Source organism: Kitasatospora sp. NPDC056800 (genome assembly GCF_042789775.1).
GTDB lineage: Bacteria > Actinomycetota > Actinomycetes > Streptomycetales > Streptomycetaceae > Kitasatospora.
In genome coordinates, this window is sequence record NZ_JBHUAL010000006.1 from 4758 (window position 1) to 61667 (window position 56910).

General features: G+C 74.5%; 49 protein-coding genes. 19 read left to right on the forward strand and 30 right to left on the reverse strand.

Annotated features, from left to right (window positions below; translation table 11 throughout):
* From ACFRQN_RS02580 to ACFRQN_RS02590, 3 genes are all read right to left on the reverse strand, one after another.
* The coding region (locus ACFRQN_RS02580; protein WP_380737682.1) for an MFS transporter at positions 1-1248 on the reverse strand (1248 nt) is incomplete at its 3' end.
* 101 nt (positions 1249-1349) lie between these two features.
* Complete coding sequence (locus ACFRQN_RS02585) at positions 1350-1667, reverse strand: helix-turn-helix transcriptional regulator (protein ID WP_198959518.1); 318 nt, start codon at positions 1665-1667, stop codon at positions 1350-1352.
* A 106-nt stretch (positions 1668-1773) separates the two neighbouring features.
* Entirely contained in the window at positions 1774-2160 is a 387-nt protein-coding gene (locus tag ACFRQN_RS02590; protein WP_049660971.1) for a VOC family protein, read from the reverse strand.
* Between the two features lie 348 nt (positions 2161-2508).
* Here ACFRQN_RS02590 and ACFRQN_RS02595 point away from each other — a divergent pair, with 348 nt between their 5' ends.
* Positions 2509-2871: a hypothetical protein gene (locus tag ACFRQN_RS02595; protein WP_049661667.1), complete on the forward strand. Its 363-nt coding sequence runs from the start codon at positions 2509-2511 to the stop codon at positions 2869-2871.
* Between the two features lie 165 nt (positions 2872-3036).
* Here ACFRQN_RS02595 and ACFRQN_RS02600 read toward each other — a convergent pair whose 3' ends face one another.
* A complete protein-coding gene (locus ACFRQN_RS02600; protein WP_380737684.1) occupies positions 3037-3717 on the reverse strand; it encodes a TetR family transcriptional regulator in 681 nt (226 codons plus the stop codon).
* Positions 3718-3799: 82 nt separating this feature from the next.
* Here ACFRQN_RS02600 and ACFRQN_RS02605 point away from each other — a divergent pair, with 82 nt between their 5' ends.
* Complete coding sequence (locus tag ACFRQN_RS02605; protein WP_380737686.1) at positions 3800-4783, forward strand: oxidoreductase; 984 nt, start codon at positions 3800-3802, stop codon at positions 4781-4783.
* 573 nt (positions 4784-5356) lie between these two features.
* The gene (gene tpx, locus ACFRQN_RS02610) at positions 5357-5857 is read left to right on the forward strand and encodes a thiol peroxidase (RefSeq protein WP_049659074.1); all 501 of its coding nucleotides are present in this window, start codon (positions 5357-5359) and stop codon (positions 5855-5857) included.
* A 212-nt stretch (positions 5858-6069) separates the two neighbouring features.
* Here the strand turns inward: tpx and ACFRQN_RS02615 are convergent, their stop codons facing one another.
* A complete protein-coding gene (locus ACFRQN_RS02615) occupies positions 6070-7122 on the reverse strand; it encodes an alpha/beta hydrolase (RefSeq protein ID WP_380737688.1) in 1053 nt (350 codons plus the stop codon).
* Positions 7123-7244: 122 nt separating this feature from the next.
* Here ACFRQN_RS02615 and ACFRQN_RS02620 point away from each other — a divergent pair, with 122 nt between their 5' ends.
* The gene (locus tag ACFRQN_RS02620; protein ID WP_380737690.1) at positions 7245-7901 is read left to right on the forward strand and encodes a TetR/AcrR family transcriptional regulator; all 657 of its coding nucleotides are present in this window, start codon (positions 7245-7247) and stop codon (positions 7899-7901) included.
* A gap of 473 nt (positions 7902-8374) precedes the next feature.
* Here the strand turns inward: ACFRQN_RS02620 and ACFRQN_RS02625 are convergent, their stop codons facing one another.
* The 3 genes from ACFRQN_RS02625 to ACFRQN_RS02635 all read right to left on the reverse strand — a co-directional run bounded on the left by ACFRQN_RS02625 (position 8375) and on the right by ACFRQN_RS02635 (position 11595).
* Positions 8375-8920: an SMI1/KNR4 family protein gene (locus tag ACFRQN_RS02625; protein ID WP_380737692.1), complete on the reverse strand. Its 546-nt coding sequence runs from the start codon at positions 8918-8920 to the stop codon at positions 8375-8377.
* Positions 8921-9249: 329 nt separating this feature from the next.
* Positions 9250-9687, reverse strand: a complete 438-nt coding sequence (locus tag ACFRQN_RS02630) for a VOC family protein (protein ID WP_380737694.1) — start codon at positions 9685-9687, stop codon at positions 9250-9252.
* A gap of 252 nt (positions 9688-9939) precedes the next feature.
* The gene (locus tag ACFRQN_RS02635) at positions 9940-11595 is read right to left on the reverse strand and encodes an alpha/beta hydrolase (protein WP_380737696.1); all 1656 of its coding nucleotides are present in this window, start codon (positions 11593-11595) and stop codon (positions 9940-9942) included.
* Positions 11596-11761: 166 nt separating this feature from the next.
* Here ACFRQN_RS02635 and ACFRQN_RS02640 point away from each other — a divergent pair, with 166 nt between their 5' ends.
* Positions 11762-12163: an Imm7 family immunity protein gene (locus tag ACFRQN_RS02640; protein ID WP_380737698.1), complete on the forward strand. Its 402-nt coding sequence runs from the start codon at positions 11762-11764 to the stop codon at positions 12161-12163.
* A 385-nt stretch (positions 12164-12548) separates the two neighbouring features.
* Here ACFRQN_RS02640 and ACFRQN_RS02645 read toward each other — a convergent pair whose 3' ends face one another.
* From ACFRQN_RS02645 to ACFRQN_RS02655, 3 genes are read right to left on the reverse strand one after another with little or no spacing between them, the layout of a single operon-like run.
* On the reverse strand, positions 12549-13304 hold the full coding sequence (locus ACFRQN_RS02645; RefSeq protein ID WP_049656301.1) for an SDR family NAD(P)-dependent oxidoreductase: 756 nt from the start codon (positions 13302-13304) through the stop codon (positions 12549-12551).
* Positions 13301-14287, reverse strand: a complete 987-nt coding sequence (locus tag ACFRQN_RS02650) for a 3-oxoacyl-ACP synthase III family protein (protein WP_049656304.1) — start codon at positions 14285-14287, stop codon at positions 13301-13303. Before ACFRQN_RS02650 ends, ACFRQN_RS02645 begins: the two co-directional genes overlap by 4 nt.
* Before the next feature lie 41 nt (positions 14288-14328).
* Complete coding sequence (locus tag ACFRQN_RS02655) at positions 14329-14589, reverse strand: hypothetical protein (protein WP_049656300.1); 261 nt, start codon at positions 14587-14589, stop codon at positions 14329-14331.
* 1429 nt (positions 14590-16018) lie between these two features.
* On the opposite strand from ACFRQN_RS02655, the gene ACFRQN_RS02660 reads away from it, so the two are divergent.
* The 7 genes from ACFRQN_RS02660 to ACFRQN_RS02690 all read left to right on the forward strand — a co-directional run bounded on the left by ACFRQN_RS02660 (position 16019) and on the right by ACFRQN_RS02690 (position 24483).
* Entirely contained in the window at positions 16019-16912 is an 894-nt protein-coding gene (locus tag ACFRQN_RS02660; protein ID WP_074006253.1) for a class I SAM-dependent methyltransferase, read from the forward strand.
* A gap of 44 nt (positions 16913-16956) precedes the next feature.
* Complete coding sequence (locus ACFRQN_RS02665) at positions 16957-18984, forward strand: flavin-containing monooxygenase (RefSeq protein WP_380737701.1); 2028 nt, start codon at positions 16957-16959, stop codon at positions 18982-18984.
* Positions 18985-19954: 970 nt separating this feature from the next.
* Complete coding sequence (locus ACFRQN_RS02670) at positions 19955-21430, forward strand: FAD-binding protein (protein ID WP_380737703.1); 1476 nt, start codon at positions 19955-19957, stop codon at positions 21428-21430.
* Between the two features lie 90 nt (positions 21431-21520).
* The gene (locus ACFRQN_RS02675) at positions 21521-21991 is read left to right on the forward strand and encodes an SRPBCC family protein (RefSeq protein WP_074004792.1); all 471 of its coding nucleotides are present in this window, start codon (positions 21521-21523) and stop codon (positions 21989-21991) included.
* A 34-nt stretch (positions 21992-22025) separates the two neighbouring features.
* The gene (locus ACFRQN_RS02680) at positions 22026-22934 is read left to right on the forward strand and encodes an alpha/beta fold hydrolase (protein ID WP_380737705.1); all 909 of its coding nucleotides are present in this window, start codon (positions 22026-22028) and stop codon (positions 22932-22934) included.
* Between the two features lie 5 nt (positions 22935-22939).
* Positions 22940-23605, forward strand: coding sequence for a 4'-phosphopantetheinyl transferase (locus ACFRQN_RS02685; RefSeq protein WP_380737707.1), 666 nt, complete (start codon positions 22940-22942; stop codon positions 23603-23605).
* Positions 23606-23793: 188 nt separating this feature from the next.
* On the forward strand, positions 23794-24483 hold the full coding sequence (locus ACFRQN_RS02690) for a hypothetical protein (RefSeq protein WP_143204655.1): 690 nt from the start codon (positions 23794-23796) through the stop codon (positions 24481-24483).
* 121 nt (positions 24484-24604) lie between these two features.
* Here ACFRQN_RS02690 and ACFRQN_RS02695 read toward each other — a convergent pair whose 3' ends face one another.
* From ACFRQN_RS02695 to ACFRQN_RS02710, 4 genes are all read right to left on the reverse strand, one after another.
* Positions 24605-25177: a hypothetical protein gene (locus ACFRQN_RS02695; RefSeq protein WP_380737709.1), complete on the reverse strand. Its 573-nt coding sequence runs from the start codon at positions 25175-25177 to the stop codon at positions 24605-24607.
* A gap of 147 nt (positions 25178-25324) precedes the next feature.
* Positions 25325-26482, reverse strand: a complete 1158-nt coding sequence (locus ACFRQN_RS02700) for a GDSL-type esterase/lipase family protein (RefSeq protein ID WP_380737711.1) — start codon at positions 26480-26482, stop codon at positions 25325-25327.
* Between the two features lie 99 nt (positions 26483-26581).
* Positions 26582-27160 carry a TetR/AcrR family transcriptional regulator gene (locus ACFRQN_RS02705; protein WP_074004797.1) on the reverse strand — a complete coding sequence of 193 codons (579 nt, stop codon included), beginning with the start codon at positions 27158-27160 and terminating at the stop codon, positions 26582-26584.
* A 102-nt stretch (positions 27161-27262) separates the two neighbouring features.
* Positions 27263-28270 (reverse strand): AraC family transcriptional regulator, encoded by a 1008-nt coding sequence (locus ACFRQN_RS02710; RefSeq protein WP_049653291.1) that lies wholly within the window; start codon positions 28268-28270, stop codon positions 27263-27265.
* Positions 28271-28489: 219 nt separating this feature from the next.
* Between ACFRQN_RS02710 and ACFRQN_RS02715 the strand changes: the two genes are divergently transcribed.
* Positions 28490-28957 (forward strand): DUF1772 domain-containing protein, encoded by a 468-nt coding sequence (locus ACFRQN_RS02715; RefSeq protein WP_310593231.1) that lies wholly within the window; start codon positions 28490-28492, stop codon positions 28955-28957.
* Between the two features lie 147 nt (positions 28958-29104).
* Here ACFRQN_RS02715 and ACFRQN_RS02720 read toward each other — a convergent pair whose 3' ends face one another.
* From ACFRQN_RS02720 to ACFRQN_RS02735, 4 genes are all read right to left on the reverse strand, one after another.
* The gene (locus tag ACFRQN_RS02720; RefSeq protein WP_049653289.1) at positions 29105-29800 is read right to left on the reverse strand and encodes a polysaccharide deacetylase family protein; all 696 of its coding nucleotides are present in this window, start codon (positions 29798-29800) and stop codon (positions 29105-29107) included.
* Positions 29801-30015: 215 nt separating this feature from the next.
* Entirely contained in the window at positions 30016-30618 is a 603-nt protein-coding gene (locus ACFRQN_RS02725; protein ID WP_049653286.1) for a DUF1772 domain-containing protein, read from the reverse strand.
* Between the two features lie 179 nt (positions 30619-30797).
* Entirely contained in the window at positions 30798-31634 is an 837-nt protein-coding gene (locus tag ACFRQN_RS02730; protein WP_181970918.1) for an NmrA family transcriptional regulator, read from the reverse strand.
* Between the two features lie 336 nt (positions 31635-31970).
* Positions 31971-32804: an NAD(P)H-binding protein gene (locus tag ACFRQN_RS02735; RefSeq protein ID WP_380737714.1), complete on the reverse strand. Its 834-nt coding sequence runs from the start codon at positions 32802-32804 to the stop codon at positions 31971-31973.
* A 222-nt stretch (positions 32805-33026) separates the two neighbouring features.
* On the opposite strand from ACFRQN_RS02735, the gene ACFRQN_RS02740 reads away from it, so the two are divergent.
* Positions 33027-33509 carry a hypothetical protein gene (locus ACFRQN_RS02740; RefSeq protein WP_380737716.1) on the forward strand — a complete coding sequence of 161 codons (483 nt, stop codon included), beginning with the start codon at positions 33027-33029 and terminating at the stop codon, positions 33507-33509.
* 56 nt (positions 33510-33565) lie between these two features.
* On the opposite strand, the gene ACFRQN_RS02745 is transcribed toward ACFRQN_RS02740, so the two are convergent.
* The 8 genes from ACFRQN_RS02745 to ACFRQN_RS02780 form a co-directional block, all read right to left on the reverse strand.
* The gene (locus ACFRQN_RS02745) at positions 33566-36442 is read right to left on the reverse strand and encodes a condensation domain-containing protein (RefSeq protein WP_380737718.1); all 2877 of its coding nucleotides are present in this window, start codon (positions 36440-36442) and stop codon (positions 33566-33568) included.
* Positions 36439-38280, reverse strand: coding sequence for a non-ribosomal peptide synthetase (locus ACFRQN_RS02750; protein WP_380737789.1), 1842 nt, complete (start codon positions 38278-38280; stop codon positions 36439-36441). The genes ACFRQN_RS02745 and ACFRQN_RS02750 overlap by 4 nt, the downstream gene beginning before the upstream one ends.
* Positions 38281-38356: 76 nt before the next feature.
* A complete protein-coding gene (locus ACFRQN_RS02755; protein ID WP_380737720.1) occupies positions 38357-40207 on the reverse strand; it encodes an amino acid adenylation domain-containing protein in 1851 nt (616 codons plus the stop codon).
* A gap of 54 nt (positions 40208-40261) precedes the next feature.
* On the reverse strand, positions 40262-43354 hold the full coding sequence (locus ACFRQN_RS02760; protein ID WP_380737722.1) for an amino acid adenylation domain-containing protein: 3093 nt from the start codon (positions 43352-43354) through the stop codon (positions 40262-40264).
* Between the two features lie 332 nt (positions 43355-43686).
* Positions 43687-45024: a non-ribosomal peptide synthetase gene (locus tag ACFRQN_RS02765; RefSeq protein ID WP_380737724.1), complete on the reverse strand. Its 1338-nt coding sequence runs from the start codon at positions 45022-45024 to the stop codon at positions 43687-43689.
* 124 nt (positions 45025-45148) lie between these two features.
* Positions 45149-46468, reverse strand: coding sequence for an MFS transporter (locus tag ACFRQN_RS02770; protein ID WP_380737726.1), 1320 nt, complete (start codon positions 46466-46468; stop codon positions 45149-45151).
* Between the two features lie 411 nt (positions 46469-46879).
* Positions 46880-48004 carry a PP2C family protein-serine/threonine phosphatase gene (locus ACFRQN_RS02775; RefSeq protein ID WP_380737728.1) on the reverse strand — a complete coding sequence of 375 codons (1125 nt, stop codon included), beginning with the start codon at positions 48002-48004 and terminating at the stop codon, positions 46880-46882.
* Between the two features lie 159 nt (positions 48005-48163).
* On the reverse strand, positions 48164-48829 hold the full coding sequence (locus ACFRQN_RS02780; protein WP_380737730.1) for a maleylpyruvate isomerase family mycothiol-dependent enzyme: 666 nt from the start codon (positions 48827-48829) through the stop codon (positions 48164-48166).
* 71 nt (positions 48830-48900) lie between these two features.
* On the opposite strand from ACFRQN_RS02780, the gene ACFRQN_RS02785 reads away from it, so the two are divergent.
* The gene (locus ACFRQN_RS02785) at positions 48901-50022 is read left to right on the forward strand and encodes a LysR family transcriptional regulator (protein ID WP_380737732.1); all 1122 of its coding nucleotides are present in this window, start codon (positions 48901-48903) and stop codon (positions 50020-50022) included.
* Here the strand turns inward: ACFRQN_RS02785 and ACFRQN_RS02790 are convergent.
* Positions 49935-51089 carry an erythromycin esterase family protein gene (locus tag ACFRQN_RS02790; protein WP_380737734.1) on the reverse strand — a complete coding sequence of 385 codons (1155 nt, stop codon included), beginning with the start codon at positions 51087-51089 and terminating at the stop codon, positions 49935-49937. The genes ACFRQN_RS02785 and ACFRQN_RS02790 overlap by 88 nt on opposite strands.
* A gap of 146 nt (positions 51090-51235) precedes the next feature.
* Here ACFRQN_RS02790 and ACFRQN_RS02795 point away from each other — a divergent pair, with 146 nt between their 5' ends.
* Together ACFRQN_RS02795 and ACFRQN_RS02800 are read left to right on the forward strand one after the other, a co-directional pair.
* Positions 51236-51955, forward strand: a complete 720-nt coding sequence (locus ACFRQN_RS02795; protein WP_380737736.1) for a TioE family transcriptional regulator — start codon at positions 51236-51238, stop codon at positions 51953-51955.
* 25 nt (positions 51956-51980) lie between these two features.
* A complete protein-coding gene (locus ACFRQN_RS02800) occupies positions 51981-52484 on the forward strand; it encodes an SgcJ/EcaC family oxidoreductase (RefSeq protein ID WP_380737738.1) in 504 nt (167 codons plus the stop codon).
* 114 nt (positions 52485-52598) lie between these two features.
* Here ACFRQN_RS02800 and ACFRQN_RS02805 read toward each other — a convergent pair whose 3' ends face one another.
* Together ACFRQN_RS02805 and ACFRQN_RS02810 are read right to left on the reverse strand one after the other, a co-directional pair.
* Positions 52599-53453, reverse strand: a complete 855-nt coding sequence (locus tag ACFRQN_RS02805) for a BTAD domain-containing putative transcriptional regulator (protein ID WP_380737740.1) — start codon at positions 53451-53453, stop codon at positions 52599-52601.
* Between the two features lie 293 nt (positions 53454-53746).
* Complete coding sequence (locus ACFRQN_RS02810) at positions 53747-54460, reverse strand: ScbR family autoregulator-binding transcription factor (RefSeq protein ID WP_117493055.1); 714 nt, start codon at positions 54458-54460, stop codon at positions 53747-53749.
* A gap of 461 nt (positions 54461-54921) precedes the next feature.
* Here ACFRQN_RS02810 and ACFRQN_RS02815 point away from each other — a divergent pair, with 461 nt between their 5' ends.
* Both ACFRQN_RS02815 and ACFRQN_RS02820 read left to right on the forward strand, forming a co-directional pair.
* Positions 54922-55917: a ScbA/BarX family gamma-butyrolactone biosynthesis protein gene (locus ACFRQN_RS02815; RefSeq protein WP_079272588.1), complete on the forward strand. Its 996-nt coding sequence runs from the start codon at positions 54922-54924 to the stop codon at positions 55915-55917.
* Positions 55918-56174: 257 nt separating this feature from the next.
* Entirely contained in the window at positions 56175-56705 is a 531-nt protein-coding gene (locus tag ACFRQN_RS02820; RefSeq protein ID WP_198959461.1) for a DUF5959 family protein, read from the forward strand.
* Positions 56706-56910 lie beyond the last annotated feature (205 nt).

Below are 56910 nucleotides of genomic sequence, written 5' to 3' on the forward strand. Positions count from 1 at the left end.
CTGCCGCGGCTCGTCCTGCCGCGGCTCGTCCTGCCGCGGCTCGTCGTGCCGCGACTGCTGGTCGGGCTGCGGCTGGTCGGGCTGCCGGGGCGGGTCCAGGCGGCGGCGCAGGAGGACGGCGGCCAGGGCGGCGGCGGCGAGGGCGGCGCCGGCCAGGGGCAGGTGGCGGGGGCCGGCGGTGGTGACGACGGCTCCGCCGAGGGTGGTGCCCAGGGTGATGCCGAGGTTGGAGAAGGAGATGAAGAGGCTGTTGCCGAACTCGGGGGCGTCGGTGGCGTCGCGGGCGAGCCAGGCCTGGGCGACGGCGAGGCCGCCGGAGTGGACGGCGCCCCAGAGCAGGACGGCGGCGAGCATGGGCAGGGGGTGGGGGCCGGCGGCGTCGACCAGGAGGTAGAGGGCGAGGTAGAGGAGCGGGTAGGCGGTGACGGTGCGCACGAGGCCGCGTTCCAGCAGGCGGCCGAAGAGGATGTTGCCGGCGGTCATGACGACGCCGAAGGCCATCAGGACGGGGCCGGTGAGGGAGGGGGCGAGGCCGGTGACGCTCCCCAGGTACTCGGCGATGTAGCCGTAGCCGCTGAACATCGCGGCGAACACCAGGGTGACGGCCGCGACGGCCAGCCACAGCCGGGGCCGGCGCAGGATGCCCAGCTGTCCGGCGTAGGTGGGCGGCGCGGTGTCGGGCAGGTCGGGGAAGAAGGCGAGGACCCCGGCGCAGGCGAGGAGGTTGACGGCGCCGGCGGCCCAGAACGCGGCGGGCAGGGAGATGTGCTCGGCGAGGTAGGAGGTGACGGGCACGCCGAACGCGAAGCCGGCGCTGACGCCGGCGAAGACGGTGGTGGCGGCGCGGGCGGCCTTGCCGGGCGCGGCCAGGCGGGTGGCGGCGGTCAGGGCGAGGGCGAAGAAGACGGGGTGGAGCAGCGCGGGCAGGATCCGGAACGCCAGGACGAGCGGGAAGGAGTGGCCGAGCGCGTAGACGGCGTTGGAGACGGCGAAGAGGGCGAGCGCCGCGGCCAGGACGCTCTTGCGGCGCAGCCGGGAGGCGAGCAGGACGCCGACGGGGCCGGTGGCGGCGACGGTGAGAGCGAAGGCGCCGACCAGCCATCCGGCGGCGGCGGGGGTGACGTGCAGGCGTTCGGCCAAGGAGGGCAGGACGCCGACGACGCCCATCTCGGTGGTGATGATGCCGAACACGCCCAGTGCCAGGACCGGGACGGCCAGGGCGTTTCGGGCGGGAGCGGTGCGTGGCACGACAGCCTCCATTGGATACACAAATCTAGATAGTTGGATGCGTTTGGGTCGAAGAAAAGGGGGCGCCGGGCGGGCGCCCCCCGAAGCGGGGTGGGGCGGGGTCAGAGTTCGTCGCGCACGTACGCGGCGAAGGCGGCGATGGTCTCCTCGTCGCGCCGGTAGAACGTCCACTTGCCGACGCGCTCGGACACCAGCAGCCCGGCCTCGCGCAGGATCTGGAGGTAGCCGGAGACCACCGACTGGGACAGCCCCGAGCGCTCCTGGATGTCGGTGACGCACACGCCGATGTGGAAGCCGACGCCGCGCTCGCGGTAGTACGGCTCGTCGAAGTAGCGCTCGGGCGTCTTGAGCCAGCGCAGGAAGTCCGCGCGCGCCGGGTTGGCGAGCGCCTTGTGCACGGCCAGCGGGTCCAGGTCCACCGCACACGCTCCTTCCGCCGTCCGGCCCCTCGGGACGTATCTAATATTCTGGATACGATCCGGGGTGTCAAGGCGGGGCGCCCTCGGGGGCCGTGCGGGGCGGGGGTCAGTGGTACTGGGCGATCTGGAGGAGGTTGCCGCAGGTGTCGTCCAGGACGGCGGTGGTCACCGGCCCCATGGCCAGCGGCGCCTGGGTGAAGCGCACACCCAGGGCGCGCAGGCGCTCGTACTCGGCGTGCACGTCGTCCACGGCGAAGGAGGTGGCGGGGATGCCGTCGGCGGCCAGGGCCGCGACGTAGGCCCTGGCGGCGGGGTGCCGGTCGGGCTCCAGGAGCAGCTCGGTGCCGTCGGGCTGTTCGGGCGACACGACGGTGAGCCAGCTGTGGTCGCCGAGCGGGACGTCGGCCTTCTTCACGAACCCCAGCACGTCGGTGTAGAAGCGCAGGGCCTTGTCCTGGTCGTCGACGAAGACGCTGGCCAGGTTGATCCTCACGGGGGGCTCCCTCGGGTGGTTCGGGCCCGGGCGGGCGGGTGGACGGCGGTGCGCCCGGGCGGGCGGGGCCGCGCGGCGCGTTTCGCACTCCACCGTCGGCCACCGCCCGGCCGCGGGCAAGCCGCGCGGGACACGGGGCGGGATGGGGCGGGCCGCGGACTGACGGGTCGCCAGCCGGCGGGCGGTGCGCGCCGGGCGGCGCGCGGCCCGGGGCCGCGGTGGCGCGGGTGGCACGGCGACGCGCCGGTGGTTCACTCGCACGAGTGATTGTGACGCTGTGCGCAACGGCGGACACTCTGGGTATCCGGAGGGCTCGTGGGGGGCCCTCCCGGCGCAGGGAGTGCCGCCATGGCCGCAGTCGAACCTTCCGCCTCCGAGGTCCCGCAGATCACGCACAGCTCGCTGCCCGCCGGCCGGGACGAGGGCCTCGCGGCCATCGGCGGCAACGTCGGCTCCGTGAACCGGGCCTGGTGGACGTGGAGCCCGGGCAACGGGACCTTCAACCTCCAGCTGTCCTGGAACGTCATCGGGATCGACTCGACGGTCGTCATCACGGCCTCCGAGATCGACTCCAACGGCAACCGGTTCGTCGGCGCCGCGGCCTTCCAGGTCTCGAGCATCGCCCCGGGCAACGGCGTGGTGACCTTCAAGATCAGCATCGGGTGGAACAGCCCGCTGCCGATGCGCACCGACGTCGTGGTCTTCAACTGAACCGGCCGCCCGGACCGGCGCCCGCACCCGTACGGTGACGGCCCGTCCGGCAGGCGCCCGCCCCGTGGCACCCGCGGACCCCTCCGCGGGCACCGCGGGGCGGGCGCCTTGCCGGATACCGCGGGGCGGCCGGGAGGGCGGCGCGGCCCGACGGCGCCGCAGGGGTCAGGCCGTGGCGGGGGCGCCGCCGGGGGCGGGGGTGCGCACGACGGCGTCCAGGGCCGGGGCGATGACGGCGAAGCAGCTCCCGGTCAGCGCGGCGGGGTCCACCGCCGCGCCGCCGCCACCACCGGAGGCGCCACCGGCAGCGTCGTCGTCGGCGCTCCAGCGCTGGAGCACCGTGTGGAAGGCCGCCAGCGCCATGTCCGCGGCCAGCCGCGGGTACAGCTCGCGTCCGGCGTCCAGGCCGAGGCGGGCGGCGAGCTCCTCGGCGAGGTCGTCGCGCCACTGCGCCTGGCGCTCCAGGAAGCGCGCGAGCAGGGCGGGGGTGGACAGGACCAGCCGCACCACCTGGCGGGCGCGCTCCTCGTGGCCGGCGCAGTCCTCGACGCTGCGCCACACCGCGTGCCGCAGCGCCACCGAGGGCGCCTCCCCCGCCGGGCGGCGGGCCAGCTCCTCGCGCATCGCCGCGCCGAGCGCGCCCAGGAACCGGACGACCACGTCCTCCTTGGACGCGAAGTAGCGGAAGAACGTCCGCTTGGACACCCCCGCGGCGGTGGCGATCTCGTCCACCGTGACGGCGTCGAACCCGCCGCCCGCCAGCAGCTCCAGCGCCGCCCGCGTCAGCTCGTCGGCCACGAGCTGGCGTTTGCGCTGGGCCAGGGTGGCGGCGGGTCGGGAGGTCACCGCCCCATCCTAGCCCCCACGCCACACACGGCGCTCAATGCCCACCTTGACACTTGGTGACAGTAAGGGCACCTTGAGCCGTATGAGTCGTACGCCCCGAAGCAACCACACCCCCGACCGCAGCCCCGCCCCCGCGCCGGGCCCCGGCCCGGAGCCGCAACCGGACCTGGACGGGCGGGTGTTCGTCGTCACCGGCGCCGCGAGCGGCCTGGGCCTGGCCACCACCGACGCCCTCGCCCGCCGCGGCGCCCGCGTCGTACTCGCCGTACGCGACGAGGACAAGGGCCGGCGCGCCGCGGCCCGCGTGAGCGCCGCCCACCCCGCCGCCCGCCTGGAGGTACGCCGCCTGGACCTCGGCGACCCCCGCTCCGTGCACGCCTTCGCCACCCGCCTGCGCGCCGACGGCGTCCACCCCGACGTCCTGGTCAACAACGCCGGCGTCATGGCACCCCCGCGCACCCTCACCCCGCACGGCCACGAGCTCCAGTTCGCCGTCAACCACCTCGGCCACTTCGCCCTCACCGCCCACCTGATCGACCTGCTCGCCCAGGGCCGCGACCCGCGCGTGGTCACCGTCACCTCCGCCAACCACCGCCGCGCCCGCATCGACTTCGACGACCTCACCGGCGAGCGCGCCTACTCCCCCATGGGCCACTACAACCAGTCCAAACTCGCGGGCGCCCTCTTCGCCCTCGAACTCCACCGCCGCCTGAGCGCCGCCCGCAGCCCCGTGCGCAGCGTGCTCGCCCACCCCGGCTACGCCGCCACCGCCCTGCCCCGCGCCGGCGCCGTCGCACCGGTGCGGCTGCTGTTCGGGCACCTGCTGCGCCCGCTCGCGCAGACGCCCGCCCGCGGGGCGCTGGCACAGCTGCACGCGGCGACCGCCCCCGGGGTGCGCGGCGGGGAGCTGTACGGGCCGGGCGGGCCGGGCGAACTGCGCGGGGCCCCGGCGCTGACCTCGCCCGCCCCTCGCGCCCAGGACCCGCGGGCGGGGCGGCGGCTGTGGGAGGTGTCGCAGGAACTGACCGGGCTGCGGTTCACCGTGCCCGCGGCGGACGGCGCCTGACCCCGGGGCGGGAGGGGGTGAGGGGAGGTCACCGCCCACGCGGCGCGGTGGGCGGTGGGGCGCAGCGGGGCACGGGGGGACCGCGCTACGGCAGCGGACACGGCCGACGGCGGCGGCCGGGGCCGCGGCGGCAGACGCGCCCGCGGGTGCCGCCTCCCCCGCGACCGGGCGGCAGGTCCCGCCCCGCCCGGCACCCCGCCCCCGTCCGCCGGGAACGCCGGACCGGTCCCGGCCGGGGGGCGGCCGGACACCGCCGGCACAGGGCGCGGCCGTACGGCGGGCGGGCGACGACGGGCGCGGCCGTGCGGCGGGCGGGGACGGGCGCGGCCGTGCGGTGGGCGGGGGCGTGTGGTGGGCGGGTTGACGGTCTGTGCGGCGGGGCCCGCGGGGTGGGCCCCGTGCGGGCCGGTTCGCCGCTTCCCTGTCCGGGTCCCTGTTCCCGCTTCCCGCTGCCGTTTCCTGTTCCGGCCGGTCGGGGTGTCCGGTATTGGTGGTCGCCCCGGGTGGGGGTGGGGGCGGGCAGTAGGATCGGCGGCGTTGCATCCCGTACACACTGCTGGTAGGAGGCTTTTCATGGCTCAGGTCACGCTGAAGGGGAACCCGGTGCAGGTCGGTGGCGCGCTGCCGGCCGCCGGCAGCCAGGCGCCGTCGTTCACGCTGGTCGGCGAGGGGCTCGCGGACGTGTCGCTGAAGGACTTCGCGGGTCGGCGCAAGGTCCTGAACATCTTCCCCAGCATCGACACCCCGACCTGCGCGACCTCGGTGCGCACGTTCAACGCCAAGGCGGGTTCGCTGGAGAACACCGTGGTGCTGTGCGTGTCGGCGGACCTGCCGTTCGCGCAGGCCCGGTTCTGCGGCGCGGAGGGCCTGGAGAACGTCAAGACGCTGTCCACCCTGCGCGGGCGGGACTTCCACGACGTCTACGGTGTGGCGATCGCCGACGGTCCGCTGGCCGGGCTGACGGCGCGCGCGGTCGTCGTCCTGGACGAGAACGACACCGTCCTGCACACCGAGCTGGTCGCGGAGATCGCCGACGAGCCGAACTACGAGGCCGCGCTCGCCGCCCTCGTCTGACCGGCCGGCACCGCGCCCGCGGTGCCGACCCCTTGTGTGGTGCGGCGGCCCGCCCCCCGTGTCCCGCCCGTCCCCGCTCCGGCGGGACGGGCAGGACGGGGGGCGGGCCGCCGTCGCTTTTGCCCGTCCCGGACGCGCCGGGCGGAGGGCGACCCGCCGTGGCGGGCGTCCTGCGGCGGGCGTCTCGTGGCGGGGCGCCCGGGGCAGCCGGTTCAGGCGGCCAGGGTGTCCTTCAGCCAGGGGGCGATCAGGGCCATCGCCTCGCCGAAGCGGGAGACGGCGCAGTGGCCGGTGTCCGGGATCAGTTCGACGCGGGTGTCGCGGCGGCCCTCGAACACCAGGGTGTCGCCCTGGGGGACGTGGACGTCCTCGGTGCCGTTGACGACCAGCATCGGCCCGTTGGCGTCCCGGTCCAGCAGCGGGCGCAGGTCGAATCCGGCGAAGGCCGCGTCGAGTTCGGCCCTGGTCGGCGCGGTGTCGAAGCCCAGGGCGTTGCCGACGATGCCGTCCATGCCGAAGGCGAAGCCGCGGCCGGGGGCGAAGGCGCGCTCGACCGGGCCGCCGAGCACCACGGAGGCGTCCACCGCCCCGGTCAGTCCGGTGCGGGCGGAGTAGTAGCCGCCCATCGAGATGCCGAAGTGGCCGACCTTCCCGTTGCCGGCCGCGCGGGCGAAGGCGACCAGTGCGGCGACCACCTCGTCCCCGCCGTGCGGGGTCATCGGCAGGTGGGCGCTCTCGCCGGTGCCGGGGAGGTCGAACAGCAGCAGCCGCGCCGGCAGGGCGAACGCGAGCTGCTCCCACATGCCGTGCAGGTCGGTCTTCCAGGAGTCCACGCCGCCGCTGGCCAGGACGAGGGGCGCGTCGGCGGGCAGGCCGGGGGCGGCCATCAGGTGGACCGGCACGGCGGCCTCGCCGCCGCGGTGGGGGACGGTGAGGACGCGGCGCTCGAACTCCACCGGGAAGCCGGGGGCGGCGAGGACGTACTGCTCGACCTGGCGGGCGAGCGCGGTGCGCTTGGGCCCGTCGGCGAGGGAGGGGAACTTGGCCCAGCCGTACGCCTGCGCGGCCTCGCGGTGGCGCCCGGCGGCGGCGTGGCGGGCGGCGAGGGCGGACCACTCGTGCACCCAGCCGCCGGGCCGGTCGGGCCACATCACGGCGACGGCGGCGCGGACCGCGTCCACCTCGCCGGCGGGCAGGCCGAGGGTCATCTGCGGGTAGCGCTCGACGAACAGGTCCCGCGGGTCCAGGGGCCAGGTGAAGGACATGGTGGTGCCTCCTGTCGCACTCAAGCTTCTTAAAGCCGGAACACTTGCGTTAACGACTATGCGCCCGTACCGGCGCCTAACGCAAGCGGCCCTGCGTTAGTGTGGTGGCCGAGGTGATCGACATGACCGAACACGAGCCACACCCGCAGCCGCGGCCGGAGTCGGAGCCGCCGCCGGTGCGCCGCCGCCCGGGCGGGCGGGCCGCGCGCGTACGCCAGGCCGTCCTGGACGCCGCCGCGCAGGTACTGGCCGAGGAGGGCGTCGACCGGCTCACCGTCGCCGGGGTCGCGGCCCGCGCCGGCGTCAACGAGACCACCGTGTACCGGCGTTGGGGCACCCGGGAGAAACTCGTCCTGGACGCCATGCTCACCGGCAGCAACGAGGGCGTCCCCGTCCCCGACACCGGGGCCGTCCGCACCGACCTGGCCGCCTTCGCCCGCGCCCTGGCCCGCTACCTCGCCACCCCCACCGGCCGCTCCGTCACCCGGGCCGCCGCCCTCAGCGCCGACGACCCCGACCTCGCCGAGGCCTGGCAGACCTTCTGGCACTCCCGCCTCGACCAGGCCGGCGCCATCATCGCCCGGGCCGTGGACCGCGGGGAACTCCCCCCGGACACCGACACCGCCCTGGCACTGGAACTGCTCTGCGCCCCCCTCCAGACCCGCTGCCTGCTCGGCCACCGCCCCGACGAACCGGACCTGCCCGAACGCCTGACGGACCTGGTCCTGGACGGACTGACGGGCGGGAACCGGGCCACCGCCCCCCGGCAGCGCCCCTGACACCGGCCGCCCCTCCCCCGGCCCCGGCCCGGCGAAGGGGGCGCCGTCAGGTCGACGGCATGCCCGCGCACGCCGGGCAGGACGACCACTCCCCCGGAACCGGACGAGCGGCCCCGGAACAAGGTCCTGGCCCACGTTCTGCGACCGGTGACGGTACGCAACGGGTCACGTGTTCCCACCGGGCCCGTAGCGGGTTCCGGGCGGCCAACAGCCGGCGGCCGCGACGCAACCACGCTCCCTGTTCAGGGAGTTGCCGTTCCCGTCGGCACCGGAGGCGACCGTCGCCGGGGTGGGACCGGACGCCGGGAGGCGGCGGGCGCGGTGAGCGGGATACGGCGGGCGGCCCCGATCGTGGCCGCCCGCCGCCGAGCGGACCCGGGAAAGCCAACGGGGCCGGGCGAGAGGGCCGTTGACCACCGGCAGCCCCGCTCAGGCCACCGGCAGCCGGTGGCCGCGTGCGGACGCCGTGCGGGTCACAGCGGCCGGCGCCAGTGGCGGTAGGTGTGCGGGGTCCTGGTGAAGCCGCTGTCGCCGAAGGGGTTCGCCAGCGTGCCGTCGAGGGTTCCGGCCAGGAAGTCGCCGAAGCCCGCCGCGAAGCGGACCCAGGCCGCTTCCCCGTAACGGTGCTGGCGCCTGAAGACGACGACGTCCCAGCCGTCCGGGTCACGGGTGTCGCAGAGCCAGAAGACCACGTCGCCATTGGCGCTGCCCGCGAAGGGCAGGAGCCTGCCCTGCTCCAGGTCCTCCGGGGCGGCGCCAGTGGGGGCGGCCGGCTCCTGCCGGGGGTCGAAGTCCAGCGCGTCGAGGAGGTCGCCGTACGGGGAGCCGTCCACCGGCGGCGTGCTGACGCCGAGGTACTCGTCCAGCTCGCCGCCGCCGTAGAGCGCGACGAAGTCGCGGTAGTCGGCGGGCAGGCGCAGGCCCGTGGTGCGGGCCAGTTCGTCCCAGTCGACGGTGTCGCCCGGGGTTCCCGGCTCCCCGATCAGGGCCGAGAGGCGGGTGACGGCCGGGTGGACCATGGCGGTGTCCCCTTTCGTGGGTGGCGGGTTCCGGTCGGTCACCGTACTGCCCGGCGTCCCGCCCGGTGAAGGTCGAGCGGGCTGTCGGACCAGCGCCCGTCCCGCCGGGCCCCGACCGCCCAGGGCAGCGGAGCGGCGGACTTCCGGGCACCCGCAGAGCGCGCCATACCGCGCGTCGTGAACCGCGAAGACCTGACCGGCAGCCCTCGAACGACACGGGACCGACGGCGCCGGCCGGGCCGCCCGGCCGGGTGGACCGGATCGGCCGGGACGGCACCCGGGATCCCGGGTGCCGGGGGCCGCGGCCTCCGGGAGGGGAATGTCCGCGGTCAGACCACGCAGAACTCGTTGCCCTCCGGATCGGCCATCACCACGTGGTCGGGCCTGCCCCGCGGCTCCTCCTCGCGGACCACCGTCGCGCCCGCGGCGGTCAGCCGCTCCACCGCCTCGACCACGCGCGGCCACCGCACCTCCCACGGCGTCTCACGGCCGCCGCCGGCCTGCACGTCCACGTGCACCCGGTTCTTCACCGCCTTCGGCTCCGGCACCTTCAGGAAGGACAGGGCGGGACCCGTCCCCTCGGGATCGCAGAGGTACGCGCCGTCGTCCCACTCCTCCCGCGGGACCCCGTGGTAGGAGAGCCACTCCTCCCAGCTCCCGAACCCCGCCGGCGCGGGCCTGTGCACGTAGCCCAGCGCCAGCGCCCAGAACCCGGCCGGCCTCGCCGGGTGCGCGCAGTCGATCGTCAGGCTCCACCCGGTCGCCATGCGGCCCTCCTCGCTCGGATGCCGCGACCGTACCGCCCGCCGCCGACACCACCGCCGACACCACGGCCACCACCGCCGGCGGGCGCCCCGCACGACGCGGACCGCGACCCGCAACGACCCGCCCGGGCCCCGGAACCGACCCGCCCTCGGCAGGGGGCGGGCCCGCGCCGCGCAAAGGAGGGGAACGGGCACCGCCCCGACCGCGACGGCGACGGCCCGTGCAGCCGCCACCGCCGCCGTCCCCCGGGAGCGCTACGCGCCCGGCGGGGCGAACGGCCGGCGGTCCGGCGCGCAGACCGTCCCGGGCGCCGGCAGCCGCCCCTCCACCAGGTAGCGCTCCTGCGCCCCGGCCGCGCAGGCGCTCGGGTTGCCCAGGACCGTGTGCCCGTAGCCGTCGACGCTCAGCAGACGGGCCCCGGCGAGGGTGTCGGCCATCGCGCGCGAGCCCTCGTAGGGCCAGGCCGGGTCACCGGTGTTCGCGACGACCAGCACGGGCGCGGCGGTGCGGCGGTCCCACGGCCCGTCGTAGCGGTCCCGGGCGGCCTGGGAGGGCCAGGACGCGCAGCGCTGGGTCTGCCACACCCAGTACGGGCCGACGGCGCCGGAGCGCGTCTCGGCGAGGGCGGCCAGGGCCGGGTAGTCGGCGCCGGCGGGCGGGTTGACGGTGTCCGCGCACAGGGCGCCCAGGGTCTGCGCCTGCCCCGACAGCGCGCCCGGCGCCGGTTCCGGAGCGGGGGCGGGGGCGGGCGGTGCGTCGGGGGCGGTCCACAGCTCCTGCAGCCACACGCCCAGGGCCGCCCAGCCGCTGTCGGGGACGCCCGGCAGCGGCGCGGCCGTGTACAGCATCGACGCGACGGTGGACACCGCGGAGGCGTAGGTCACCTCCCGCGCCGGCGTGCCGGGCGCGAGCGGCCCGCGCCGCAGCCGCTCCAGGAGGGCGGCGAACCTGGCACGGGTCGCGTCCGCGTCGCCCGCCGCGAACGCGCACGCCGCGGGGCCGGCCGCGGCGCAGCGGTCGAGGAAGGCGTCCAGGGTGCGGGCGGAGGCGAGGTCGCTGCCGGTGCGCAGGAACGGGGGCAGGGCGCGCTGCCGGGGGGTGCGGCCGGTGGACCAGGCGCGCGGGTCCAGGGCGCTGTCCAGGACCATCGCGCGTACCCGGTCGGGGAAGAGGTTGGCGTAGACGGCGCCGAGCAGGGTCCCGTACGAGGTGCCCCAGTAGGTGAGGCGCCGGTCGCCGACGGCCTGGCGCAGCACGTCGAGGTCGCGGGCGGTGTCGGCGGTGGACAGGTGGGCGAGCAGGCCGGTGGTGTCGTTGTCGGCGCAGTGGCGGGCGAGGCCGGTGTAGGCGCGGGTCCAGGCGCTCTGCTGGTCGGCGGCGGTCGGGAAGCCGGCGGGCAGGCCGTCGAGGAGGGCCTGTTCGGCGGCGGGGTCGGGGAAGCAGGTGAGGGTGGTGGAGGCGCCGGTGCCGCGCGGGTCGAAGCTGACGATGTCGAAGCGCCGGCGGACCTGTTCGGGGAAGAGGCCGTAGACGGCGGGCAGGGCCGCGGTGCCGGGGATGCCCGGGCCGCCGGGGTTGAAGAACAGCGAGCCGATGCGGTGGGCCGGGTCGGTGGCGCGGTGGCGGATCAGGGCCAGGTCCAGGGGTGTTCCCCGCGGGTCGCGGTAGTCCGTCGGCACGGCGGCGGTGGCGCACTCGAAGCCCTGGGCGCAGGACCCGTCCCAGTGCAGGCGCGGCACGGGCGCGGCGGACGCGGCGGGGTTGTCGGCGGTCGCGGCGGGCGCGGCGGTCGCGGTGTGGGCCGGGGCCAGGGCCGCCAGCACGAGCACGGCCGTGGCGGCACGGAACGCGGTACGCGAAGCGGTACGCAAGGCGGTGCGGAAGGCGGTGGCGGGCCGGGGTCGGGGCACGGGCGGCTCCCTCGTCGTCGTGTGTTCCTGATCGGGCGTCACCGAGTCTTGCGTCGACCGCTGTCGGCACACCGGCAGGACGCTGTCCCGCCACCGACACACCACCGTCACCACCGGCACCACCCACGGCACGGGCGGCGGGCGGCCGCTCAGTAGGCTGCGGCCCATGTTCGAGTACCACGGCTGGATCAAGGTTCTGGAGAGCGCCGGCGCCGACGACGAGGAGTACGACGACGACCGTCTCCACCTGATCGTCGGGGGTATCGAGGAGCGCATCCGGGAGATCGGCAGCCCGTACCTGCTCGATCTGCGGTGGATGAACGGGGAGGTGTTCGTCCACCTCGGCGGCTTCTCGAACCACCGTGACGCGCGGATCCCGGCGTTCTTCCGCGAGGTCGGTGAACGGGCGCCGGGCTCCTACGGCCTGCTGCACGTACGCGACGACGAGGACCCCGGCCGTGAGAACGAGGTCCTCGTCCACAGGATGGCCCGCGGACGGGTGAGCGAGCACACGGATCCGCTGCTGTCACCCTGCGTCCCCGTCCTGGAGGACCCGTTCCAGGGGTAGGACGCGACGCCGGCCGGACCCTCCGCGAGGGGAACGACAACGCCGGCCGGCCGCGGGACGGCCAGGCGGGCGGGCGGCTTCCGGAGCGGCCGGCGGGCGGTAGCGGGCGGGGCGGGGCTGCCGCTGCCGCGCGCCCGGCCGGGGCCTGCCGCGACACCCCCGAGCGGGGAACGCGGGTGCGCCCCCTCGGCCCCCTGTCCGGCACGGGGCCGGACAGAAGGCCGAGAGGGCGCGGCACGAGGCGACCCGCGGACCGGGAACCGGCCACCGGCCACCGGCCCGGAGCGGACCCGGGCGGACGGACCCGGCCACCCCGGACGGACGGGTCCGGCGCTCCGGCCCCGGGCGGACACACCCGGGGCGGCCGGGTGCCCGGGGCGGGCGGTCAGGTGATGGAGGCCCCCGAGTCGATGCTGATGACCTGGCCGGTCATGCAGTCCTGGTCGAGGAACAGCGTGATCGAGCGGGCGACCTCGCGCGGGGTCACGAACCGCGGCACCGGGACCTTCTCCCGCATGCCCGCCACCACGTGCTCGGGCAGGGTGTCCGTCATGCCGGTGATCATGAAGCCGGGCGACAGGGCGTTGACGGTCACCCCCCGGCGGCCGCACTCCGCCGCGAGCGTGCGGGTCAGCCCGATCAGGCCGGCCTTGGACGCCGAGTAGGCGGTCTGCCCGGCGGTGGCGATCAGCGCCGACGGGGAGACGATGTTCACCACCCGCCCCCAGCGGGCGCGCAGCATCGCCGGCACGCACGCCCTGGCGGTGTGGAAGGAGCCGACGAGGTTCGTGTCGATCACCTGCCGCCACTCGGCGGGGTTCTGCATCGCCATCAGCGCGTCCTTGCGGACCGCCCCGTTGTTGACGAGCACGTCCACCGGCCCCAGCGCGGCCTTGACCTGCTCGTACATCGCGGTGACCGCGTCCCAGTCGGCGACCGAGCCGCTCACCAGCACGTGGTCGTTGACCAGCTGGGCGGCGACCTTCTCCGCCCCGGCCCGGGAGCTGTTGTAGTGCACCGCGACCCGGCAGCCCGCCGCGTCCAGCGCCAGCGCCAGCTCGCTGCCCAGCCCCCCGGAGGCGCCGGTGACCAGCGCCACCGGGGAGTCGGGCCTGGCGCCGAAGGCGTCCTTGCCGCTCACCGCGCCACCCCTCCCCACGTCAGCAGGACCGAGCCCCACGTCATGCCCGCGCCGAACCCGGCCAGCAGCACCGTGTCGCCGTCCTTGACCCGCCCCGAGTCCAGGGCCTCCGCCAGCGCGATCGGGATCGACGCCGACGCGGTGTTCCCGTAGCGCTCCAGGTTCGTCACCAGCCGGTCCGCGGGGATCCCCGTGTGGGAGAGCACCGAGTTGATGATCCGGATGTTCGCCTGGTGCGGGATGACGTGGTCGACGTCCTGCGGTGTGATCTTCGCCTGCTCCAGCGTCTCGCGGATCGTGCGCACCGTGTAGCGCACGGCGTTCAGGTAGATCTCGTTGCCGTTGATCTGCGCGTAGTGCAGGCCCTCGGCGACGGTCCGCTCGGTGGTGGGCATCCGCGAGCCCCCGGCGAGGACCTTCAGGCTGTTCTTGCACGAGCCGTCCGCGCCCAGGTTCCACGCCCGGATGCGGTCCACCGCGCCCGGCCGCAGGACCACCGCTCCCGCGCCGTCGCCGACCAGGATCGACAGGTCCCGGTCCCGCGGGTTCGCGGTCAGCGTGTGGGTGTCCGAGCCGATCAGCAGGATCGGGCGCGGGTCCATGCGCAGCAGGCCCGCCGCGGTCACCAGCCCGTACACGAAGCCGGCGCACTCGGAGTTCACGTCGTGGGCGCTGCCCGCGATGCCCAGCTCGTCGTGGACGAACGCCGACGTCGCCGGCGAGGGCTGCTCCGGGGTCGCCGTCGCCACGATCAGGTGCGCGATGTCCGCGCCCGTCAGGCCCGCGCGTTCCAGGGCCCGGCGCCCGGCCTCCACGGCCATCGACGCCGTGGTCTGCCCCGGGCCCACCGCCCTGCGCTCACGGATCCCGCACCGCGAGACGATCCAGTGCTCGTCCACGCCGAAACGCTCCGCGAGCTCGGCACTGGTCACCACCCGTTCGGGCACCGACATGCCCCAGCCGGTGACGTCGAAACCGCTCACCACCCGACCCCTCTCCTCGTCCGCCCGCCCGCGCCGGGTTCTCAGTTGGCCTCGGCCGGCACGAGCGCCAGGATCCGCTCGTGGACCACCCGCAGCGTCGTCGTGTCGTCGATGTCCGCGAACAGCGACTCGTCCGCCGGGATGTGCGGGTACTGGTTCTGGAAGCCGTACAGCCACTCCATCAGGTCCAGCGAGTCGACGTCCGCGATGTGCTGCAGCGCGGCGTCCGCGTCGATCTCCTGAGCGCCGGAGACCGCCTGGAGCTGCTGGGCCAGGTCCTCGATCGTGGGAATCTGAGACATCAGTGATCGTTCCTCTCCTCGCCCACCCCCGTTTCCCGGGTGATGGGCACGTCAACGCGTCGAATGAACATGCCAGGAACAACCGCCGCCACCCCGCCCCGCACCCGTACCCCGACCACCCCGCCCACCGGCCGGCCGACAAACGCGGACGGGCGGGCAGACGGACTGGCGGACGAACGGACACGAGCGGGCCGGCAGACGGGCAGACGGAACCGGGCGCCTCGGCGACACCCCGCACAGGGCCCGGGTGAACCCGTACAGGGCTCGGGCGAACCCGTACAGGGCTCGGGTGAACCCGTACAGAGCCCGGGTGAACCCGTACAGAGCCCGGGCGAACCCGCACCCGCGGACCCGCACCGCACCGCTCCGGAAAACCCTCCCGGCCACCCGCACCACCCCACCGCCACCCGCACCACCGCACCGCCACCCCCGGCCGGCCCCCTGACACGCGCCCCCGCACCCCGCCCCCGGAAACACACCACACACGGCACCGAGGGGACGGACGAACGAACGGACACACGGCCACAAGGAACGGACGGACGGACAACAAGCAGGCGGAAACGACGAGCGGAACGGGCGGAACGGGTGGGACAGCCGGCGGGAGAACCCTCCGGAACAACACGGCACGACCCCCCGGGAACAGCGGTCGACACCACCCGGGAACCGAAGCACCCCCCGCGACAGGCCGTGGGGGCCGCGTGTCTTGCCGAAACCGCATGAAACCCGCCCCCACGCAACCGGCCCGCAACCCACCCACCCCCCGCCCCCTTGCGCACCGCTTGCGAGACACACGCTTACCTGACCCACAACACACCGCACCCGCACGCACACCACCCCGCCGTACCGGCCCGCACGGCGACCACCGCGCACCACCGGCCCGGCACCGCACCAGGCGCCACCGACCACCCGGCCGGACACCGCACCCGCCACCCCGGACGACACCAACCACCCGGGGACGCAGCCGAGTTCAGCAAGACCACCCGGGCGTCACCCAGCCGCCCGACACGGCAGACACCGAAGAACCGCGAACGGCCGCACCGCCCGCCCCGGACGGCACCAACCAGCCGGGACAGCGGCCGAGTTCAGCCGGAACCACCGCCGCACACCGGACGGCACCCAGCCGCCCTGAACGACGGCCGGCCCAGCACCACACCACGCAGCACCGAACGGCCCGACCGTTCTCCCTGACGGCACCAACCACCCGGGACAGCGGCCGAGTTCAGAAAGACCACCGTCGGACACCGGACGGCACCCAGCCGCCCGCCGCCGGCACCAGGACAGCGGCCGGACCTGTCACCACGGCCCGCACCGGGCCGGCCACCACGGAAACGGCCCGACCGGGCCGACCACCCGCCCACCCCGCCCCGGCCGACCCACCGCCGTCCGACAACCCCACACACCCACAACCGTCAACCGAGGGGCCCATCCCATGACCACCGTCGAAGCCCGCACCATCAACCCCGACGTCGAGGCCATCCGCCACCACTACGAGGTCCCCAACGAGCTCTACCGGCTCATCCTCGGCCCCACCATGATGTACTCCGGCGGCTACTGGGAGGACGGCGAGGACCTCGTCGCCGTCCTCGACGAGGCCCAGGAACGCAAACTCGACGCCTTCACCGACCTCGCCCGCGCCGCCCACACCGACACCGTCCTGGACATCGGCTGCGGCTGGGGCACCATGCTCAACCGCCTCACCACCGTCCACGGCGTCAAGAAGGCCGTCGGCGTCACCCTCTCCCGCACCCAGGCCGACTTCGTCGACGCCCTGAACAACCCCGCCATCGAAGCCCGCGTCGAAAGCTGGGAAGACCACCGCCTCGCCGACGGCCAGGCCCCCTACGACGCCGCGTTCTGCATCAACGCCCTCGAACACTTCGTCCTGTCCTCCCTCACCCCCAAAGAGCGCACCCAGCGCTACCGCGTCTTCTTCAAGCAGGTCCACTCCCTCCTCAAGCCCGGCGCCCGCTTCGTCCTGCACACCATGACCGTCGAGAACCCCCCACTGCGCCGCCAGCTCCTCGACGACCTCAAATTCCTCCAGCGCGAGGAGTTCGAAGGCTGCCACATCCCCCGCCTGCCCGAACTCGCCGCCGGCCTCGACGGCCTCTTCGAGGTCACCGAGATCCGCAACGAACCCGAGTCCTTCGCCCGCGCCTGCCGCGCCTGGCTCCAACTCCTCGCCGCCCGCCGCGACGAAGCCGTCACCATGACCGACGAGACCACCGTCGCCCGCTTCGAGCGCTACCTCGACATCTTCGCCTACACCCTCGAAGACCACATCTTCAACAACTTCCGCGTCACCCTCACCCGCCGCGCCTGACCCCCGGGCCCACCCAGGACACCCGAGACAAGGACACCGACGCCATGACCACCACCCCCGCCCCCAACCGCACCACCAACACCACCACCACCGGCACCGGCACACCCACCGACGCCAGCACCGGCACAGCCCCGGCGGCGGGGGTGGCCCCCACCCCCACCACCAACACCAACGCGGGCACCAACACCGCCAGCGGCACGGCCACCGCCAGCACCGGCAAGGCCGGCACCGGTACGGGCACGGCCCCCGGCAGCGGCACCGGCACCGCGAGCACCGGTAAGGCCGGCACCGGTACGGGCACGGCCCCCGGCAGCGGCACCGGCACCGCGAGCACCGGTAAGGCCGGCAGCGGTACGGGCACGGCCACCGGCAGCAGCACGGCCACCGACACGGGAACCAGCACGGGCACGACCGGCGGCACGTCCGCCTCCGGCACGGGCGCGTCCGCCTCCGGCACGGGCGCCACCACGACCGCCCCCCGCACCACCGGCACGGGCACCGGCACCCGTACGGCCACCGCCGCGGCCATCACCGTCGCCGCCACCGCCGGCACCGAGCACGCCACCGCCCCCCACCCCACCGGCGACCTCGCCGTCCGCCACCTCAAAGTCGCCGTCATCGGCGCCGGCATCTCCGGCCTCGGCACCGCCATCGGCCTCCTCAAAGCCGGCATCGACGACTTCCTCGTCTTCGAACGCGCCACCGACCTCGGCGGCACCTGGCGCGACAACACCTACCCCGGCTGCGCCTGCGACGTCCAGGCCCACCTCTACTCCTACTCCTTCGCCCGCAACCCCGACTGGAAGTCCACCTTCGCCACCCAGGCCGAAGTCCACGCCTACCTCAAGGACTGCGCCACCCGCCACGGCGTCGACCCCCACCTGCGCTACGACCACGAACTCCTCGACGCCACCTGGAACGACACCCACCACCACTGGGACATCCGCACCAAACACGGCCGCTACACCGCCCAGGCCCTCATCACCGGCACCGGCTACCTCTCCGACCCCGCCATCCCGAACATCCCCGGCCTCGACACCTTCACCGGAACCGTCTTCCACTCCTCACGCTGGAACCACGACCACGACCTGACCGGCCGCGACGTCGCCGTCATCGGCACCGGCGCCTCCGCCATCCAGTTCGTCCCCGCCATCCAACCCGACGTCAACCGCCTCGACCTCTACCAGCGCACACCCCCCTGGGTCGCCGCCAAACCCGACAAACCCAACACCCCCCGCCACACCTGGATGCTCCGCCACCTCCCCGGCTACCAGCGCTTCCGCCGCACCTTCAACAAACACGGCCGCGAAATCGTCGCGTTCTTCATGTCCCGCCCCTCCCGCACCACCGGCATGAAGAACATGGCCGCCGGCCACCTCAAAAAATCCGTCACCGACCCCGCCCTGCGCAAGCGCCTCACCCCCGACTACACCGTCGGCTGCAAACGCCTCCTCTTCTCCAACACCTGGTACCCCGCCATCCAACAACCCAACGTCGACATCGTCTCCGACACCATCACCCGCATCGGCCCCACCCACATCACCACCACCGACGGCACCACCCGCCACATCGACACCATCATCCTCGCCACCGGCTTCACCGCCACCGACCGCCCCGTCGCCCACCTCATCCACGGCCGAAACGGACACACCCTCGCCGACACCTGGAACCGCGACGGCATGACCGCCCACCGCGGCACCACCATCCACGGCTTCCCCAACCTCTTCATGCTCCTCGGCCCCAACACCACCCTCGGCCACTCCTCCCAAACCGTCATGATCGAAGCCCAGATCACCTACATCCTCGCCGCCCTCAAAACCCTCCACACCCACCACCTCACCACCCTCGACGTCCACCCCCACGCCCAGACCACCTACAACAACACCCTCCAAAACCGCCTCAAAAACACCGTCTGGAACACCGGCGGCTGCACCAGCTGGTACACCGACACCAAAGGCAACAACCCCTCCATCTGGCCCACCTACACCTGGCGCTTCCACCACCAAACCCGCACCTTCGACCTCACCAACTACCAAACCACCACCCACACCAACCACACCCCCAACCCCTAACCCACCACCCACACACCGCGCACCCGCGCACCCGCACACACGCCGACGACGCGCCCACGGCCACAGCCCGCCCGAACAAGGACGAGGACACACCAACAGGGCCAACAGGCACCGGGACACGGACAAGGCCAACGGACAACGGGGCAAGGACACGCGGACAGGGACAACCGGCACCGGGAACAAGAACAACGGGCAAGGGACAACGAGCAAGGGGACAAGGGGACAACGGACAGGCCGGCCCACACCACGGACCGGCCACCCACCCCACAACAACACACAGCCCACGGCACGGGCAGCGGGCAGCGGGCACCAGGCAGCGGCAAAAGCCAGCCCGGCCAGGACCAACGAAGCCAACGCGGCGAGACCCGAAGACCGGCAGGAACACCCAACACCGCCGGCACGGCAAGACCGAGAAGGCCGATGCGCTCGGAACGACGGGACCGGCAGGAACCACCGGCGACACCCGCAAGACCAGGGCCCCGAACCAGGGCCGACGGCAGGAACAGCCGGCAAAGCCACGGCGATCAGATCAACACGGAACCGGCCGGCAGAACCCGAAGACCAGCACGGCCCGAACCGACGAAGCCGTGCACTGCCAACAACGACGCCAGTAGAAGCAGTCGTTACGGCCACCGCGGCCGGACCTGCAGGAACGGGCCAGTACGACCGGCTGAAGCAGGACAGCAAGAGCGGAACGGCAGAGCCAGCAAGGCCGGTAGCCCCAGCAGGAACCAGTACGGACGGACACGGTCGCAGTACAGCAACACCAGAGAAGCCGACACGGGGCCGGACAGGACAGGCAGGCAGGGAAAGCAAGTCCCCGCACCACCGTCAACAAGCCCAAAACGAACGGGACTTCACCTCGCCGACCGGCCCGATGGCCCGGTCGGTCACCCCTCTCCCGCACCAACCAGGCCCGCCCACCACCCCCCACCACCAACCACCCACACCACCAAGGAGACCACCCCGCATGACCCACCCCGACCTCACCCGACGCACCCTCCTCACCGCAGCAGCCGCCACCATCATCGGCTTCAACACCACCACCCGCACCTGGGCCACCACCAACACCCCCACACCCCCCGGCCACATCGCCCCCCTACCCCCCCTCCAAGGCACCCTCACCACCAACCCCACCACCACCACCGCCCACGCCCACGACTTCGGCCGCCTCACCACCACCACCCCCTACGCCGTCCTCAACCCCGCCGGCCCCCACGACATCGCCAACATCATCAACTACGCCCGCCACAACGGCCTCAAAGTCGCCATGAACGGCCAAAGCGGCACCGGCAACGACCTCGAATCACACTCCAACTACGGCCAAGCCGGCGCCGCCGGCGGCATCAGCATCAACGCCCGCGCCCTCAACCGCATCCACACCATCACCCCCACCAACGCCACCGTCGACGCCGGCGTCACCTGGGCCCAACTCACCGACGCCGCCCTCGCCCAAAACCTCACACCCCCCTGCCTCACCGACTACCTCCACCTCTCCATCGGCGGCACCATCAGCATCGGCGGCATCGGCTCCACCGTCCACAAACACGGCCTCCAAGCCGACACCGTCGAATCCATCGAAATCGTCACCGGCACCGGCCGCATCCTCACCGCCACCCCCACCCGCAACCCCGACCTCTTCCACACCGCCCTCGCCGGCGCCGGCCAAGTCGGCATCATCACCCGCGCCACCGTCAAACTCATCCCCGCCCCCACACGCGCCCTCGTCCTCACCCTCACCTACAACGACCAACACACCTTCCTCACCGACCAACAAACCATCCTCAACGACGGCCGCTTCCCCTCCCAAGTCGGCGAAATCCTCATCCAACCCAACGGACAACCCCCCCGCTACAAAATCGAAGCCGTCGCCCACTACAACACCACACCCCCCAACCCCCAAACCCTCCTCACCGGACTCAACCCCACCACCACCGAAACCAACGACACCACCTACCGCGACTACACCTACCGCGCCGACACCTTCGCCGACACCATCAAAAACCTCGGCTACTGGAACGCCCCCAAACCCTGGCTCTCCCTCTTCCTCCCCGCCACCACCACCCCCACCTTCCTCAACCAAGCCCTCCCCCACATCACCCCCGACGAAATCGGCGCCGGCCTCCTCCTCTGCTACCCCTTCCACACCAACAAACTCACCCACCCCCTCGCCATCACCCCGGGCGAACCCACCACCTACCTCTTCGACTTCCTCGCCTTCCCCCACCCCAACACCAACCCCCAACCCGCCCTCACCCGCAACCGCACCCTCTACAACACCGCCACCCAACTCGGCGCCAAACGCTACCTCGTCGGCGCCATCCCCAACATGACCCAAACCGACTGGCAAAACCACTACGGCCCCCACTGGACCACCCTCACCAACGCCAAAAACACCTACGACCCCACCCACACCCTCACCCCCGGCCAAAACATCTTCCCCTAACACACAAAAAACACCCGGAATCCGCGTCCGGAGAAATAGGAAATCCCCCGTCGCACGCCCCCGTTCGCCGACCGAAAGGCCGAATTCCCCATGCACGCCATCCACCACACCGACCGGGCCATCCTGGACCACCCCACCCACGCCGTCTGGGAGGCCATCGTCGACGAACTCAACGGCAGGACCACCTGGTGGCACCCCCACAACACCCACCAGCCCGGTCCCACCGGCCCCCAGCAGGAGGGCGGCACCACCACGACCACCGTCCACACGGGTGGCGTCGGGAAGCCCGGTCCCAAGCTCCGGTTCACCTCCACGACCACCCACGCGACGCCCGACGCCCGGCTGACCCAGAGCCACACCGGCCACTTCCACGGCACGACGACGTACCAGCTCACGCCCCACAACGACGGCGCCCAGACCCTGCTCACCGTCACCTTCGCCACCACCCCGCACGGCCTCGCCAAGTTCCTCCACAAGCTGACCAACCTCACCGCCAAGCACACCACCGCCACCCAGCGCGCCCTGAGCAACCTCCGCCACCACCTCGACAACCAGAAGTAAGAACCGTCACCGGAAGAGGAAGAGGAGGCCCGCCGTGACCATCACCGAGATCCGCACGCTGCCCACCCGGCACGCCGTCACCACCACCGACCACACCGCGACCACCGACGACCACGCGCGGCTCGCCATCACCGTCCACCAGCCTGGCGAGCCCGACCCGAGCCGGCCGTTGGTGGTGCTCGTCCACGGCTGGGCCGCGTCCCGGACCGTGTGGCACGCCACCGCGAGCCAGCTGGCGGCGGCCGGGCACACGGTGGCCACGTACGACCAGCGCGGTCACGCCTCGTCGACGGCCGGACAGGAGCCGATCGGCATCGAGCGGCTGGCGCGGGACCTGGACACCGTGGTCGGGACGCTCACCACGCCGGAGCGGCCGGTCGTGGTGGTGGGGCACTCCGGTGGCGGGTACGCGGCGCTGGCCTGGGCGGCGGGGCTGTCCGCGAAGGGGCCGTCCGCCGCGAAGGGCGGGGCAAGTGTCAAGCCGCTGGCGGGACTTGTGCTGGTGTCGACGGCTTCGCACGGGCAGAACACGCCGGCGAACGAGGTCAAGATGATGGGGTCGAAGCTGTTCAGCCGGGCCCTGGGGACGCCGTGGCTGGGCCGTCGGCTGCTCGGTGGGACGCACGGGCCGAGTGCCACCCTGGCCGCGCGGGAGGCCAACCGCCGGTTGTTCGCCGCCACGGTGCCGGCCGTCCGGGCCGCCTGTTTCGCGTCGACCCAGGAGATGGACCAGCGCGCGGGCCTGGCCGGGATCACCGCGCCGACGGCGGTCATCACCGGGACCGAGGACAAGATCGTGAAGCCCAGCTTCAGCCAGGAGCTCGCCTCGGCGCTGCCGCACGCCGAGCTGCACCGGATTCCCGGCACCGGCCACATGGTGCCGTTGGAGGCCCCGCAGCACGTCGCGCACCACGTCCACCTGCTGGTCACGGCCGGCCGCTGACGACCGTGACCACCACCGCCCCCGCCGGCGTCCTGGCCGCGCTGCTCCCGCCCCACGTCCACTGTGCCGAGTCCTTCGGTGACCCGTCCGAGGAGCGACTGCTGCCATTGGAGGCGGCGTACATCCAGGACCGTTCGCCGCGCCGCCGACGGCAGTTCGCCACCGCCCGGGCACTCGCCCGCCAGGCGCTCGGCGCTCTCGGGCACCCGCCGGTGCCGCTGCTGCCGGGGCCCGGCGGGGCGCCCCGATGGCCGGTGGGTGTCACGGGCAGCATCACCCACACGGACGGGTACACGGCCTGCGCGGTCGCCGGTACCGGGCGGCTCACCTCGCTCGGGATCGATGCCGAGCCCGCCCGGCCGCTTCCCCGGGGCGTGCTGCAGCTGGTCAGCAGCGCGTCCGAACGCGGCGGCCTGGCGGAGCTGCCCGAGGGCCAAGCCCCGTGGGACACCGTTCTGTTCAGCGCCAAGGAGGCCGCCTACAAGGCCGTCCATCCGCTGACCGGCACCTGGGCTCCGCTGGCGGCCATCGCCGTCACCGTGCACGCCGACGGCACCTTCACCGCCCGGCACCCGCACCTCCCGGCCGTCCGCACCGGCTCCTGGGGCGTGCACCGCGGCACGGTCGTCACCGCGCTCGCCCTCTCGGCGTCCCGGGCGGCCGCCGCATGAGACGCCCGCCGCCTGTGGACCACGCCCGCCCCGCTCCTCGTTCGACGCCGGTACGGCTGGTGCCGAACGAGGGGCGGGGCTACGGGGTTTCGCCCTGATCGGTGTGGCGCGCGGCCGGTTCGCCTGCGGCGGGCGCGGCGGGGCTCTAGCGTGGCGTCGACGTTGTCGGCGGACGGAAGGGCGCTGAGGTGGATTTCCCGAGCAGGAAGGCCCTGGACGGGTTGACGGAGGCCGAGCACGGCGCGCTGGCGGCGATGCACGGCACGGTCAGCGGCCTGCACGCGGAGTGGCGGTCGGCGCTCGCCGTGGAGATGCGGTTGAGGTACGCGGCCGACGCCGCCGAGGGCCGTCGCGACGACGGGGACGACGGGGTGGCGCCGCGGCTCGACTACGAGGTCGCGCGGGAACTGAACGGCGCGGCCTTCGAGTTCTCGCAGGCGGTGGAGGTGCTGCTGTGGCGTACGGCCAGCGCGTACGCGGTGCTGGGCATCACCGTGCTGGACCGGCTGGTCGCCGGCAACCCGCCGCTGTCCGAGGGCGTGGTGGGGCAGCTGTGCGAGGAGCCGCTGCTCGGCGCGTTCGAAGCCGCGGTCACCATCCCGGTCGAGCAGTTGCTCGTGGCCCGCGACGGCGCCGAGCAGGCGCATGCCCGCAAGGGGCGGCGGAGGATGGCCGCACTCGTGGAGCAGGCGTACGGGTGCCTGGAGGACGAGGCGCTGCCGGCCGCCGCAGGACGGGTCGCCGCGGCTCGGAGCCGTCTGTCGGTGGCGGCCCCGGATGGGTTCGACGCGCCATGGCTGGGCTACCTGGAGCCGCTGGTCGGACTCGCACGGCAGGGGCCGTACGAGATCAGCGCGTTCCTGAGGCGCCGGGCCTGAGGCGCCAGGCCTGAGGCGACGGACCCGACCCGGCCGGGCCTCCCCGGCGGCGGCACGTGATGCGGCCTCCGGGGGGCCGGCTGCCGGGTGGACGGCCGGACCGACGTGGTCGGGCAGCCGGTCAGGCCGCCGTGGTCGGGGCGCCGGGGCGGTCGTCCTGTCGCGCGACGGCCACCGACCACTGCGGGAACTGCTCCGCGGGTATCGCGGAGGAGGCGGCGGAGGCGGCGGAGTCGGGGCGGAGCGACGCGGCGGGGAGGAACACGACGCGGCAGCGCCGGCACAGCCAGGTCGCCCGCCACACCTGGTGGAGCTGCTGCCACTGCTCGTAGGTCCGCGGCCACTGGTCCGCCGCGTCGCTCCGCCGGCTCCGGTGGGCGAAGTGGACGGCGAGTCCGATGCCCAGCAGGACCGCGGCGAAGAGGAACGCCCCGTAGTGGTAGCCGAACTGGTACGCGGCGTCGTCGACGTCGTCGGCCTTGTCGCCGGAGCCCAGCGTGGTCAGTCCCAGCAGGCCCGTCAGGCCGGCCAGGACGAAGAGGGCGACCGCGGCCCCGCTCGTGCCCCGGGGCTCGGACGGCATCGTCAGCAGCTCCCGCGTCGGCGGGTCGAGCGGCCGGTCGGAGTCCAGGAGGGCGAGGCGCACGGTGACGGTCTCGTCCGCCGTGGCGCAGGTCGGGCAGGTGGTGCTCATCGAGAGGTGGCTCCGGAAGTGGCGCGTGGTGTACGTGGTGTACGGAGGAGCACGTAGTACAGCACAGGGAACTGACTGCTCGTGCGACCGGCCCCGGAGCCGGGAGGCCGCTCCCTGTGGGAGGCGGCCGCGGCGGGTCACGACGGGTCACGGCGCCAGGGCGCCTCCGGGGGCGAGGGCGAGGTCGGCGAAGCGCTCCGCGATGAGCCGGTGGGCCTCCGGGGAGGGGTGGAGGCCGTCGGGGAGCGGGTGGGCCTCGTGGTCCTGCTCGCCGTAGAGGGCCAGGCCGTCCAGGTGGTGGAGGTGGTGGTCGCCGTCGGCCCGGCGGTCGGCGACGATGCGGGCCAGTTCGGCGCGGATGACGGTGAGGGTGAGCCGGCCGGCGGCGACGTCGGCGGGGTCTCCGGTGGCTCGGAAGCGCAGGGTGCCGCTGCTGAAGTCGGGGGCGAGCGGGCCCGGCACGGTTTCGTGGAGCGGGCAGAGCAGCGGGGAGACGAGCAGCAGTGGCGTGCTCGGGTGGCCGTCCCGGACGGTGTCCAGGAAGCCGTGGACGGCCGGGGTGAAGGCGCGCAGCCGCATCAGGTCGCTGTTCACCAGGTTGATGCCGAGCTTGAGGCTGATCAGGTCCGCGGGGGTGTCGCGGATGGTGCGCGCGGTGAAGGGGTCGAGCAGGGCGCCGCCGCCGAAGCCGAGGTTGGTCAGGTCCAGGCCCGCGCGGTTGGCGACCAGGGCGGGCCAAGTGCCGGTGGGGTGCGCGGCGTTGGAGCCGTGGCTGATCGAACTGCCGTGGTGCAGCCAGCGCTTGCGGGTGCCGGTCGGGACCGGCTCGACCGGGGCGTCGGTGTCGAGGGCGATCAGTTCGGTGGTCTCGGTGTGCGGGAGCCAGATCTCGACGGTCTTGTCCCGCTCCGGCAGGCCGGTGAACCGGGCGCTGCCGGACGGTCCTTCGGTCAGTTCGAAGCGGCCGGTGGCGAGGTCGACGGTGCGCAGGTTGCCGCCGGGGACGCCGGCTTGCGCGGTGAGCCGGCCGTCCACCAGGAGGTCGTAGACGCCGTCCGGGACGTTCGGGACGCCCGGGTAGGCGCGCTTGGTGGGGACGGCGTGCAGCGTGATCGTGGTGGCGCGGGTGCGGAAGGCCAGCCGGACGCCGGAGGGCTGGGACTCGGCCACCGCGAGCTGCTCGTCCGGGATCCGTCGGCGGGCGGCGGCGGGCAGGCGGTGCGGCAGCAGGCCGCGGCGGGTGTGTTCGACGTCGAGGTGGCCGTGGAGGAGGTCCTCGGTGACGGGGGTGGTGATCGTGGTCATGATGCTTCTTCGGTTCGTCGGTTCGTCGGGTCGCCTGGTCGTCAGACCGGGCTCATGGGCGGATGGCCGGACTGGTCGTACGGGAGGCCGGTCAGTCGGTCAGCCGGTCGCACGGACTCCGCCCGAGCGCAGCAGCGCGTCGAGGGAGTCGATGATCCAGTCCCAGGACTGCCGCGCGTCGACGGCGGTGTGGCTGAAGCCGCCGGCCGCCTCCAGGCTGATGTAGCCGTGGAAGACGCTGCCGAGCATCCGCACCGCGTGGGTCTGCTCCGGTTCGCCCAGGTCGTAGCCGCGCAGGAGCGCCCTGGACATCTGGGCGTGCCGGACGCCCGCGCTGGCGGCGGCCGTCTCGGCGTCCAGGCGCAGGCGGGTGGCGTCGTAGCGGCCGGGGTGGCGGGCCGCGTAGTCGCGGTAGGCGTCCGCGAAGGCGGCGAGCGCGTCGCGGCCCGCCCGGCCGGCGAGGGCGTCGGCGACGAGGTCGGCGAGTTCCTCCAGGGCGTACAGGGCGATCCGGGTCTTGAGGTCCTGGGAGCTCTTGAGGTGGGAGTAGAGGCTGGCCGTCCGGACGCCGAAGCGGCGGGCTACCGCGGCGACGGTCACCTGGTCGAAGCCGACCTCGTCGGCGAGTTCGGCGCCCGCGACGACCAGGCGTTCGACGGTCAGCCCTGCCCGTGCCATGTGCGTTCTCCCGTACGGTCGCGTCGGTGGCCTACGGACAGTATGGGATTGCCTAAATGGTTTAGGCAAATGGAAACGACCTGCTCAGCCCGCTCAGCCCGCTCAGCCCGCCAGGATCACCGTCTCCGCCGGCCCCGAGAAGCCCGCCGCCTGCGGCTGGCTGCCCGTGGCGGCCAGCCGGCGGTGCTCCTGCGGACTGACGCCGCGCACCCGCTTGAAGGCCGCCGAGAGCGCGAAGGCGTTGCTGTAGCCGACTTTGCGGGCGGCGAAGGCGACGGTGCACTCGGGCTCGCGCAGCAGGTCGGCGGCGACCGCCAGGCGCCAGCCCGCCAGGTACGCCATCGGGGGCTCGCCGACCAGGGCGGTGAAGCGGCGGGCCAGGCCGGCCCGGGAGACGCCGACCCGCTGGGCCAGTTCGGCGACCGTCCACGCGGTGGCCGGGTCGTCGTGCATCAGCCGCAGCACCGGGCCGACCACCTGGTCGTGCTGCGCGCGGTACCAGGCGGGGGCACCGGAGTCGGGGGCGGCCAGCCAGGAGCGCAGCACGGAGACCACCAGCAGGTCCAGGATGCGGTCCAGGACGAGCTCCTGGCCGGGCTCGTTGCGCCCTATCTCGGCGGCCAGCAGGTGCACCAGGGTGTCGTCCGCGCCGGTGCCGGCCGGGCGGACCAGCAGCGCGGGCAGGCAGCCCAGCAGCCGCTGGCCGATCTCGTGCTCGGCCTGGTAGGTGCCGGACAGCACCACCGAGGAGGCCCGGTCGCCCTCCCGCCCCTGGCCCCAGGTCCGGACGCCGAGCGACATCACCTCGGAGACGTCCACCCCGCCCTTGGTGCAGACCTGGCCCGGGCCGACGATCACGTCCACCGGGGTGTCCGGATCGTCCGCCACCGTGTACGGCTCCGGGCCGCGCACGATCGCCACGTCCCCGGGGTGCAGCAGCAGCGGGGTGCCGCGCTCGGGCAGGATCCAGGCGTCGCCGCGGACCATCGTCACGACCGAGAGCGGGGCCCGGTCCTCGATCCGCAGCGACCACGGCGGGGTGAGGATGGAGCGCAGCAGGAACGCGCCACGGGCCTTGGGGCCGTCGAGGAGTCCCGTCAGAGTGTCCATGCCGCCAAGTGTAGACGTCGGCACATCATTTGACGCTTCGTCATTTGAGGGACTCTTGAGTGATCGAGGTGGCCCGCACCGCCCCGATGCCGGATGATCTGCCCACGGGGTATGGACCGAGACACGGCGAACGCGATACGGCGGTACGGCAGTACAGCGGTACCGACAGCGAGAAGTGAGGGGCTCACGACGATGGAAACGGCACGCACACTCGTCCTGGTGGCGGCCACTGTCACCTGTGGACTGACCGCGGGACTGTTCTACGGATTCTCCTGCTCGGTCATGCCCGCGCTCGCGCGGGCCGAGGACCGGACCTTCATCGAGGTCATGCAGCGCATCAACAAGGCGATCCTGAACGGCTGGTTCGTCCTCGGCTTCGTCGGCGCCCTGCTCGCCACCGCGGCCGCGGTCGCCCTGCACCTGCCCTCGGACGGGCACGACGTCCTGCCCGCGACCATCGCCGCCCTCGTGCTGTACATCGCGATGATCGGGGTGACCCGCTCGGTCAACATCCCGCTGAACGACGAGCTCGAGGCCGCCGGGTCGCCCCAGCGGATCGCCGACCCGGCCGCGGTGCGCAGCCGCTTCGAGGCGCGCTGGGTGCGCTTCAACGTGCTGCGCACCCTGCTGTCGACCGGCGCGCTGGCCTGCCTCGCGTGGGCGCTGATCCTCAACGGGCAGAGCTGACCGGCCCGCACCCGCTACGGGCGGAGCCGACCGGGCCGAGCCCCTTCGACGGCCGGCCCGGACCCGCTCAGCAGCCGGGCCGAGCCCGCTCGACGGGCGGCCCCAGCGCGCCGCCCGTCCCCCGCCACCCTCTGCCGCCGGCCCGACTCAGCCGCAGAGGGTGGCGAAGCCGTACCCGCGCGCCTTGAGCGTGGAGATGATCGTCGGCAGCGCGGCCACCGTCTGACTGCGGTCGCCGCCGCCGTCGTGCATCAGGACCACCGAGCCGGGACGGACGTTGTCCAGCACCCGTGACCGGATCGCGGCCGTGCCGGGGCGGGACCAGTCCGCCGGATCCACCGACCAGAGCACGACCTGCTTGCCGAGCGCCGCGGCCTTCGAGCGCACCGTGCTGTTCACCGCGCCGTACGGCGGGCGCAGGCAGCTCGGGGTGCGGCCGGTCCGCGCGCGGATCGCCCGGTCGGTGTCGGCCACCTGCGCGTCGAGCGCGGCGGCGGAGAGCTTGCGCAGGTCCGGGTGCGACCAGGAGTGGTTCTGCACGCTGTGGCCCTGCTTGGCGACCTGCGCGGTCACCGAGGGGTGGGCGGCGACGTTCTGCCCGATCTCGAAGAAGGTCGCGCGCACCCCGTACCGGGCGAGCGTCGCCAGGACCTTGGGCGTGTAGGCGGGGCTGGGGCCGTCGTCGAAGGTCAGGTAGACCACCTTGCCGCCGTTGGCACCGGCCGCCTCCGCCCCGGTGGCGGGCAGGGCGACCGCCGCTCCCGCCGCCAGGGCGACGACGAGCGCGCCGATCGCGGTCCGGATCCTGCCGACTGCCGTTCGCCTGCCGGGTCGTACGGTCATGTCTGCCCCCTGCGGTCGGAACTCCCGTGCACCGGCCGCCAGTCTGCTCCCGAGGGGCCGTCCGCCGCGACCCTCCGTCGATCGCGAGCGAACGGAACCGGCCAGTGGGAGCACCGGGCGCCGTAAGCACCAGACACCGCCGGGCACCGCGGGTATCGGACATGCCGAGGCCCCCGGCGGGGTTCCGCCGGGGGCGCGGTACGGGGGTTCGGCGTTCAGCGCCCCGCGCGGCCGTGCAGCACCAGGGAGCGGGTCAGCGCGAACAGCCCGCCGGCGCAGAGCGCGGTGCGGAGCATGTTGACCGGGACCCAGGTGTCCGCGAACTTGGCCCGTACGGCGGCCAGGTCGTGGATCTGCGCCGGGTCGCCGGCCGCCGCCAGCTCGTTGTTGAGCGGGATGTTGACGCCCATGGTGACGATCAGCGCCACCACGTACAGCGCCGTCGCGGCCGCCGCCCAGAGCGCGGCCTGGCGCCGGCCTGCCTTGTGCTGGAGCCAGGCGGCGATGCCGGTGGCGAGGAACGCGCCGACGAAGACCAGGCCGAACAGCCCGTTCCCGTCGATCGCCTTGTTGATCTGCTGCATCGCCGCCACGTAGGTGTGGTCGTCGCCCGCCGCGAGGCCCGGCATCACCGAGACGTCGAAGGCGAAGAACAGGCCCGCCATCAGGCCCATCGCGACGGTGGCGCCCACCAGGAGCGGCCCGGCGGCCTTGCTCCGGGTGGCGGGTACGGCCGGGGCCGTACCGCCCGGCGCGAGGCCGGTGAAGGACTGTGCGGCGGTGTAGGAAGCAGGGGTCGCGGTCTGATTCGAGCGCATCGGTTTTCCTTCGGTCTCCCCGGTCCCCGCCCGACGCGGGGACCCTCCCGGTGTCCGGGCCGCCGGCCTCCTCACCGCTCCCGGCCGGGGCCGGGTGTTCGGTCAGGCGGTCGGCGCCGCCCGGCACCGACGATCAAGTGGACTGCCGTACGGACGGCAGGTGTTGCCCTTCTGGCTGGTCACGCGTTCCACACGCCCGAGGCGGCGGCCTCGCGGGCGTAGTCGGCGAAGTCCCGCGGCTCACGGCCCAACGCCCGCCGCACCCCGTCGCCCAGCGACGCGTTGCGGCCGTCCAGGATCACCGAGAACAGCTCCGCGAAGTCCGCCGGCAGCCCCGCCGCCTCCAGCACCCCCCGGTACGACTCCTCCGACACCGCCTCGAACCGCACCTCACGCCCCGTCGCCGCCGACAGCTCCACCGCCACGTCCGAGAACGACAGCAGCCGCGGCCCCGTCAGCTCGTACACCTCCCCCGCGTGCCCCGCCTCCGTCAACGCCGCCACCGCCACGTCCGCGATGTCCTCCGCGTCCACGAACGGCTCCACCGCACCACCCACCGGCAACGCCAACTCCCCCGCCAGCACCGGCTCCAGGAAGAACGACTCACTGAAGTTCTGGTTGAACCACGCGCACCGCACCACCGTCCACGCGGCCCCCGACTCCATCACCGCCTTCTCCCCCGCCTCCGCGGCCTCCTCACCGCGCCCCGACAGCAGCACCAGCCGCCCCACCCCGCGCTCCGCCGCCAACCGCGAGAACGCCCCCACCGCCTCCACCGCACCCGGGAACGCCAGATCCGGGTAGTACGTCAGATACGCCGCACTCACACCCTCCAACGCCCCCTCCCACGTCCCCTCGTCGTGCCAGTCGAACGGCACCGCACCCGAACGCGACCCCACCCGAACCCCGTACCCCAGGGCCGTCAGCCGGTCCGCCACCCGCCGACCCGTCTTCCCCGTCCCACCGACCACCAGCACGACACCGGACTCGACCGCGAGATCCACCACACCAGCCATCACAATCACCCTCACTCGGAGTAGGAGCCTGTTCGGATCGGCGGACCCGCCGGTGTTCGTGAACCCTGCGCGTCCGTCCTTGTGCTCACCAGTCAAGGCCACTCCGGGCCGGCGAACCATAGCCTCCGCACTCAGTTCCATGCGCGAGCGTCTACACCCCCGCCGCGCCCCCTCCGCCCTCCACCAGAACACACCCAAGCCCCCACGAACCACCCGTCTCGACCCCTCCTCCAGCAGCCCTTGAGCATCCGGCCGGACACTCCGCCGGAGTGGGCCCGGGTGGTGGCCATCGGTTGAGCACCCGGAGCCGGGCGGGGGCGCTGCCGGGGAGGCGGCTCAGCGGAAGGCGGCGATGTTCTCGGAGACCCAGCGCTGGAAGGGCCTGGCGGGGGATCCGGTGATCGCTTCGACGGTGTCGCGCACCTCCAGCAGCTCGTCGTTGACGTCGCCGCCCGTCACGTCCAGCACCGCGTCCGCGGCCTCGGCCCCCAGGAGCGCGGACAGCTCGCGGTGGGCCTCCGCGCGGCCGGTCTCCGCGACGGGCACCTCCCGCCCCAGGGCCGCCGCGACGGCCTCCAGCTGCTGTCGGGCCGTCACCCGCCGCGGGCCGGTCAGCGCGTAGGTCCGTCCCCGGTGGCCGGGTTCGGTGAGCGCCACGCGCGCCACGGCCGCGATGTCCGCGGGGTGGACGGTGGGCAGCCCGGTGTCCGCGTACGGCACGCGGACCGTCCGGCGCTCGCGGATCGCCGGCGCCCACCACAGGGCGTTCGAGGCGAACTGCGTCGGCCGGAGCACCGTCCACGCCATGCCGCTGTCCATGAGCAGCCGCTCGACGGCGGCGTTCTCGCGGGCGGGGCCCAGGTGCGGATGCGTCTGGACGGTGATGGACGACACCAGTACCACGTGCTCGACACCCGCCCGGCGGGCGGCGGCGAGGATCTCGGCGTCGGAGCCGATCCGCGACACCAGGAACAGCGAGCGCACCCCGTCGAGGGCGGACGCCAGGGCGGCCGGGTCGGCGAAGTCGCCTTCGCGCACCTCCACCCCCTCGGGGAACCGGGCCCGGGCGGCGTCACGGGTGAGGCCTCGGAGGGGGCCCGCTCCGTGCGCCCGCAGGTCCTCCAGCAGGGCGCGTCCGATGTTCCCGGTGGCTCCGGTCACAAGAATCATGGGCCTTCTCCTGTCATCTGACGACTGATCGGAGGGAAGGCTATGAATTCAAGCCGACTTGAGGTCAAGCAGCTCGCCGAGGAGGCACCCGGCAGCAGCCGTGCGAGGTCCTGAGCCTGCCCACCGAACGCGACCGCGCAGGGCGCACCCGCGATGTCGCCACGGCCCGGCTACGGCAGGTCCGGTAGGGGGCGGTGGAGACCGGTCGGGCATGATGCCTCGGTGTTCTACGAAGATCTGACCGAGTACACCTACAACGCCAAGGACTATTTCGACGAGCCGGAGCCCGGGTTCCGCGCCCTCTGGTACCGCCCCGCCTACACCCGGTTGAACGTCGGCTGGCTGGAGGCCGGCCAGCCCTATCCGACCGGGACGGTGCCCGCCGAGTTCACGGCGAAGCTGAGGGCCGTCCAACAGGTGCAGTGGATGAACGTCTGCCTCGGGCTGCACGACTGCGACCTGTGCCCGCCGGGCGACGAGTACCCGGAGGGCAACGGCGAGATCCGGATCCCGAGCGCGCCGCCGATCGCCTATGCGGCACCGTTCCTGATCACCCACTACATCACCGCGCACGACTACCGGCCGCCGACCGAGTTCATCGACGCCGTCATGGCGGTCGACCTCGACGCGTGGGCGGCGGCACAGTGGCCCGAGGTGCCCTTCCCGTGGGTGCCGGAGGAAGGGGTCGAGTGGCTGCTGGAGTAGCAGCGCCGCGGGCGGAGGGGTCCGGATTGCCGGACTCCTCCGCCCGCGGCGGGGGCTCAGCGGACCATGGCCGCCAGGACGCTGCGCCAGTCCTCGCCGGGTTCGGGGGCGAGGGGAGCGGCCAGGGTGTCCGCGCGGTAGTGCCAGGGGCGGCGGAGGTCCTCGTCGGCGTCGGGGGCGGTGGTGATGGGGCTGTCGGAGCCGAGTAGGCGGACCAGTTCCGCGGTGAACTCGGGCCAGGAGACGTGTCCGCTCACCGCGTTGACGACCCGGCCGGCGGCGGGGTGGTCGGGGGTGAGGCAGGCGGTGAGGGCGCGGGCCAGGGCGGCGGCGTGCACCCAGGACGCGCCGTACCACTCGTCGTCGGAGGGGAGGCCGATCGGGTGTCCGGCCAGGGCGGCCTGGTAGAGGGCGCCGGTGGAGCCCCAGCGGAGCTGGTCGCGCAGGCGGTGGTGCGGGCCCCAGACGATCGGGGCGCGGACGGCGACGGCCTGGCCGCGGCCGGTGGCGGCGGCCTCGAAGAGGATCCGCTCGCTGTCCAGCTTGGCCTGCCCGTACGGGGTGACCGGCGCGCCGCTGGGGCCGCCCTCGGGGACCTCGGTGCCCGGCGGGCGGCCGTACGCGTCGATGCTGCTGACGAAGACGAACGGGCCGCCCCGCCAGCCGTCGACCAGCGCGCGCATCGCGGCGAGGTCGGTGGCGTGGTCGGTGAAGGTGCAGGCGGAGTGGATGACGGCGTCGACGCCTTCGACGGCCCGGCGCAGGCTGTCGAGGTCGCCGAGGTCGCCCTCCGCCACCTCGGCGCCGTTCAGCACGGGCAGGTGCGCGGACTCGGGCCGGACCAGTACCCGGACCGGCCGGCCCTGGGCCATCAGCTCCTGGAGCACGGCCGCGCCGACCCCTCCGGTGGCGCCGGTGAGCAGGACGGTGCCGGTGCGGGCGCCGGTGGTCCGCGGGCGGGCGCCGGCCTGGGCGAGGGCGGCGCTGCGCTCGTCCGCGCGGGTGGCGAGCAGGGCGGCGAGGGCGCGCGGGGTGCGCTGTTCCAGGATGTCGAGGCCGGTGAGCGGCAGCCCGGTGCGGGTGCGCAGGCGTTCGGCGAGCTGGACGGCGATGAGGGAGTGGCCGCCGAGGGCGAAGAAGTCGCCGTCGGCGGGCGGGGTCGCGCTGAGCAGTTCGCCGAACGCCTGCCGGACGACGTCCAGCGGGCCGCCCTCCAGCGGAGCGGCACCGGACAGCGGAGCGGTGCCGGACAGCGCGGCGGTGCCGGACAGCGCGGCGGTGCCGGGCTGCGGGCCCGCGCCGGGCAGCCGGTCGCGGTCCGGGGTGCCGTCGGGGAGGCGGGGCAGCCGGTCCAGCAGGGTGACCGCGCGCGGCAGTTCGGCGGCCGGCAGGCGCCCGCGCAGGGCGGCCCGCAGGGCGCTGCCGGCCGGCGCGACGGGCCCGCGCACCACCGCGTAGGCGAGCGGCGGGCCGTCGGGGTGCTCGACGACGGCCGCCTCGACCACCGCGGGATCGGCCGTGAGGGCGGCCACCACCGGGTGTTCGGCGGCGGCCAGCCGCTCGCCGGGCAGTGCGGACAGTGCCAGGTCCGGGTTGCCGGCCACGGCGGTGAGCAGCGCGGCGAAGGCGTCGGCGAGCCGGGCGGCGGTGGTCGCGTCCAGCGCGTCCTGGTCGTGCTGGACCAGGACGCGCGGCCGCGGGCCGTCCTCCAGCAGCAGGGTGAGGCCGAACTTGGCCAGTCCCAGGTCGAGTTCGACGTTCTCGGTGTCGAGGCCGGGCAGCACCAGCGGGTCGGCGATCCGGAGCAGGTCGCAGCTGACCGAGAGCAGCGGGGTGCCGTCCGCCCCGCGCGAGGCCGCGCCGAGCCGCTCGACCACGAGGTCGAACGGCACCTCGTGGTGCTGCTGGGCGTCGAGCAGGGCGGTGCGGACGAGACCGAGCAGTTCGGCGAACGACGGGTCTCCGGACGGATTCGTCCGCACGGCGAGGGTGTTGACGGCGAGGCCGACGGTCCGGCGGAACTCGGGCCGCGCGCGGTGGCCGCTGGCGCAGCCGAGGACGAGGTCGTCCTGCCCGGAGGCGGTGCGCAGCACGGCGAACGCGGCGGCCAGGACGACGGTGTACAGCGTGGCGCCGTGCCGCGCGCCGAGGACGCGCAGCCGTTCCACCACGGCGGGATCCACCGGGGCGGTGTGCAGGGCGGCGCGGCGCTCGCGGGCGCCGGGCGGGACGGGCCGCAGCAGCGACAGCGGTCGGGCTCCGGACAGACCGGCCGCGAGGGTGTCGGCGGCGGCCGTCAACTCGGCCTCCCGGGCTCGCTCCTGGCGGGCGTAGTCGGCGTACGAGGGGGCCACCGACGGGAGTTGGGCCGGAACCCCCTCGCATCCGGCGCGGTACAGCGCGGCGATGTCCGACGCGATGAAGGGCAGCGAGCCGCCGTCCACCGCGATGTGATGGATCGTCAGCAGCAGTGTGTGGTCCTCGGGACCGTGCCGCAGCAGCAGGGCGCGCAGCACCGGGCCGGCGGCGAGGTCGAACGGGCGGGCGGCCTCGGCGAGGAGCTGCTCGGGGCCGGTGGCGTCCAGCACCGGCAGCGGCACCGGGGCGACCGGGTCGGTCTGCTGGTAGGGCTGGTCGCCCCGGCGCGGGTAGCGGGTGCGCAGGACGGCGTGCCGCTCGGTCAGGCCGGTGATCGCGGCGGCGAGGGCGGCCTGGTCGAGCGGGCCGCGCAGCCGGGTGGCGATCGGCACGTTGTAGAGGGCGCCGCCCTGGCCGAGGTGGTCCATCAGCCACATCCGCTGCTGGGCGTGCGAGAGCGGGGCCGGCTCGACGGGTGCGGCCGGACCGCCGGGCGCGACGGGTCGGGCGGGGGCGGTGGCGGTGCGGCGGTCGCGGGCGCGGCGCAGCAGGTCGGTCTGGTCGACGGTGCTCATCGGTCGGCTCCGGGGGTGTCGTCGGCGGCCCGCAGGGCGCGTTCCAGCAGGTCGGCCTGGGCGGCGACGGTCGGGTGGGCGAGGAAGTCGGCGAGCGACAGCTCGACCCCGAGGTCCTCGCGCAGGTCGTCCACGACCCACATGGCGAGCAGCGAGTGGCCGCCCTCGGCGAGGAAGTCGGCGGCCGGGTCGGTGATCGGGCGTTCCAGGGCCCGGCTCCACGCCTCGGCGACGACCTGCTGGATCGGGCCGAGCCCGGCGCTGGTGGCCGGGTGCGCCCCGGTCGGCCCGCCGCCGGCCGGGGGCGCCCCGGCCCGCTCGTCGGCGGCCAGCGCCCGCCGGTCCACCTTCCCGCTGCCGGTCAGCGGCAGCGCGGCGAGCACGGTCCAGGCGGTGGGCACCAGATGGGCGGGCAGCTGCTCGGCCAGCCGGGCGCGCAGCGCCTCGACGGCCGGGCGGGCGCCCTCGGCGAGCACCAGGCAGGCGGTGAGCGCGGCGTCGGGCTGCCCGGCCCGGCGGACCACGACCGCCGCCTCGGCGACCTCGGGCAGCTGGAGCAGCGCGTGCTCGACCTCGCCGGGTTCGATCCGGTAGCCCCGTACCTTGACCTGGTCGTCGGTGCGCCCGTGGTACTCCAGGGAGCCGTCCGGCAGTTGGGCGACCCGGTCGCCGCTGCGGTAGGCGCGTCCGATGCCCGGCAGTTCGCGGAAGCGCTCGGCGGTCAGCTCCGGCCGGTCGAGGTAGCCGAGGGCCAGCCGGTCGCCGGCGATCCACAGTTCGCCGACGGCGCCCGGCGCCACCGGCGCGAGGCCCTCGTCCAGGACGTAGGCGCGGGCGCCGCCGAATGTCCGGCCGATCGGGACGGAGCCGGCGCAGTCGGCCGGGGTGACCCGGTGGACGGTGGTGAAGGTGGTGGCCTCGGTCGGCCCGTACCCGTTGACCAGTTCGAGCCAGGGGAAGGCCCGCAGCACGGCGCCCGCGTGCTCGGCGGAGATCGCCTCGCCGCCGACGACCAGGGTGCGCAGCACGCCGAAGATCCGGGAGCGCCGGGCGGCCAGGTGGTGGAAGAGCGCGGTGGTGAGGAAGACGGTGGTGACGCCGAAGCTCTCGACGTCGCGGACCAGGTCCTCGGCGCTGGGCCGCTCGCTCGGGGAGACGGCCACGGCGGCGCCGCGGGCGAGCGGGGCCCACAGTTCGAAGGTGGCGCCGTCGAAGGAGACGGTGGAGTGGAAGAGCACCCGGTCGCGCGGGCCGAGGACGACCGCGTCCTCGGCGGTGACCAGGTCGGCGACGGCGCGGTGCGGGACGAGGACGCCCTTGGGGCGGCCGGTGGAGCCTGAGGTGTAGTAGAGCAGGGCGGGCGCGGCCGGGTCGGCGGCGTCGGGCGCCGTGCCGTCGGTGGCCTCGGTGCCGCGCTCGGTCAGCACCAGGGTGAGCTCCTCGGGGAGCCCGGCCTCGGCGAGCAGCCCCTTGTCGCCGAGGACGAGCCGGAGGTCCGCGTCGGCGGTGAGTTCGGCGATCCGCGGGCGCGGGTAGGCCGGGTCGATCGGGACGGCCAGGGCGCCGGCCCGCCAGACGGCGAGCTGGGCGACGACGTACCGGGTCGAGCGGGCGCACAGCAGGCCGACGGCGCTGCCGGGGCCGATCCCCCGGGCGGCCAGGACGGCGGCCAACCGGCCTGCGGCGTCGACGAGTTCGCGGTAGGTGAGGACGGTGGAGCCGTCGGTCACGGCGAGCGCGTCGGGGCGGCTCTCGGCCTGCCGGGCGACGAGGGCGGGCAGGTCGGTCAGGGCCAGCTGGTCGGTCGCAGCAGACCGGGCCGCGGCGGGCGAGGACATGGTGGTCACGGTGGTTCCCTTCCGGGCGCCCCGGCCGGGTGGGCCGGGGCGCCCCGCTGAGGAGGTTCGGGCGGGGTCAGGCGGTCGCGGCCAGATCGGCCACCCGTTCCTCGACCAGCCGGGCGACGGCCCGCAGGTCGGGCTGACGCAGCACCAGGGGGGCGCGCAGCCGGACGCCGTACTCGTTCTCCAGGGCCTCCAGCAGTCTCGCGGCGGCGAGCGAATTTCCGCCCGCGGCCAGGAAGTTGTCCTCGGGACCGAGGTCGGCGCGGCCGATCAGCTCGCGGCAGAGCTTCAGCACGGTCCGCTCGACCGGGCCGCACCCTTCCTCCACCGCGTCCGCCAGGTCAGCGTCCGGCACCGCCACGTCGGCCAGCAGGGCCTGGCGGTCCACCTTGCCGTTGGCGTCCAGCGGGAAGCGCTCCACCAGGTGGACGGCGGAGGGCACGGCCTGCTCGGGCAGCCAGGGCCGGACGGAGTCGAGCAGCGCCGCCGGGTCGGCGCCGTCCTCGGCGTGGACGAAGGCCAGCAGCCGGACCCCGCCGGTCGGCGCCTGTTCGGCGGCGACCACCGCCCGGCGCACCTGCGGGTCGCGCTCGAAGGCGGCCTCGACCTCGGCGGGTTCGATCCGCACGCCGCTGACCTTGACCTGGTCGTCGAGGCGGCCGTGGAACTCCAGTACGCCGTCCGGCCGCATCACCACCCGGTCGCCGGTGCGGTAGACCCGGTCGGTGCCGACCACGCCGGCGGGCGCGTCGACGAAGCGGCGGGCGGTCAGCTCGGGGTCGAGGTACCCGGCGGCCAGGCCGCGGCCGCCGATCCGCAGCTCGCCGGCCGTGCCGCGCGGTACCGGGCGGCCGTCCTCGTCGGTGACCAGGACGACGACGCCGTCGATCGGCAGGCCGATCGGCGGGGCGCCGGCGCCGTGGTCCCCGCCGGGGGCCATGGTGTGCATGGTGGTGGTGACGGTGGCCTCGGCGGGGCCGTAGGCGTTGTGGACGGTCGCGGTGACGTCGGGCCCGGGGGCGCGGCGCAGCCGGTCGCCGCCGATCACCAGGTGGCGCAGCGCCAGCCCGGCGGGCCAGGGCCGACCGAGGACGGGCTCGGCCAGCGGGGTGGGCAGGATGGACACGGTGATGCCGGCCTCGCGCCACCAGTCGGTGAGCGCGCCGGTGTCCCAGCGGACCGCCTCGGGGGCGACGACCAGGGCCGCGCCGGAGGTGAGGCCGGCCCACAGCTCCTGCACGTGCGGGTCGAAGGCGACGCCGATCAGCAGGCTGTGCCGCTCCCCGGGGCCGAGGCCGGTCGCCCCGCGGTACCACTGCAGCAGCGCGCCGAGCGCGGGCTCGGTGACGGCGACGGCCTTCGGGGTGCCGGTGGAACCGGAGGTGAGCACCGCGTAGTGGGTGCCGACCGGGACGCGCACCTGCCCGCCGGAGGTCAGGGCGGCCACCACGCCGGCGGTGGGCAGGTCCAGCGGCAGCCGCTCGCCGCCGGGCGGCAGCAGGTCCGGCTCGCCGACCAGGCAGGCCGGGCGCAGCTGCTCGGCGACGGCGCGCAGCCGGCGCTCGCCGGGGCGCGGGCCGAGCGGCAGGTGGACGGCGCCGAGCTTGGCGGCGGCCAGGGTGACGGCGACCAGCGAGACCGAGTGGGCGAGGCAGACGCCGAGCAGGTCGCCGGGGCCGACCCTGCCGCGCAGCGCCTCGGCCACGGTGTCGGCGAGGCGGTCGAGTTCGGCGTAGCTGTAGACCTGCCCGCCGTCGATCAGGGCGGGGGCGTCGGGGGTGCGGTGCGCCCAGGCGGTGAACAGGTCGAGCACCGCGCCGTCCTGGTGCGGGCGGCCGTAGCCGATGCTCAGACTGCCCGTACCCGGGTTGCCCGCACTCAGGCTGTCCGTGCTCCGGAGTTCCGTGCCAAGGTGTTCCATCATCATCTCCACAGAAAGTGACGAGCCGTCAGTTCGATGCCTTGGAAGGCGCGTTCACTTGGCGTCCGCGGCGAGGGCGCGGGCCTGGTCGGCCAGCACGGCGTGGCGGAACAGGGTGCGCAGCGGCGGGCGGCTGCCGAGGTGGGGCTCCAGGTACGCGGCGAGCTGGGCGGCGAGCAGCGAGTGGCCGCCGACCTCGAAGAAGTGCGAGTCCGCGGTGAAGCGGTCGTGGCCGAGCACCTCGCGCCAGGCGGCGGCGATCAGCTGCTGGCCGGGGTCGGCGAACTCGCCCGGCGCGCCCTCCTGCGGCTCCGGGGCCTGCTCCACCAGGCGGGCGAGGGCGGCGCGGTCGGGCTTGCCGCCGGGCAGGGTCGGCATCGCGGCGACGGCCGTCCAGCTCGCCGGGACGAGTCCGCCGGGCAGCCGGCGGGCGAGCGCCTCGTGCAGGGCCGCCTGGTCGGGGCGGTCGGCGCCCTCCAGGAAGCCGACCAGGCGGGGGCCGGTCCGCGGGTCGGTGTGCAGCAGCACCGCGCAGGAGCGGCCGCCGAGTTCGGCGGAGGCGGCGGCCTCGATCTCCTCCAGCTCGATCCGGTGGCCGCGCAGCTTGACCTGGTTGTCGGCGCGGCCGAGGAAGCACAGCCGCCCGTCCAGGTCGCGGTAGCCGCGGTCGCCGGTGCGGTACACCCGGGCGCCGCCGAGCGCGGGGACGGTCGTGAAGCGGGCCGCGGTGGGCTCCGGCAGGCCGAGGTAGCCCTCGGCCAACAGGCCGCCGCTGACCACGAGTTCGCCGACGCAGCCGGGGGCGAGCGGGCGCAGGGTGTCGTCCAGGACGTGGACGCTCACGCCATCGAGTTCGGCGCCGAGCGGGATCTCGCCGTCCTCGGCGACGTCGGCGTCGGTGATCTCGTACACGGTGGAGGTGACGGTGGCCTCGGTGACGCCGTAGGCGTTCAGCACGGTGGTGGCCCCGGTCAGGCCGGTCAGCGCCCGGGCGGGCAGCCGCTCGCCGCCGAGCACCAGCAGCCGGGGCGCCCAGCGGCCGTCGTCCAGCGCCGCGCGCAGGTCCTCGCGGACGGCGAGCAGGTAGCTGGTCGGCAGGTTGGCGACGGTCACGCCGCGGGCGGCCAGCACGGCGACCAGCTCGGGCCCGGTGGGCACCTCGCGCTGCGGCACGACGAGGGCGGCGCCGGCCGCGAGGGCGGGCAGCACCTCCTCCAGGGCCACGTCGAAGGACGGCCGGGCGAACAGCAGCGCCCGGTCGGCGGAGGTGAGGCGGTAGCGGTCGACGATCGCGGCGACGTACCCGGCGAGGGCCTCGCGGCCGACCAGGACGGGCTTGGGGACGCCGGTGGAGCCGGAGGTGTGGATCACGTACGCGGCGCCGTCCAGCACGGCGGCGGGCTCGGCCTTCGGGAATTCGGGGCCGTCCAGCAGCGCCGGGGTGACGCCCTCCTCCGGCAGTGCCGACGCGCTCTGCCGGGTGGTGAGGACGAGCGCCGGGCTCAGCCGCTCCAGCAGCAGCCCGAGCCGGGCGGCCGGGTCCTCGGTGGACAGCGGCGCGTACACGGCGCCGTGGCGCAGGCAGGCGAGCAGCGCGACCACGCTGTCCGCGCCGCGCGGCAGCACGGCGGCGACCGGCTGGCCGGGGGTGACGCCGGCGGCGCTCATTCGCTCGACCAACTCGGCGACCCGGCGGTCGAGTTCGCCGTAGCTGATCCGCTCGGTGCCAGCCAGCAGGGCGAGCGAGGCCGGGTCGTGGGCGGTGGCCGGGTCGAGCACGGCGGGGGTGACCGGGGCGGCCGGGGCGGCCTGCGCGGCCTCGGGTGCGGGGGCCAGGTCGGCGATCGGCGTCTGCGGGCGGTCCAGGTAGCAGCGCAGCAGCTCCAGCAGCCGCTCGGACAGCAGCACCGCGTCGGACTCGCGGAACAGGTCGGCGTCGTAGTCCCAGACCAGGGTCATCCCGGCGGCGCCGTGCTTCTCGCCGACCACCCGGCGGTCGTCGGGCAGCAGCACCAGGTCGAGGTCGAAGCGGGTGGTGCCGGTGTTGAAGCCCTCGTACAGCGAGACCTCGAGACCGGGCGCCTGGACGTCGGGCAGCGCCGCGTCGTGCGCGCTGAACATCACGTTGAACAGCGGGTTGTCGGCGCCGCTGGTGTGCAGTCCGAGCCGGCGGGTCAGCTCCTGGACCGGCAGGTCCTGGTACGGCAGCGCGCGCAGCAGGACGTCGGTCACCTCGTCGACGGCCTCGGTGCCGGGGACCGTCGGGTCGAGCCGCAGGCGCAGCGGGACGGTGTTGACGAACATGCCGACGGTGCCCTCGAAGCCCTCCGGGCGGTTGCCGACGGCGGTGCCGATCACCAGCTCGCGGTGGCCGCTGTGCCGGCGCAGCAGTTCGGCGAGCAGGGCGAGCAGGGTGCTGAACGGGGTGTGGCCGTCCGCCTTGCTGCGCTCGCGCAGCCGCCCGGCCAGGTCGGCGCCGATCGACTGGCGCAACTGGCCGCCGTGGTGGCGCCGTTCGGCGCGCGGCCGGGCCAGCCCGGGCAGGGTGACCTCGCGCGGCGCGTCGGCCAGCTCCCTGGTCCAGAAGTCGAGGCCGCGGTCCCGGGGGAGGTCGGCGGCGGCGCGGGCGTGGTCCTCGTACGAGGGGGCGACGGGCAGTTGGTACGGCTCGCCGAGGACGGTGGCGCGGTAGACGGTGAACAGGTCGCGCAGCAGGATCGCGAAGGAGTGGCCGTCGTGGACGAGGTGGTGCTCGACGTGGATCAGCCGGTGGTGGTCCTCGCCGAGCCGGACCAGGTGCCAGCGCAGCACCGGCGCCCGGCCGGTGTCCAGCGGCTCCTCGGCCTCGGCGGCGAGCAGCCGCTGGAAGGCGGCCTCCGGGTCCTGCTCGGCGGCGAAGTCGCTGTGGCGCAGCTCCGGTTCGCAGTCCTCGGCGACCCGCTGGCCGGGCAGGCCCTCCGGGCTGGGCACCAACTCCAGCCGCAGGCCCGGGTGGTGGGCCAGCACGGCGGCCAGACCGGTGTGCAGCGCGTCCCGGTCGAGAGCGCCCCACAGGTCGAGGACGGCGGTGAAGTTGTAGGCGCGGCTGCCCGGCAGCATCTGCTCGTGCAGCCAGACGATCTCCTGTGACGGAGAGAGTGCGAACATCGTCGATTCCCTTGTGTGGTGGGCTGTGTCGGCACTGCGGTGGCCGGAAGCGGGCGTGGGGTGTTCCCGTACCGGCCGGTGGCCGGGCCGCACCGGGGTGAGGTGCGGCCCGGGGCCCGGGGGTCCCGTCCGGGGGCGTGTCGGACGCGCGCGGACGGGCATGGCGGATCCGCCGTTCGGGATCCTGGGTGGGAGTTCGGCGCCCGCGGTCTCGGGCGTACGGTCCCGGGCGGGTGGTTCCGGGCGTACGGTCTCGGGCGGGCGGCGTCGGAAGTACGGTCTCGGAAGTACGGTCTCGGACGTGCGGTGTCGGGCCTGCGGGGCAGGCGGGTTCAGGCCTGCGGCACCGGGCTCGGCCGGGCGGGCAGGTGGTGCCGCAGCACGGCGAGCAGGTCGTCGAAGGCCGCGTGGGCGTCGGCCTCGGGGAAGCGGTCGCGGTCCCAGGCCAGCCGGACCAGCAGGTCGTCGCCGTGCGAGGCGGAGACGGCCATCGGCGCGGCGAGCGGGCGCCCGTCCAGCGGGGTCTCCCAGCCGGGGGTGCCGCCGAGCACCAGCGGCGGGCGGCGGTGCAGGTCGTCCAGGGTGAGCAGGCCGTCCAGGGCGCCCGACCACGGGGCCCCGGCGGTGCGGGCGGCGCGGACCACCTCGTCGAAGGGGGTGCCGGCCTGGTCCAGGTCGTCCCACCAGGCGTCCGCGAGCGCGTCCAGGTCCGCGACCGGCCCCGGAGTCGCCGGGTGCACCAGGGTGTTGAGGAAGCAGCCGAGTGCGGCGGGAGCGCCCGGCGGCCGTCCGCCCCACGGGTAGCCGAGCGCGAGCGCCCCTCCCCCGGTCTCCGGCCGGGAGGGCCCCTCCGTCCGGTGCAGCCGGTGCAGTGCCGAGCCGACCGCGTCCAGCAGGGCCGGGAAGACGGCGCCGCGGGCGGCGCCCTCGGCGGCGGGCAGCCGCTCGGTGAGCATGCCGGTGGACGTGGCCGCGCTGCCTCCCGCCCCGGTCAGGCCGCCCAGCCGGCGGCCCCAGTAGGCCTGGGCGGCGGGGCCGCCGGCGGCGTCCTCGGCGTCCAACTGCAGCTCGACGGCCTGCCGGTAGTCGGCCAGCGCCTGGGGGGTGGGCCCGGCCGCTGGCGGCTCGTCCTGCTCGTACGCGGCGCTGAGCTCGGCGGTGAGCACCCCGAGCGACTGCTCGTCGCAGGCGGCGTGGTCCAGTGCGACGACGAGCAGTTCCTCGGCCCCGGACGGGTCCGCGGACGGCTCCCCGTCCGGGTCCGCGGCCACCAGCAGGCGCAGCGCGGGCCCGTCGGCGGGCCAGTCCAGCAGGGCCTCGCGCAGCGCGGCGCGGGCGGTGCCGCCGGGGGCGACGGGGATCCGGGCGGCCTCGGCGGAGGGGCCGCCGGCGCGTAGCACGGGTGTGCCGCGCACGGTGGCGAAGCCTCCGCACAGCGCCGGGTGGTGGGCGGCCACCGCGGTGGCGGCGCGGGCCAGCCGCTCCAGGTCGAGGGTGCCGCGCGGGTAGGCGAACATCAGCGGGACGATGTCGCTGCGGCTCTGCGGCGTGAGCCGGCGGGTGATCAGGAACCGTCGCTGGGCGCCGGTCAGCGGGAGCAGCTCCACCGGGGATTCGGCGGCGGCGGAACGGTACCGGGCGAGGTAGGCGGCGGTGATGCTGGCGTGCACGGGAACGGTCTCCGGTTTCCGGTCGCGGCTCGGGTCGGGGATCGGTCGGGATCGGTCGAGGTGATCGATCAGGGCGTTGCTCAGGTCCGGTTGCTACGGGCAGGCGGGCAGGCGGGCAGGCGGGTCAGGACACCCCCGGGCTCACGGCGCTCTCCTCCTCGCTGACGTCCGCGCCCGCGCCCGGCCCCGCCGTACGGTCCGGGTCCGGCAGCTCGCGCATCCGCCGCAGCGGGGAGAGCAACAGCGGCAGCGGCACCAGCAGGAAACCGACGGCGCAGACCCAGAGCGCGGCGCGCGGCCCGGCCGCGTCGGCGACCACGCCGCCGACCAGGGCGCCGATCGGCAGGGTGCCCCACACCAGGAAGCGCATGGTGGCGTTCATCCGGCCGAGCAGCTCCGGCGGGCAGAGGCTCTGCCGGAAGCTGACCTGGGCGACGTTGTAGGCGACCGCGCCGAACAGCACCACCCCGGAGGCCAGGCCGAACAGCACCACGCCCGCGCCGCCGCCGGACAGCGGCCACAGCATCGCGAACGGTGCCGTCACCAGCGTGGAGAGCCAGATCAGCCGGGCCTGCCCGATCCACCGGGCGAGCTGCCCGGCGCACAGCGCGCCGGCCAGTCCGCCGAGGGCGGAGACCGACAGCAGCACGCCGATGGCGCCCGGCGACAGGTCGAGCACCCGTACCCAGAACACCGTCTGCACGGCGGTCAGCACGGCGGAGAACAGGTTGGACGTGGCAGTGGCGGTCGCGATCGCCCGCAGCAGCGGGTGGCCGAGCACGAACCGGACGCCCTCCCCGACCTCGGCCCGCAGCGAGCGCCCCGGTTCGGGTTCCGGGCGCTGCTCCTCGACCTTGATCCGGCCGAGCAGCAGCGCGGAGACGAGGTAGCCGCAGGCGTCGGCCACGATGGCGAGCGGCGCCCCGAGCAGCTGGACCAGCCCGCCGCCGAGGCCCGGCCCGGCGATCTGCGCCGAGGAGCGGACCGTCTCCAACGCTCCGTTGCCGCCGACCAGTTGCTCGCGCGGCAGGACGGCGGGCAGGAAGGACTGGTGGGCGACGTCGAAGAACACCGTCGCCACCCCGGTGACCAGTGCCACGAGGTAGAGCTGCGGCATGGTCAGCACGCCGAGCGCGGCGGCCGGCGGGATCGACCCCACGGCCAGGCAGCGCACCACGTCGGCCCTGATCAGCACCGGCAGCTTGCGCATCCGGTCCAGCCAGGCGCCCGCAGGGAGGCCGATGAGCAGGAAGGCGGCGGTCTCGGCGGCGGTCAGCAGGCCGACTTCGAACGGCGTGGCGTCGAGCACCATCACCGCCACCAAGGGAAGGGCCACCAGGGTGACCTGAGTGCCCGTCTGGGCCGCCGCGGCTCCGGTCAGCAGGAGCCGGAAATCGCGGTGGCCGAGCAGACGGGCCTGGCGGGAGCTGGGCTTCTCGTTCATTGGTGCGACTCTCGGTCACCCCTTCGACACCGGGCAAGCACCGGGTCCGTTTCCGGACGGACCGCAGGTCGGCCGAATCCCGCCACTCGCCCGCCGGACCCTTGCGCGCTCCTTATGGACGCGTCCCGCGCGGCCGCGCCGCCGACGGCGCCCCTCGGCCAAGGCGGCGCGGCCCGACGGGCACCTTGATCACCCCGGGGCCCGCCGGTCCATTTCGACGTCCGCTATTCGGACGGGACCTTTCCGGCCACCGGACGGAGGCGCTCAACTTGGCCGGATTCCATGGAGTGCAGCCCTACCGTCACCTCATCGTGATACTGGCGTGACCGAAGCGAGCCGTAGAAGGGGATCACAGGGCGGATACGAGCCGCCCCCGGCGCGAACCGGTCCACCGGCCGCCGCCCTCGACCCTCAGCGCCGACTGTCCGCCCCCGGCTCCGCACGGCGGGTGATCGCCAGCACCGCCATGTCGTCGTCCCGGGGCCCGCCCGTCCACCGCTCGACGTCCGCCACCAGCGCGTCCAGCACCTCCCCCGGCCCGGTGAACGGCCCCAGCGGGGCCAGGCCGAGCACCGGGTCGTAGAACTCCCCCGCCGCGTCCCGGGCCTCGGTGACCCCGTCGGTCACCAGCAGCAGCGTGCACCCGGCCGGGAACGGCCGCCCCTCCGGCAGCGGACGCGCCACGCCCAGCCCGCCCATCCCCAGCGGCAGCCCCGGGTCCGCCGCGTCCAGCCGGCGCACCCGGGGCGCGGCCCCGCCCGGCGGGTAGGGGCCCAGCAGGTACGGGCCGGGGTGCCCGCAGTCGAGCGTGCGCACGCTCTCCTCCCCCGGCGGGAACTCCACCAGCAGCGCGGTGATGAACCCCTCCAAACGCAGCTCCTCGCTCATCCGCTCGCTCTCCCGCAGCAGCGATTCCTCCAGGGCGTCCGCGAGCGCGACCAGGTCCGGCAGCCGGTGCGAGCCCTCCCGGAAGGCGCCCAGCAGCACCGACACGGCCCCGACCGCGTGCAGCCCCTTGCCCCGCACATCGGCGATCAGCCCGCGCACGCCGTACGGGGTGACCTGCAGCGCGTACGCGTCCCCGCCGATCAGCGCCTCGTCCTGGGCGGCCCGGTAACAGGCCGCGACCGACAGCCGCCCCACCCGCGCGGGCGGCTCCGGCAGCACCGCCCGCTGCGCCGCCTCGGCCACCGAACGCACCCGCTCCAACCGCCGCCCGTGCCGGGCCACCACCCGGTTCACCGCGATCCCGAGCAGCGCCGCGAACACCGTGTTCCCCAGCTCCAGGAAGCCGGCCCGGGTCCCGAGCGACCCGTCCCGGGCGGACAGCACCAGGATGCCCAGCGCGTTGGCCGCCCCCACCGCGACGGTGTCCCCCAGCATCAGCAGCGCCCCCGCCAGCACGGCGGCCGCCGCCAGCATCGGATCGCCCCAGTAGTCGGTCGGGTCCAGCGCGTTCCACACCAGCCCGCCGACGGTCAGCAACCACGGCGCGACCCGCACGTACGGCGGCCACTGCACGGACCTCGGGGCCATCGGCGACCTGGCTTCCGTCTCGCCACCATCCGGAAGTGCTCCTTCCGATCGTAGCCACGGGCCCCGGAGGCCCGCATGACGGCCGCCCTCGCCGGTGGCCGAGAAACACCTCCCGCCGGTGGAGCACCTCCCGCCGGTGGGGCACCGCTCACGTGCCCGCTACGCACCGCCCGCCGTGAACCGTCCCGCGCCGGACCCGGCCAGCAGCCCCTCCGGCACCCGGCGCCCGTACGCCACCAGCAGCAGGTGCTCCGCACTCCCCTCCACGGTGAGCCGACCGTGCCCGTAGGACCACTCCGCGTCCGTCGCCTCCAGCCGGACCCCGTCCACCCGCGCCCCGAAGAACCGCAGCGTGCGGGGTGAGACACCGGCCAGCAGGGCGGTCGTACGCGCCACCGGCAGCCGGGCCGGCAGCCCGAGCGCCACGGTGATGTCGAGACCGTGGACGGCGTCGTGGGCGAGCGCCGCGATCCGGCCGCCGACCGGCGGGCGCCAGGGGTGGTCGGCGTGGTCGGCCATGGCGGCGACGAGTTCGCGCTCGCTCAGGGCTGCGGCGTCACGGCGGGCGATCCGGTCGGCCATCCGGTGGACGTTGCCGCCGGAGCGGGCGAGTTCGAGGAGCGTGCGCGCCGTCGAGTGCCGGAAGCCGGTGCTCAGGTGCGCGGCCACCTCGCGGACCCGCCAACCCGCGCACAGCGAGGGCGAGTTCCACTGCTCCTGGGTGAAGGCGGCGAACACGGCGGCGAGTTCGCGGCGCTCGGCCGCGATCTGCGCACGGATCCACCGGATCTGCCCGGCGTCCTGGTCCTGCGGCACGGTTTCCATGCGTCCAGCCTGCGGCCGGAACCGTACGCCCGTCCAAGACCGGGAAGTTCTGGCACCTATGATCAGGAGTTATGGAACTGCGGCAGCTCCAGTACTTCGTCACCGTCGCCCAGCACGGCAGCTTCACCCGGGCCGCGCAGCTGCTGCACCTGAGCCAGCCCGGGGTGAGCTCCCAGATCCGGCAACTGGAACGGGAGCTGGGCCACCCGCTGTTCGACCGCTCGGGGCGCACCGTGCGGCTCACCCCGGTCGGCGAGGCGGTACTGCCGCACGCCCGGGCGGCGCTGGCCGCCGCGGCGGCGGCCCGCCGCACGGCCCAGGAGTTCGGCGGGCTGCGGCGCGGGCACGTGCGCCTGGGCATGGTCGCCGGGGCGGCCCTGACCCCGCCGGCCGAGCTGGGGACCTTCCCCGGACTCGCCACCACGCTCGCGGCGTTCCGCCAGGAGCACCCCGGCATCGACTTCTCGCTCACCGAGGACACCACCGCGCGGATGCTCGACGCCCTGCACGACGGCCGGCTGGACCTCGCCGTCGTCGGCCTGCCCGCCCCGGCGAGCGGGCGGGAGGGCGACGACGGCTGGTCGGCGCTGACCGGGCTCGCGCTGCACACCGTGCTGGAGGTCCCGCTGGTCGCGGCCTGCGCGTCGGAGCACCCGCTCGCGGCGGGTACGGGCCCGGGTTCCGCCGATAGTCCGGGCTCTGGCTCGGGCGCCGGCCCCGGTGTCCCCGGTGCGGACCGGAGCGCGCTCCCGGTCGCCGAGCTGGCCGGGCACGCCCTGGTCAGCACCCCGCGCGGCACCGGTCTGCGCACCGCGCTGGAGTGCGCCCTGGCCGAGGCCGGTGTCGATCCGGCGGTCGGCGTCGAGGCGGCCGCGCCACCGCAGCTGGCCGAACTCGCCGCACACGGGCTGGGCGTCGCCGTCCTGCCGGACCCGGGCCCGCTGCCCGGTCTGCGGGTGCGCCCGCTCACCGGACCCGTCCCCCGGGTCCGGATCGCGCTCACCTGGCCGACCGGGCGGCCCGCCTCACCGCCGACCGCCGCCCTGGTGGCCCACCTGCGGCGGGCCTACCCGGGGCCGGCCGCCGCTCAGGCTCCGGCCCCCGCTCAGGCTCCGGCCGGTACCGCCGCGCCGTCGGCGATGTGCAGCAGCGCGGCCGCGCCGTCGAGCACCTCCCAGTCGAGCGGGAAGTAGCCCTGCCGCGGGACGGTGTCGGTGCGCGTCCGGACCCCGGCCGGCAGCGCCGTGTCCGTCAACTCCCAGGCCGCGCCCCGCCCCTGCAGGTGGGCCTCGTACGTCCCCGGCGCCGGCTCGGCCAGCCCGATCGCCTCGCTGCGCCCCAGGCTCCCGGCGACGAAGGCGTACCGCTCGCCCAACAGCGTGCCCACGATGTGGCCCGCGCCGATCCAGCGGCAGTCCAGCTCGCCCGACGACCAGGCGCTCGGGTTCCGCCGCAGGTGCAGGTTGTGGGAGAAGACCAGGGTCGGTCCGCGCTCGGCCTCGATCGCGCGGATGTCGAGGAGGTTCTGCGCCATCAGCGCGTCCCGCACGCCGGACAGGGCGCTGATCCGGGCGCTCTGATCGAGGCCCCGGACCGCCGACTGCGCGTGGTAGCGCAGCAGTCCGATCCCGGCGGTCAGCCGGGTGCGGGCCGCGTACCACTCGGCGGACGAGGTCTTGGCGATCAATGCCGGTGCCCGCATGTGGAGTTGGAGGAGGAGGTCGTCGGCGAGGCAGCGCAGCCGCACGGCCTCGGCACTGTCACCCGGCGACCGGGCCGGATCCGTCACCGCCTCCGTGCGGCTCCAGCGCTCGTCCTCGCCCGCCACCCCGGCGAGGTCGAGGTCGAGCCCCAGGTAGTCGCGGGCGTGTTCGAGGTAGCGGCGCGGGCTGGGGGCGCTGGTGTTCTCGGTCGGGATGTCGAAGCCATGGAAGGACAGCTGCGCACCGGACGCCCGGTCCCGGTTGAACTCCCGTATCCAGGCGACGAGTCGGCGATTTGGCTCGAGCTCCCCGAAGCCGTGGGTGAAGCCCTCCTCCAGCGCCGAGTCGAGGGTGCCGACACCCTCCCGGACGTAGGCGTCCACGGCGAACGCGGCCACCCGGTCGGTCTCCAGGGCGATCGACCGGAAACCCCGGTCGACCAGCCGGGCGAACAGTTCGTTGCGGACCCGCCCGAACGCCGGCTCCTGGTGCGTCGGCTCACCGAGGCCCAGAAGCTCGCACGCCGGGGGGACGAAGTCGTTGATGTCCTGGTTCATGAACCTCAAGCGTATCCTTGAAAGAACGGTTGAAACTTTTCCCTCCACCACCGCCCAGGCATTGCCCAACTGTGGCCGAAAGCCTCAAACGGCCCTGAACCATCGGCCGACTCCGAACGCCCGCCCGACCCCGAACGGAGACGACCATGCGACCCGCCGACCTCGCTCGCGAGCACGGCATCTCGACCCAGGCCATCCGCAACTACGAGCGCGACGGCTACCTCCCGCCCGCCGACCGCACACCCACCGGGTACCGGATCTACACCGAGCCGCACGCGGCCGCCCTGCGCGCCTACCTCGCCCTCGTCCCGGCGTACGGGCACGCGACCGCCGGCTCGGTCATGACCGCCGTCCACGCCGACCGGCTCGGCGACGCCCTCACCGAACTCGACCGGGGCCACGCCCAGTTGCTGCGCGACCGGGAGACCCTCGCCGCCGTCCGCACGGCCGTCGGCCACCTGAGCGACGGCTCCGCACCCGGCCCCGCCCTTCCCGCGCTGCCCGGCCCCCGCTCCGTCGGCGAGGTCGCGCACCGGCTCGGTGTCACCCCCGCGACCCTGCGGGCCTGGGAGGCCGCCGGCATCCTGACCCCCGCCCGGGACCGCGCCACCGGCCACCGCCGCTACCTCCCGGCCGACGTCCGCGACGCCGAACTCGCCCACCTGCTCCGCCGGGGCGGCTACCTGCTGGACCGCATCGCCACCGTGCTGCGGCAGATCCGCACGGCGGGCGGCACCGGTGAACTGGCCGCCGCCCTCGACGGCTGGCAACAGCGCCTCACCACCCGGGGGCTCGCGATGCTCACCGCCTCGGCCCGCCTCGACACCTACCTGGCGCTGCGCCCCGAGGTGCCCCGACGGGCTTGACCTCAAGGGAACTTGAGGTCCCAGGGTGATCCTCATGAACACCGAATCCGCAACGCCCGCGCCCGCCGACACCGCCCTTTCCGGCAGCGCCCCCTCCGACGCCGCCCTGTCCGACGCCGCTCCCTCCGACACCGAGCTCGCGGAGATCGCGGCCATCGAGCAGGTCGTGGCCGCCGTCGAGCGCGCCCAACGTGCCAAGGACCCGGACGCCTTCCTCGCCCTCTTCCACCCCGAGGCGCTCTGGACCACCGCGCACGGCAAGGTCCTCCTCGGCCTGGACGCGATCGCCGAGTTCACCCGAGCCGTCCTGCCCGCCGCGACCTGGGACGGCCGGGTCACGTACGAGCCGGTGCACATCCAGTTCCTCCGCCCCGACGTGGCCGCCGTCAAGGTCCGCCAGGTCTACCACTCGACGAACGGCGACGCGGACGGCGGCTCGGAGGGTGCACCGCTGTACGTCATGACCAGGCAGGACGACGGGCGGTGGCTGCTGCACGCCTGCCAGAACACCGGCGTGCTGACCGACTGACCGACGCGCCCGCCGGCCGGCCACCGGTTCCGCCGCCACCCTGCGCCGCCCCGCGCCGCCCGTCGCCGCCCGGTGTGGTCGGGAGCGGTCGGGCGGCGACGTCGCGGGCCGGGCTCAGCCGACCCGGGTGAGGCGGGCGGTTCGGGCGACGGCTCCCTCGGCGAGCACACCCGGCTGCTCCTGGTCCGGGCGTTCCGGGCTGGCGAGCAGGATGGAGCGCTGGAGTCGCCGCAGTGCCGCGGACGGTTCCATGCCCAACTCCCGTACCAGGGTGTTCCGCAGGCGCTGGTAGGCCTCCAGTGCCTCGCCCCGGCGGCCGGAGCGGTGCAGCGCGATCATGTACTGGCCGTGCAGGCTCTCGTGGGTGCGGTAGCGGTCGACCAGGACGGTGAGTTCGGCGAGCAGTACGCGGTGCCGGCCGAGGCGCAGGTCGGCCTCGATCCGCTGGTCCAGCGCGCAGAGCCGGGTCTCCTCCAACCGCTTGACCTCGACGGCGAGTTGGCCGCCGACCGGGACGTCCGCGAAGGCCGGGCCGCGCCACAGCGCGAGCGCCTCACCCAACTGGCGGGCGGCGAGCGGGAAGTCGCCGCCGTCCATGGCGCGGTAGCCGTGCCCGGCGAGGCGGTCGAACTCCTGGAGGTCGACCAGCCCGCCACCGCTGTTCAGCATGTAGCCGCCGGCCGAGGTGACCAGGACGTCCTTCGCGCAGGAGGCTCCCGGGCCGCCGTCACCCTGGGCGAGCGCCCGGTCGATGAGGTCGCGCAGTTGGAGCACATAGGTCTGCACGGTGGTGCGGGCGCTGCGCGGCGGACGGCCGGACCACAGTTCCTCGGCGAGGACGCTCGCTGGGACGACCTGGTCGGCCCGTAACGCCAGCAGGGCGAGCACCTGTCGAGGCTTCGGCGCCGAGGGCACCACCGAAACCCCGCACAGTCGGACCCCCAAGACCCCCAGCACGCGGATCTCCACGACGACCACCCCACATCCAGACGGATCGGCGGCCCCGACGGCCACCGGTCGGGCGGGCGCTCCGCTGCTCACCGTCCGCGCAGGTCCGCTGGAAGGTCGGTCGAGCACCCGACACCTATCCAAAAACAGGACAGACGGTTTGTCAATACAAAACCGAACGCGCTGTTTGTTTCTGGGCGGAGCAAGCCCGTGGGAGTAGGACACCGGACCGCCGGTCCGGCCTCGAACGGCTTCGCCCGAGACCCCCGCGGACCACCCGGAGCCCGCACGGAGCCCGCCCGGATCACCCCGACTCAGGCCGGACCGGCCCCGCCCGCACCCGTCCCGGCCGCCTCGCCCGCGGCCGCCCCGGCCTCCGCCTCGGCCGCCCGGGCCGCCGCCAGCTCCGCGACCACCCGGCCGCCCCGGTCCGCCGCGAGGTCGAGCGTGGCCAGCACCCCGGGCACCGCGATGCTGGGCATCACATGCTGGTACAGCGAGGCGACCCGGCGCTCCAGGTCCGACCGGCCGGACATCTTCTGGGACTGTATCTGCACGCCCGTCCAGGCCCCGGTGACCAGCCACGCCGTCTCGGCGGGCACCACCTGGGGCAGCAGTTCGCCGCGCCGGCCGGCCGTCTCCAGCACGGTCTCGGCCCGCTGGATCCAGCCGGGCGCCGCGCCGCCGCTGAAGTCGCCGAACACGTCCTGGCCGAGGGAGAGCCGCGCGCCGGCGCTCAACACCGGGTCGCGCGGCATGAGATGGGCGACCACCATCCCGAGGTCCACGAACTCCTGGAGCTTGCAGTGCCGTTCGGGAATCTCGTCCCGGCCGAACTGCTCCTCGACGACCCCCTGGGCGAGCTCCCGCTTGGAGGCGAAGTGGAAGTACACCGCGCCCCGGGTCACTCCGGCGCGAGCCACGACCGCACCGATCGTCGCCCCCTCGTACCCGTACTCGTCGAAGACCGACGCCGCCGCCTCCAGGATCAGCCGACGCGTCCGGACCGCCCGTTCCTGTCGCACCACCGCAACCACCCCACCCGAAACGCTCGGCAAACAAAACCAAACACCCCGTATCTTACCCGCCGAGGTCGGCGGGGATCCCTGCGTCCCAGGTCACATAGGGCCGTCCTCGAGCGGACTAAAACCGCGTAGACGGTATGAGACGAACAGATGGCCGACATCTCGCCGCCAGCCCCCTTAAGCGGAACACCAGCTCTCACTTGTGGCCGGGATGGCAACGAACGACCACATAATGGCCATGAACCTGTCAAACCCATGCGTCGACATCCCCACAGGTCAAGGAGGTTCACCCGTCGGAGCCGATCTCCGGGCAGTGATCGACACCCACCCACCGTGCCCGTCCGACCACGCTCGGCCGCCGACGAACCTTTGTTCTGGCTCCTTGAAAACCAAACCGGTAGGTACGTATCTTACGAGCCCTGAGCAGCCCACCCCGCCCGTCACGGCCTTTCGGAGCGCTCCCCATGACTCTGCTTGCCTTCCGTACGCCCGCATCCGTCCTCACCACCGGCACGGACTCCGGAACGATCCCCGGCCCGGCCGCAGCAGCCCCGGCGCCTCGCCTGACCAGCACCGTCGCCAAGGAGTACGTCCACCGGGCCTGCCACGCCGAGGTCTTCCTCACCGGCAGCGAACAGCTCACGGACACCACCTTCGCCGTCACCGCGCAGTGGCCGCGGGCGCACACCTTCTTCAGCACCCCGGACGGCACCCGGCACGACCCGATCCAAGCTGCTGAAACGATCCGCCAAGCCGGGCTCTACCTCGCCCACACCCGGTTCGGCGTACCGCTCGACCACAAGTTCATGATGTGGAACCTCGACTACACCACCCGGTCGCGGCAGTTGCTGATCGGTGCGGCGCCGACCGACCTCACCCTGGAGGTCCAGCTCCTCGCCCAGCCGCGCCGCTCCGGCACCACCGTCGACTTCACGCTGGAGACCGTCGTCCGACGGGGCGCCCAGCTGGCCGCCACCGGCTACGCCCGCTTCACCACCGTTCCGGACTCCACCTACCAGCGGCTGCGCCGGGGCCGCCACTCCGCCGAGCTCCCGGCGGCGCCGACCGTGACCGCCGAGCCGCTCCCGCCGGCCCGGGTCGGCCGGCTCCGCCCGTGCGACGTCCTGCTGGCCCCGGCGGACGCCCCCGGCACCTGGCACCTCACCCCCGACTTCTGGCACCCGATCCTCTTCGACCACGCCAACGACCACATCCCCGGCATGGTGCTGTTGGAGGCGGCCCGGCAGGCGGCCAACGCGCTGAGCAGCCCGGCCACCGTCACACCGACCGCCGCGGCCACCACCTTCCACCGGTACGCCGAGCACGACGCGCCCACCACGATCACCGCCCAGCACACCCCCGGCGGGGACCCGGACGCCCTCACCACCACCGTGACCGGCCACCAGCACGGCGAACCGATCTTCACCACCGTGCTCACCGGCCACCCGGACCACCGCTGACCCGACGACCGCCGCCGCACCGACCTTCGGAGTACCCCTTCGCAGCACCCGAACGGCCCGCCCGACCCTCCCGGTCCGGCGGGCCGTCCGCGTGCCGACGACGCCCGCGGGGGCTGCGGCCACGGGCACCAGCCGATTCCGGGGGGGGCCACCACGGGCCGGCCCCGGCCGGAACGCCCCGCTCCCGGACTGGCACCGGGGCGAACACCTGCGCGAGGATGTCACCCCCTGGATCCCGCTGCCAACAGGAGTCCGCCGTGAGTGAAGTCCCTTCGCAGCAGAACGAGTTGATAAGACTCGCCGACCGCCCCGGCACCGACGACGCCCCCGGCTGCGACGGACGGACCGGCGGCCGGAACGTCCGCGTACGCGTCCTCGGACGGCACGCGCCGGGCTCACTGCTCGGACACGACTGGCTGGACTGCGAGATCACCGTCACCGCGGACTCGGTACGCGGGCAGTTCGTCACCCTGGTGACCGACCGCCACCTCAGACAGTGGGAAACCGCCCTGGACCGACTCGGCCGCGGCTCCGCGGTCCGCTGGCTGGACGAGGAACACGGACCGGAGCTACGCATCGAACCCGGCCGCCCCGGCGGCCTCTGGGTGACCGTCTCCGACGCGGAGGAATCCGGCGTCACCCTCCGGGTCGTACTCTCCCCCGCACCGAACTGGCTGGCCGAGCAACGCACCCTGCTCCGCCTCGTTCGCAGCGCCTACCCGGCCGAGGTGGTCGAACTCTCCCCGGGCATCCACGCCTGGCGCGGAAACCTGCCCGACGAGAGTTGATCGATCGTCACCTCTAATACTGCGCCAGCGTTCCAAGCCGCACGGACGATCAGTCGGGAACAGCGAGAAGAAAGACCGGGCCGCACCGCCGACCATGACCAGCGCGAGCTGGTGCAACCCGACCGTCTCACCCGGTGCGGCGCGTTCGTAGCGCCGCACCGGGTGCCCGGTGGCGCGGTCCGGGTGTGGGAGGTCGGCAAGGCGG

Bases quoted from the DNA above. Each gene is read 5' to 3' on its own strand.
- ACFRQN_RS02595 (WP_049661667.1), top strand. From the start codon at position 2,509: ATGGCCGCAGTCGAACCTTCCGCCTCCGAGGTCCCGCAGATCACGCAC.
- ACFRQN_RS02605 (WP_380737686.1), top strand. From the start codon at position 3,800: ATGAGTCGTACGCCCCGAAGCAACCACACCCCCGACCGCAGCCCCGCC.
- tpx (WP_049659074.1), top strand. From the start codon at position 5,357: ATGGCTCAGGTCACGCTGAAGGGGAACCCGGTGCAGGTCGGTGGCGCG.
- ACFRQN_RS02615 (WP_380737688.1), bottom strand. From the start codon at position 7,122: ATGTCCTTCACCTGGCCCCTGGACCCGCGGGACCTGTTCGTCGAGCGC.
- ACFRQN_RS02620 (WP_380737690.1), top strand. From the start codon at position 7,245: ATGACCGAACACGAGCCACACCCGCAGCCGCGGCCGGAGTCGGAGCCG.
- ACFRQN_RS02625 (WP_380737692.1), bottom strand. From the start codon at position 8,920: ATGGTCCACCCGGCCGTCACCCGCCTCTCGGCCCTGATCGGGGAGCCG.
- ACFRQN_RS02630 (WP_380737694.1), bottom strand. From the start codon at position 9,687: ATGGCGACCGGGTGGAGCCTGACGATCGACTGCGCGCACCCGGCGAGG.
- ACFRQN_RS02640 (WP_380737698.1), top strand. From the start codon at position 11,762: ATGTTCGAGTACCACGGCTGGATCAAGGTTCTGGAGAGCGCCGGCGCC.
- ACFRQN_RS02655 (WP_049656300.1), bottom strand. From the start codon at position 14,589: ATGTCTCAGATTCCCACGATCGAGGACCTGGCCCAGCAGCTCCAGGCG.
- ACFRQN_RS02660 (WP_074006253.1), top strand. From the start codon at position 16,019: ATGACCACCGTCGAAGCCCGCACCATCAACCCCGACGTCGAGGCCATC.
- ACFRQN_RS02665 (WP_380737701.1), top strand. From the start codon at position 16,957: ATGACCACCACCCCCGCCCCCAACCGCACCACCAACACCACCACCACC.
- ACFRQN_RS02670 (WP_380737703.1), top strand. From the start codon at position 19,955: ATGACCCACCCCGACCTCACCCGACGCACCCTCCTCACCGCAGCAGCC.
- ACFRQN_RS02675 (WP_074004792.1), top strand. From the start codon at position 21,521: ATGCACGCCATCCACCACACCGACCGGGCCATCCTGGACCACCCCACC.
- ACFRQN_RS02695 (WP_380737709.1), bottom strand. From the start codon at position 25,177: ATGAGCACCACCTGCCCGACCTGCGCCACGGCGGACGAGACCGTCACC.
- ACFRQN_RS02700 (WP_380737711.1), bottom strand. From the start codon at position 26,482: ATGACCACGATCACCACCCCCGTCACCGAGGACCTCCTCCACGGCCAC.
- ACFRQN_RS02705 (WP_074004797.1), bottom strand. From the start codon at position 27,160: ATGGCACGGGCAGGGCTGACCGTCGAACGCCTGGTCGTCGCGGGCGCC.
- ACFRQN_RS02710 (WP_049653291.1), bottom strand. From the start codon at position 28,270: ATGGACACTCTGACGGGACTCCTCGACGGCCCCAAGGCCCGTGGCGCG.
- ACFRQN_RS02720 (WP_049653289.1), bottom strand. From the start codon at position 29,800: ATGACCGTACGACCCGGCAGGCGAACGGCAGTCGGCAGGATCCGGACC.
- ACFRQN_RS02725 (WP_049653286.1), bottom strand. From the start codon at position 30,618: ATGCGCTCGAATCAGACCGCGACCCCTGCTTCCTACACCGCCGCACAG.
- ACFRQN_RS02730 (WP_181970918.1), bottom strand. From the start codon at position 31,634: ATGGCTGGTGTGGTGGATCTCGCGGTCGAGTCCGGTGTCGTGCTGGTG.
- ACFRQN_RS02735 (WP_380737714.1), bottom strand. From the start codon at position 32,804: ATGATTCTTGTGACCGGAGCCACCGGGAACATCGGACGCGCCCTGCTG.
- ACFRQN_RS02745 (WP_380737718.1), bottom strand. From the start codon at position 36,442: ATGAGCACCGTCGACCAGACCGACCTGCTGCGCCGCGCCCGCGACCGC.
- ACFRQN_RS02750 (WP_380737789.1), bottom strand. From the start codon at position 38,280: ATGTCCTCGCCCGCCGCGGCCCGGTCTGCTGCGACCGACCAGCTGGCC.
- ACFRQN_RS02755 (WP_380737720.1), bottom strand. From the start codon at position 40,207: ATGGAACACCTTGGCACGGAACTCCGGAGCACGGACAGCCTGAGTGCG.
- ACFRQN_RS02760 (WP_380737722.1), bottom strand. From the start codon at position 43,354: ATGTTCGCACTCTCTCCGTCACAGGAGATCGTCTGGCTGCACGAGCAG.
- ACFRQN_RS02770 (WP_380737726.1), bottom strand. From the start codon at position 46,468: ATGAACGAGAAGCCCAGCTCCCGCCAGGCCCGTCTGCTCGGCCACCGC.
- ACFRQN_RS02775 (WP_380737728.1), bottom strand. From the start codon at position 48,004: ATGGCCCCGAGGTCCGTGCAGTGGCCGCCGTACGTGCGGGTCGCGCCG.
- ACFRQN_RS02780 (WP_380737730.1), bottom strand. From the start codon at position 48,829: ATGGAAACCGTGCCGCAGGACCAGGACGCCGGGCAGATCCGGTGGATC.
- ACFRQN_RS02785 (WP_380737732.1), top strand. From the start codon at position 48,901: ATGGAACTGCGGCAGCTCCAGTACTTCGTCACCGTCGCCCAGCACGGC.
- ACFRQN_RS02790 (WP_380737734.1), bottom strand. From the start codon at position 51,089: ATGAACCAGGACATCAACGACTTCGTCCCCCCGGCGTGCGAGCTTCTG.
- ACFRQN_RS02795 (WP_380737736.1), top strand. From the start codon at position 51,236: ATGCGACCCGCCGACCTCGCTCGCGAGCACGGCATCTCGACCCAGGCC.
- ACFRQN_RS02815 (WP_079272588.1), top strand. From the start codon at position 54,922: ATGACTCTGCTTGCCTTCCGTACGCCCGCATCCGTCCTCACCACCGGC.